The 56541-nt window shown below is 67.8% G+C and carries 49 protein-coding genes, 1 tRNA gene, 1 other RNA gene and 2 pseudogenes (1 of these 53 cut by a window edge); 35 read left to right on the top strand and 18 right to left on the bottom strand.

The genetic code is table 11. From position 1 onward, the window contains the following. Positions 1 to 518: the 5' end (the start) of a glycosyltransferase family 9 protein gene (locus tag IPK27_02990; protein ID MBK8066617.1), read on the bottom strand. The gene continues 568 nt to the left of window position 1, outside the view; only the first 518 of its 1086 coding nucleotides appear in the window; it begins with the start codon at positions 516 to 518; its stop codon lies off the left edge, out of view. Positions 519 to 553: 35 nt separating this feature from the next. On the opposite strand from IPK27_02990, the gene IPK27_02985 reads away from it, so the two are divergent. The 12 genes and pseudogenes from IPK27_02985 (at position 554) to IPK27_02930 (ending at position 8063) form a co-directional block, all read left to right on the top strand. Further along, the gene (locus tag IPK27_02985) at positions 554 to 1282 is read left to right on the top strand and encodes a 3-deoxy-D-manno-octulosonic acid kinase (protein ID MBK8066616.1); all 729 of its coding nucleotides are present in this window, start codon (positions 554 to 556) and stop codon (positions 1280 to 1282) included. Then, positions 1279 to 2078: pseudogene (locus IPK27_02980) on the top strand (MBL fold metallo-hydrolase). Before IPK27_02985 ends, IPK27_02980 begins: the two are co-directional and overlap by 4 nt. Continuing rightward, positions 2075 to 3100, top strand: coding sequence for a GTP 3',8-cyclase MoaA (gene moaA / locus IPK27_02975; protein MBK8066615.1), 1026 nt, complete (start codon positions 2075 to 2077; stop codon positions 3098 to 3100). Before IPK27_02980 ends, moaA begins: the two are co-directional and overlap by 4 nt. Beyond that, complete coding sequence (gene moaC, locus IPK27_02970; protein MBK8066614.1) at positions 3097 to 3582, top strand: cyclic pyranopterin monophosphate synthase MoaC; 486 nt, start codon at positions 3097 to 3099, stop codon at positions 3580 to 3582. The genes moaA and moaC overlap by 4 nt, the downstream gene beginning before the upstream one ends. Further along, a complete protein-coding gene (locus IPK27_02965) occupies positions 3582 to 3821 on the top strand; it encodes a MoaD/ThiS family protein (GenBank protein ID MBK8066613.1) in 240 nt (79 codons plus the stop codon). The genes moaC and IPK27_02965 overlap by 1 nt, the downstream gene beginning before the upstream one ends. A gap of 28 nt (positions 3822 to 3849) precedes the next feature. Next, positions 3850 to 4269: a molybdenum cofactor biosynthesis protein MoaE gene (locus IPK27_02960; GenBank protein MBK8066612.1), complete on the top strand. Its 420-nt coding sequence runs from the start codon at positions 3850 to 3852 to the stop codon at positions 4267 to 4269. Positions 4270 to 4471: 202 nt separating this feature from the next. After that, a tRNA-Ser gene (locus IPK27_02955) sits at positions 4472 to 4564 on the top strand. A gap of 49 nt (positions 4565 to 4613) precedes the next feature. Then, positions 4614 to 4710, top strand: an RNA gene (ffs, locus tag IPK27_02950) — signal recognition particle sRNA small type. Between the two features lie 308 nt (positions 4711 to 5018). Next, the gene (dnaX, locus tag IPK27_02945) at positions 5019 to 6680 is read left to right on the top strand and encodes a DNA polymerase III subunit gamma/tau (GenBank protein ID MBK8066611.1); all 1662 of its coding nucleotides are present in this window, start codon (positions 5019 to 5021) and stop codon (positions 6678 to 6680) included. Positions 6681 to 6695: 15 nt separating this feature from the next. Next, positions 6696 to 7031 (top strand): YbaB/EbfC family nucleoid-associated protein, encoded by a 336-nt coding sequence (locus tag IPK27_02940; GenBank protein MBK8066610.1) that lies wholly within the window; start codon positions 6696 to 6698, stop codon positions 7029 to 7031. A gap of 1 nt (position 7032) precedes the next feature. Beyond that, positions 7033 to 7623, top strand: a complete 591-nt coding sequence (recR, locus tag IPK27_02935; protein MBK8066609.1) for a recombination protein RecR — start codon at positions 7033 to 7035, stop codon at positions 7621 to 7623. A gap of 101 nt (positions 7624 to 7724) precedes the next feature. Then, positions 7725 to 8063 (top strand): histidine triad nucleotide-binding protein, encoded by a 339-nt coding sequence (locus IPK27_02930; GenBank protein MBK8066608.1) that lies wholly within the window; start codon positions 7725 to 7727, stop codon positions 8061 to 8063. A 448-nt stretch (positions 8064 to 8511) separates the two neighbouring features. Here IPK27_02930 and IPK27_02925 read toward each other — a convergent pair. The 3 genes and pseudogenes from IPK27_02925 to IPK27_02915 form a co-directional block, all read right to left on the bottom strand. Continuing rightward, positions 8512 to 9578, bottom strand: a pseudogene (locus tag IPK27_02925) (IS630 family transposase). A 190-nt stretch (positions 9579 to 9768) separates the two neighbouring features. Beyond that, positions 9769 to 10101, bottom strand: coding sequence for a cytochrome c (locus IPK27_02920; protein MBK8066607.1), 333 nt, complete (start codon positions 10099 to 10101; stop codon positions 9769 to 9771). An 11-nt stretch (positions 10102 to 10112) separates the two neighbouring features. Beyond that, positions 10113 to 10442 (bottom strand): c-type cytochrome, encoded by a 330-nt coding sequence (locus tag IPK27_02915; protein ID MBK8066606.1) that lies wholly within the window; start codon positions 10440 to 10442, stop codon positions 10113 to 10115. Positions 10443 to 10676: 234 nt separating this feature from the next. Between IPK27_02915 and IPK27_02910 the strand changes: the two genes are divergently transcribed. The 4 genes from IPK27_02910 (at position 10677) to IPK27_02895 (ending at position 19385) form a co-directional block, all read left to right on the top strand. Further along, positions 10677 to 11819, top strand: a complete 1143-nt coding sequence (locus tag IPK27_02910) for an efflux RND transporter periplasmic adaptor subunit (GenBank protein ID MBK8066605.1) — start codon at positions 10677 to 10679, stop codon at positions 11817 to 11819. Positions 11820 to 12004: 185 nt separating this feature from the next. Continuing rightward, the gene (locus IPK27_02905; protein ID MBK8066604.1) at positions 12005 to 15304 is read left to right on the top strand and encodes an efflux RND transporter permease subunit; all 3300 of its coding nucleotides are present in this window, start codon (positions 12005 to 12007) and stop codon (positions 15302 to 15304) included. Between the two features lie 172 nt (positions 15305 to 15476). Next, the gene (locus tag IPK27_02900) at positions 15477 to 18569 is read left to right on the top strand and encodes an efflux RND transporter permease subunit (GenBank protein MBK8066603.1); all 3093 of its coding nucleotides are present in this window, start codon (positions 15477 to 15479) and stop codon (positions 18567 to 18569) included. Positions 18570 to 18815: 246 nt separating this feature from the next. After that, positions 18816 to 19385: a DUF1232 domain-containing protein gene (locus IPK27_02895; protein ID MBK8066602.1), complete on the top strand. Its 570-nt coding sequence runs from the start codon at positions 18816 to 18818 to the stop codon at positions 19383 to 19385. Between the two features lie 415 nt (positions 19386 to 19800). Here the strand turns inward: IPK27_02895 and IPK27_02890 are convergent, their stop codons facing one another. Continuing rightward, positions 19801 to 21210, bottom strand: coding sequence for a TIGR04222 domain-containing membrane protein (locus IPK27_02890; protein MBK8066601.1), 1410 nt, complete (start codon positions 21208 to 21210; stop codon positions 19801 to 19803). 564 nt (positions 21211 to 21774) lie between these two features. Here IPK27_02890 and IPK27_02885 point away from each other — a divergent pair. Beyond that, positions 21775 to 22608, top strand: coding sequence for a peptidylprolyl isomerase (locus IPK27_02885; protein ID MBK8066600.1), 834 nt, complete (start codon positions 21775 to 21777; stop codon positions 22606 to 22608). Between the two features lie 208 nt (positions 22609 to 22816). On the opposite strand, the gene IPK27_02880 is transcribed toward IPK27_02885, so the two are convergent. Then, complete coding sequence (locus tag IPK27_02880; GenBank protein ID MBK8066599.1) at positions 22817 to 23155, bottom strand: iron-sulfur cluster assembly accessory protein; 339 nt, start codon at positions 23153 to 23155, stop codon at positions 22817 to 22819. Between the two features lie 238 nt (positions 23156 to 23393). Here IPK27_02880 and asnS point away from each other — a divergent pair, with 238 nt between their 5' ends. Then, entirely contained in the window at positions 23394 to 24794 is a 1401-nt protein-coding gene (gene asnS / locus IPK27_02875) for an asparagine--tRNA ligase (protein ID MBK8066598.1), read from the top strand. 250 nt (positions 24795 to 25044) lie between these two features. On the opposite strand, the gene IPK27_02870 is transcribed toward asnS, so the two are convergent. The 3 genes from IPK27_02870 to IPK27_02860 all read right to left on the bottom strand — a co-directional run bounded on the left by IPK27_02870 (position 25045) and on the right by IPK27_02860 (position 28657). Beyond that, on the bottom strand, positions 25045 to 26307 hold the full coding sequence (locus IPK27_02870; protein ID MBK8066597.1) for a glutamate-5-semialdehyde dehydrogenase: 1263 nt from the start codon (positions 26305 to 26307) through the stop codon (positions 25045 to 25047). A gap of 5 nt (positions 26308 to 26312) precedes the next feature. After that, positions 26313 to 27407, bottom strand: coding sequence for a glutamate 5-kinase (gene proB, locus IPK27_02865; protein ID MBK8066596.1), 1095 nt, complete (start codon positions 27405 to 27407; stop codon positions 26313 to 26315). 170 nt (positions 27408 to 27577) lie between these two features. Then, complete coding sequence (locus IPK27_02860; protein ID MBK8066595.1) at positions 27578 to 28657, bottom strand: hypothetical protein; 1080 nt, start codon at positions 28655 to 28657, stop codon at positions 27578 to 27580. A gap of 180 nt (positions 28658 to 28837) precedes the next feature. On the opposite strand from IPK27_02860, the gene IPK27_02855 reads away from it, so the two are divergent. The 6 genes from IPK27_02855 (at position 28838) to IPK27_02830 (ending at position 34900) form a co-directional block, all read left to right on the top strand. Beyond that, a complete protein-coding gene (locus IPK27_02855) occupies positions 28838 to 29893 on the top strand; it encodes a PstS family phosphate ABC transporter substrate-binding protein (GenBank protein MBK8066594.1) in 1056 nt (351 codons plus the stop codon). Between the two features lie 80 nt (positions 29894 to 29973). After that, entirely contained in the window at positions 29974 to 30903 is a 930-nt protein-coding gene (gene pstC / locus IPK27_02850) for a phosphate ABC transporter permease subunit PstC (GenBank protein MBK8066593.1), read from the top strand. A 1-nt stretch (position 30904) separates the two neighbouring features. Then, the gene (gene pstA, locus IPK27_02845; GenBank protein ID MBK8066592.1) at positions 30905 to 31825 is read left to right on the top strand and encodes a phosphate ABC transporter permease PstA; all 921 of its coding nucleotides are present in this window, start codon (positions 30905 to 30907) and stop codon (positions 31823 to 31825) included. 126 nt (positions 31826 to 31951) lie between these two features. Beyond that, positions 31952 to 32749 (top strand): phosphate ABC transporter ATP-binding protein, encoded by a 798-nt coding sequence (gene pstB, locus IPK27_02840; GenBank protein MBK8066591.1) that lies wholly within the window; start codon positions 31952 to 31954, stop codon positions 32747 to 32749. Positions 32750 to 32926: 177 nt separating this feature from the next. Then, entirely contained in the window at positions 32927 to 33643 is a 717-nt protein-coding gene (phoU, locus tag IPK27_02835; protein ID MBK8066590.1) for a phosphate signaling complex protein PhoU, read from the top strand. A gap of 360 nt (positions 33644 to 34003) precedes the next feature. Further along, positions 34004 to 34900, top strand: coding sequence for a DUF3426 domain-containing protein (locus tag IPK27_02830; GenBank protein ID MBK8066589.1), 897 nt, complete (start codon positions 34004 to 34006; stop codon positions 34898 to 34900). Between the two features lie 90 nt (positions 34901 to 34990). Here the strand turns inward: IPK27_02830 and pdsR are convergent, their stop codons facing one another. Both pdsR and rpe read right to left on the bottom strand, forming a co-directional pair. Then, positions 34991 to 35680 (bottom strand): proteobacterial dedicated sortase system response regulator, encoded by a 690-nt coding sequence (gene pdsR / locus IPK27_02825; GenBank protein ID MBK8066588.1) that lies wholly within the window; start codon positions 35678 to 35680, stop codon positions 34991 to 34993. Positions 35681 to 36027: 347 nt separating this feature from the next. Further along, positions 36028 to 36702: a ribulose-phosphate 3-epimerase gene (gene rpe, locus IPK27_02820; protein ID MBK8066587.1), complete on the bottom strand. Its 675-nt coding sequence runs from the start codon at positions 36700 to 36702 to the stop codon at positions 36028 to 36030. A 137-nt stretch (positions 36703 to 36839) separates the two neighbouring features. Here rpe and IPK27_02815 point away from each other — a divergent pair, with 137 nt between their 5' ends. The 3 genes from IPK27_02815 to IPK27_02805 all read left to right on the top strand — a co-directional run bounded on the left by IPK27_02815 (position 36840) and on the right by IPK27_02805 (position 38808). Then, complete coding sequence (locus tag IPK27_02815; GenBank protein MBK8066586.1) at positions 36840 to 37601, top strand: TerB family tellurite resistance protein; 762 nt, start codon at positions 36840 to 36842, stop codon at positions 37599 to 37601. Beyond that, on the top strand, positions 37601 to 38260 hold the full coding sequence (locus tag IPK27_02810) for a nucleotidyltransferase family protein (protein MBK8066585.1): 660 nt from the start codon (positions 37601 to 37603) through the stop codon (positions 38258 to 38260). The genes IPK27_02815 and IPK27_02810 overlap by 1 nt, the downstream gene beginning before the upstream one ends. Before the next feature lie 95 nt (positions 38261 to 38355). Beyond that, entirely contained in the window at positions 38356 to 38808 is a 453-nt protein-coding gene (locus tag IPK27_02805) for a DUF4442 domain-containing protein (protein ID MBK8066584.1), read from the top strand. Between the two features lie 384 nt (positions 38809 to 39192). On the opposite strand, the gene IPK27_02800 is transcribed toward IPK27_02805, so the two are convergent. Next, complete coding sequence (locus tag IPK27_02800; protein ID MBK8066583.1) at positions 39193 to 39753, bottom strand: AAA family ATPase; 561 nt, start codon at positions 39751 to 39753, stop codon at positions 39193 to 39195. A gap of 32 nt (positions 39754 to 39785) precedes the next feature. On the opposite strand from IPK27_02800, the gene IPK27_02795 reads away from it, so the two are divergent. After that, positions 39786 to 40157 carry a hypothetical protein gene (locus IPK27_02795; protein ID MBK8066582.1) on the top strand — a complete coding sequence of 124 codons (372 nt, stop codon included), beginning with the start codon at positions 39786 to 39788 and terminating at the stop codon, positions 40155 to 40157. A 9-nt stretch (positions 40158 to 40166) separates the two neighbouring features. Here IPK27_02795 and prmA read toward each other — a convergent pair whose 3' ends face one another. The 4 genes from prmA to aroQ form a co-directional block, all read right to left on the bottom strand. Then, positions 40167 to 41048, bottom strand: coding sequence for a 50S ribosomal protein L11 methyltransferase (prmA, locus tag IPK27_02790; protein ID MBK8066581.1), 882 nt, complete (start codon positions 41046 to 41048; stop codon positions 40167 to 40169). Between the two features lie 137 nt (positions 41049 to 41185). Continuing rightward, on the bottom strand, positions 41186 to 42535 hold the full coding sequence (gene accC, locus IPK27_02785) for an acetyl-CoA carboxylase biotin carboxylase subunit (GenBank protein MBK8066580.1): 1350 nt from the start codon (positions 42533 to 42535) through the stop codon (positions 41186 to 41188). Between the two features lie 234 nt (positions 42536 to 42769). Beyond that, positions 42770 to 43243 carry an acetyl-CoA carboxylase biotin carboxyl carrier protein gene (locus IPK27_02780; GenBank protein MBK8066579.1) on the bottom strand — a complete coding sequence of 158 codons (474 nt, stop codon included), beginning with the start codon at positions 43241 to 43243 and terminating at the stop codon, positions 42770 to 42772. A gap of 53 nt (positions 43244 to 43296) precedes the next feature. After that, positions 43297 to 43734 (bottom strand): type II 3-dehydroquinate dehydratase, encoded by a 438-nt coding sequence (aroQ, locus tag IPK27_02775; GenBank protein ID MBK8066578.1) that lies wholly within the window; start codon positions 43732 to 43734, stop codon positions 43297 to 43299. Between the two features lie 301 nt (positions 43735 to 44035). Between aroQ and petA the strand changes: the two genes are divergently transcribed. From petA to IPK27_02760, 3 genes are read left to right on the top strand one after another with little or no spacing between them, the layout of a single operon-like run. After that, complete coding sequence (gene petA / locus IPK27_02770) at positions 44036 to 44632, top strand: ubiquinol-cytochrome c reductase iron-sulfur subunit (protein ID MBK8066577.1); 597 nt, start codon at positions 44036 to 44038, stop codon at positions 44630 to 44632. Then, complete coding sequence (locus IPK27_02765; GenBank protein MBK8066576.1) at positions 44632 to 45873, top strand: cytochrome b N-terminal domain-containing protein; 1242 nt, start codon at positions 44632 to 44634, stop codon at positions 45871 to 45873. The genes petA and IPK27_02765 overlap by 1 nt, the downstream gene beginning before the upstream one ends. Beyond that, positions 45866 to 46630 carry a cytochrome c1 gene (locus IPK27_02760; protein ID MBK8066575.1) on the top strand — a complete coding sequence of 255 codons (765 nt, stop codon included), beginning with the start codon at positions 45866 to 45868 and terminating at the stop codon, positions 46628 to 46630. The genes IPK27_02765 and IPK27_02760 overlap by 8 nt, the downstream gene beginning before the upstream one ends. Here IPK27_02760 and IPK27_02755 read toward each other — a convergent pair. Further along, the gene (locus tag IPK27_02755; GenBank protein MBK8066574.1) at positions 46578 to 47609 is read right to left on the bottom strand and encodes a hypothetical protein; all 1032 of its coding nucleotides are present in this window, start codon (positions 47607 to 47609) and stop codon (positions 46578 to 46580) included. The two genes, IPK27_02760 and IPK27_02755, sit on opposite strands and share 53 nt — an antisense overlap. A gap of 64 nt (positions 47610 to 47673) precedes the next feature. On the opposite strand from IPK27_02755, the gene IPK27_02750 reads away from it, so the two are divergent. Together IPK27_02750 and IPK27_02745 are read left to right on the top strand one after the other, a co-directional pair. Continuing rightward, positions 47674 to 48480, top strand: a complete 807-nt coding sequence (locus IPK27_02750) for a glutathione S-transferase N-terminal domain-containing protein (protein ID MBK8066573.1) — start codon at positions 47674 to 47676, stop codon at positions 48478 to 48480. An 82-nt stretch (positions 48481 to 48562) separates the two neighbouring features. Then, entirely contained in the window at positions 48563 to 49015 is a 453-nt protein-coding gene (locus IPK27_02745; protein MBK8066572.1) for a ClpXP protease specificity-enhancing factor, read from the top strand. 197 nt (positions 49016 to 49212) lie between these two features. Here the strand turns inward: IPK27_02745 and IPK27_02740 are convergent, their stop codons facing one another. After that, positions 49213 to 53874 carry a glycosyltransferase gene (locus tag IPK27_02740; protein ID MBK8066571.1) on the bottom strand — a complete coding sequence of 1554 codons (4662 nt, stop codon included), beginning with the start codon at positions 53872 to 53874 and terminating at the stop codon, positions 49213 to 49215. Between the two features lie 367 nt (positions 53875 to 54241). Here IPK27_02740 and IPK27_02735 point away from each other — a divergent pair, with 367 nt between their 5' ends. Beyond that, positions 54242 to 54904, top strand: a complete 663-nt coding sequence (locus IPK27_02735; GenBank protein MBK8066570.1) for a hypothetical protein — start codon at positions 54242 to 54244, stop codon at positions 54902 to 54904. Continuing rightward, positions 54816 to 56453, top strand: a complete 1638-nt coding sequence (locus IPK27_02730) for a transglycosylase domain-containing protein (protein ID MBK8066569.1) — start codon at positions 54816 to 54818, stop codon at positions 56451 to 56453. Before IPK27_02735 ends, IPK27_02730 begins: the two co-directional genes overlap by 89 nt. The last annotated feature ends 88 nt before the right edge of the window (positions 56454 to 56541 follow it).

The following is a 56541-nucleotide window of genomic DNA, read 5'->3' as shown; positions in this document are numbered from 1 at the left end:
TCCGGCGGCAGCATGCGCTCGGCGAATGCGTGGGCCTCGTCGGGGATCGCGAAGGGCCACACCAGCTCATCGACGCGCACGCCGAGCGGCTCGCCGAAGCGGCACAGGGTTTCCAGCACATGGCTGTAGCCGTGTTCCGGGATGCGCTCGCGGATGAACATCCCGTGGCCCTCGCGCGAGCGCATGCGGTCGTAGCCGATGCGCCGGGCGGCGCGCACGCCAACGCTGATCGCGTTCGCGCGCAGCGCCAGCTGCATCAGCAGCAAGGCGTCGAAGCGCCGCCCGCGCAGCTGCTGCCAGAGCTTGCGGGTGCCGGCCCAGCCATCCTTCTTGCGGTACGGCAGCAGCTCGACGCCTTCGAGCCCCGCCATCAGCTGCGCCTCGCCGGCGCCGATGATCCAGCTGAGCCGGGTCTGCGGCTGCTGCTGGCGGAAGGCGTGGACCAGCGGCAGCACATGGCTGACGTCGCCCAGCGCCGACAGGCGCAGCAGGCAGACGGATGGGGAATCGGGGTTCACGGCTATGCTGTGGGCTGTGGAGGAGGGACGGGCGGGTGATCGAAAGGGCGATCCAGGCGCAGATGCTGACCGATGGCGACCGTGTCGTCATCTACGATGCTGCGCGCCTGCCGCCGCCCGCTGCCGCCTGGTTCGACCCGGCCCACTGGCCGCAGCGCCGGGTGCTCGACAAGGGGCGCGGCGCCACCTATGCCATCGATGCACCCTTTGGCGCGGCCGTGCTGCGCCGCTATCGCCGAGGCGGGGCGGTTGCGCGGGTGCTCAAGGACAGCTACGTCTGGACCGGGACTGCCAGCGCGCGGCCGCTGCGCGAGTTCCGCCTGCTCGCCGCGGCCGTCGCCGCCGGGCTGCCGGTGCCGCGGCCGTTGGCGGCCGAGGTCAGGCGCCGCGGCGCCTTCTACACCGGCGATTTGTTGATGGCGCAGATCGCGGCGGCCGAAACCCTGTCGGCGCGGCTGGCCGCGACGGCGGACTGGACGGCGATCGACTGGACCCGCCTCGGCAGTACGCTCGGCCAGGTGCATGCCAGCGGCTTCCAGCATGCCGATCTCAACGCGCACAACCTGTTGCTGGACGCGCATGGCGCGGTCTGGGTGATCGACTGGGACCGCGGACGCCAGCGTGACCCGGCAGGGTGGAGTGCCGAGGTGCTGGCGCGCCTGCAGCGCTCGCTGCGCAAACTCTACGGCGCGCGCGCCGAGGCCGCCGATGCCCGCGCCGGGTGGCAGCAACTGCTGGCCGCGCATGCTAGCGTGACCGGATGAGTGCTCCTGATTCCAACGCCTCGACCCTGTCGCTGCGCTTCCTCGGCGTCGGCAGCGCGCAGGCCAGCGCGCTCGGCTGTTCCAGCGCGGTGCTGCAGCGCGGCGACCAGCCGCTGCTGCTGATCGACGCCGGCATCGGCGCGCTGGACCGCTACCGCGATGTCTACGGCGACTTGCCGCGCGCGGCCTTCGTCACCCACACGCACCTCGACCACATCGGCGACTTCGAGACCTGGTTCTATCGCCTGGCCTTCGTGCCCGAACCTGCGCTGCCGCGGATCTATGTGCCGGCGACGGTGGTGCCGCTGCTGCAGCGGCGCATCGCCGATTTCCCGAACTGGGTGGCCGAGGGTGGGCGCAATTTCTGGGACGTGTTCCAGCTGATTCCGGTCAGCGATGCCTTCTGGCACGCCGGGATGCGCTTCAACGTTTTCCCGGTGCGCCATCACGCGCCGGAGAGTGCCTACGGGGTCGCGCTGGCAGGCAGCTTTCTCTACACCGGCGACACCCGGCCGATCCCCGAGTGGCTGCAGCGCCATGCGCGCCACGGCGAAACCATCTTCCACGACTGCACGCCGGTGGCGAATCCCTCGCACACGGGACTCGATGACCTGAACGCGAGTACGGCGCGGCGATCCGCGCGCGGCTGGTGCTCTACCACTACGCCGATGAGCCGGCTGCCGCGCTGCTGCGCGAGGGCGGTTACCGTGTGGCCACGCCGGGCGCGGTGTACCCGCTGCCGCCGCCCAACGACGACGCACTGGCCTCGACGTGGTCGGCCTGGAGCGGCGCGTGAGCGCTTCCGGATCCGTACTCGTCGACCGTCTGCAGCGTCCATTGATGGACCTGCGCATCTCGGTGATCGATCGCTGCAACTTCCGCTGCCCCTACTGCATGCCGGAGGACCGCTATCCGCGCGACCACGCTTTCCTCGCCGCCGCCGAGCGGCTGACGCCCGAGGAGATTGCGCGGCTGGCGGCGGTGTTTGTCGATCTGGGCGTGCGCAAGATCCGCGTCACTGGCGGCGAGCCGCTGCTGCGCCGCGACCTGCCCGAGATCATCGCCCGGCTGGCGGCGCTGCCCGGCCCGCCGGACCTGGCGCTGACCAGCAATGGCGTGCTGCTGGCGCGCGATGCCGCGGCGCTCGCGGCGGCCGGCCTCAAGCGCATCACGGTCAGCCTGGATGCACTGGATCCCAAGGTCTTCCGGGTCATGAGCGGGGATCGCGGGCATGTCGAGGAAGTGCTCGCCGGGCTGCAGCAAGCGGCGCGTGCGGGGCTGGCCCCGATCAAGATCAACTGCGTGGTGCAGCGCGGCGGCAACGAGTCCGAGGTGCTGCCGCTGGTCGAGTACTGCCGCGTGCACGGCTACCTGCCGCGCTTCATCGAATACATGGATGTCGGTACCTGCAACCGCTGGCAGATGGCGGCGGCGGTGCCCTCGCGCGAGTTGCTCGCGCGGATCCAGGCGCGCTACCCGCTTGAGCCGCTGCAGTCGGCCTACCGCGGCGAAGTAGCCGAGCGCTACCGTTTCGTCGATGGCGCCGGCGAGGTGGGATTCATCTCCTCGGTCAGCCAGCCCTTCTGCGGCGACTGCACGCGCGCGCGGCTGTCAGCCGACGGCCAGCTCTACACCTGCCTGTTCGGCCGCAGCGGGCGTGATTTGCGCACCCTGCTGCGTGGCGGCGCCAGCGATGCGGCGCTGCGCGAGGCGATCAGCGCGGTCTGGCGCGCGCGCATCGACCGCTACAGCGAAGAACGGCAACCCAGCGAACAGGCGCGCGACGGGCGCGTCGAAATGTACAGGATTGGCGGATGAGCCTGACCCACATCGATGAGAGCGGCCGGCCGCGGATGGTCGATGTCGGCGACAAGCCGGTAAGCCTGCGCCGCGCGCGCGCCGAGGCCGAGATCGCGTTCCCGCCGGCGGTCGACCGGCAACTGCGCGAGCAGGGCTTCGCGGTGGCCAAGGGCCCGGTGATCGCCACCGCGATCATCGCCGGCGTCATGGGCGCGAAGCAGACCGCGACGCTGATCCCCTTCTGCCATCCGCTGTCGCTGGACGACTGCGAAATCGAGATCGAGCCGCGGGGCGAGGGCGTCTGGCGCGTGCGCTGTAGCGTGCGCCTGTCGGCGAAGACCGGCGCCGAGATGGAGGCGATGACCGGCGCCGCGGTGGCCGCGCTGGCGGTTTACGACATGTGCAAGGCGCTCTCGCCCGAGATCGAGATCCGGCGCCTGCGGCTGGTCGAGAAATCCGGCGGCAAGCGCGACTTCCGCCGCGAAACGGAGGCGACCTGATGCGGGTGCGCGTGCGCCACTTCGCCGCGCTGCGCACCGCCGCGGGCGTGGACCAGGAAACGTTCGAGGTGGACGACGGCGACCTGGCCGCGTTGTACCGCTCGCTGCAGCAACGCCACGGCTGGAGCTTCACGGAATCCGCCGTGCGGGTCGCCGTCAATGACGCGCTGGTGCCATGGGGCCATGCGCTGAAGGATGGCGACGAGGTGGTGTTCCTGCCGCCGTTCTCGGGCGGCTGAAGACCGCTGGCATGTTGAGTCCAAGTCCATGATCGAATTCGAACTGACCGACCAGCCCATCGACCCCGACGCGCTGCGTAGGCGCTTGTCGCAGTCAGCCTGCGGCGCGGTGGTCACTTTCGAAGGCCGCGTGCGCGACCACAACCGCGGCCGCCCGGTGGACCGCATCGTCTACGAGGCCTACGCTCCGGTCGCCATCGCCGAAGGCCTCGCCGTCGCCCGCGAACAAGCCGCCGCGCATGGCCTGGCCGAAGTGCTGGTGGTCCACCGCACCGGCAACGTGCAACTCGGCGAACTCGCGGTGTGGATCGGCGTCAGCTCGCCCCACCGCGCCGCCGCCTTCGCCGGCTGCGAAGGCGTGATCGACACCCTGAAAGCCCGCGTGCCGATCTGGAAGCACGAGCACTACCGCGATGGCGGGCCGGAGTGGTTGCATCCGCTGCCCTGAAGCGGGTTGTGAGTTGTGAGTTGTGGGTTGTGGGCGGCAGGATGTCGCGGATTCCTGCTTTCCGCACTTGATCTTGCTGCCCACAACTCACAACCCAGAACCCAGAACCACGCCGGGTTGAGCCGCCCGCCCGCCCTGCGCTATGATCGCGGGCTACCCGAGGTGCTGGCAGGATGCTGGTGTCGCGGGTGGGTGTTCGAGTGGAGAGATGTCCGAGCGGTTGAAGGAGCACGCCTGGAAAGTGTGTAAGCGGCTAAACCCCGCTTCGAGGGTTCGAATCCCTCTCTCTCCGCCACTCGATTCGCAACGGCTTCCGGGCCGCTGCACAGTTCTGCGGCGGTCCCTGTCGGTCCCCCCGCGTCGCAAGGCCGTCAACCCCGCCAGGCCCGGAAGGGAGCAACGGTCGCGGTTCGAGCGGGCGCCGGGGTGTGGCTGGCAGGGGCCGCCACCCTTTCTGACGAGTCCTGTCGCCGGTTGCCGGTTGTCGGCAGCAACGGCCCCTGGGCCGATACCCGGTGGGAGCGGCTTCAGCCGCGAACTTCTGCCGGCGGCCGCGGGAAGAGATCGCCGACAGTGTCGGCTCCCGCAGGTCTCGCGGCATGCGAGCTTCGCCGCCAACAACCGACAACCAACAACCAACAACCAGCTGACGGGTTCAGCATCTCGGCGCGCGCCACCCTGCCCCGAACTCCTCTCGGCCCGCCAAAAGCGGCATCATCCGCCTTCCGTTGCTGGAGTCCGCTGTCCCGATGAGCTACCTGGTCCTGGCGCGCAAATGGCGCCCGCGTCGCTTTGCCGAACTGGTCGGGCAGCAGCATGTGGTGCGCGCGCTGGTCAACGGCATCGAGACCGGCCGGCTGCATCACGCCTTTCTGTTCACCGGCACCCGTGGCGTCGGCAAGACCACCATCGCGCGCATCCTGGCCAAGGCGCTCAACTGCGAGGTCGGCGTCAGCGCCGAGCCTTGCGGCAAGTGCTCGGCTTGCCTTGACATCGACGCAGGCCGCTTCGTCGACCTGCTGGAGATCGATGCGGCCTCACGCACCAAGGTGGACGACACCCGCGAACTGCTCGACAACGTGATCTATGCGCCCAGCCGCGGGCGCTACAAGGTCTACCTGATCGACGAAGTGCACATGCTGTCGACGCACAGCTTCAATGCGCTGCTGAAGACGCTGGAAGAGCCGCCGCCGCACGTCAAGTTCCTGCTCGCCACCACCGATCCGCAGAAGCTGCCGGTGACGGTGCTTTCGCGCTGCCTGCAGTTCAGCCTGAAGCGGCTGGAGCGGACGGAAATCGAGAACCAGATGCGCCACATCCTGGATGCCGAGGGCGTGAGCTACGAGTTGCCGGCGCTCTCGGCGCTGTCGCGCGCGGCCGATGGCAGCCTGCGCGACGGGCTGTCGCTGCTCGACCAGGCACTCGCCTTCGGCAGTGGCACGGTGCGCCACGACGATGTGCTGGCGATGCTCGGCACCATCGACCGCCGCGCCTTGGCCACGCTGGCCAATGCGCTCATGACCGGGGACCGCGCGGCGCTGCGGATCGAGCTGAAGCGCATCGGCGAGCTGTCGGTCGACTACGCCGGCCTGCTCGGCGAACTGCTGGTGCTGTGGCATGACATCGCCGCGCGCCAGGTGCTGGGCGATGACGTCGAGTCCGAGCTGGTCGACGACGCGACCCTGCTGCGTCTGGCCGAGGGCCTGACGCCCGAGGATGTGCAGCTGTATTACCAGCTGACCTTGATGGCACGCCGCGACATCGACCTCGCGCCCGACCAGCGCACCGGCTTCGAGATGGCGCTGCTGCGCCTGATGGCCTTCAAGCCAGCCGGCGGCGACGGCGCGCAGCTGGCGCCACCCGCCTCCGCGCGCCCGGCGCCCGCGCCCGCCGCCGCACCGGTGCGCCCGATGCCAGCCCCGGCACCCGCCCCGCGCGCAGTGTCGTCGATCGCGCCAACACCAACACCAACACCCGCACCAACACCAACACCAACACCAACACCCGCACCAGCAGCTCAGCCCGCCGCACCCGGCGCCGCCGCCTGGTTCGAACTGCTCGAACGCGCCGAGCTGCGCGGTCCCTCGCGCGAGCTGGCAAGCCAGCTCAAGCCGATCGAAGGGCAGGGCGCGCGCTGGAAGCTGGCGCTGGAGCCGCGCCTGGAAAGCCTGAACTCGCCGTTCGCGCGGCGTGGTCTGGAGGACGCGCTCAAGGGCGTGCTCGGCGGCGCCTGCGAACTCGATATCGTGATGCGCACGCTGGATGGCGAGACCATGGCCGAGCGCAACTCGCGCGCCCGCAGCGAGCGCGTCGCGGCGGCCGAGCAGACCTTGATGGCAGACCCCGGTCTGCAGTCCCTTACCCGCGAGTTCGGCGCCCGCCCGGTGCCGGGTTCGCTGCAAGTCGATTGAACACGGAGCACTGATATGCGCGGTGGATTGGGCAATATCCTGCAGCAGGCCCAGAAGATGCAGGAAGAGCTGCAGAAGCAGATGGCACAGGCGCAGAAGGAACTCGAAAGCGCCGAGGTGCTGGGTTCTGCCGGCGGCAACATGGTGGTGGTGACCATGAGCGGCCGCCACGAGGTGCGCCGGGTGCGCATCGACCCGCAGTTGCTCAAGGACGATCCGGAAATGCTGGAAGACCTGGTCGCCGCGGCGGTCAACGACGCGGTCAACAAGGTCGGCGAGATGTCGTCCTCGCGGATGGCCAAGGTCACCGGCGGGATGAACCTGCCGCCGGGTTTCAAGCTGCCGTTCTGAGATGAGTCCATTGTTGGATGAGCTGGTGCAGGCGCTGCGCTGCCTGCCCGGCGTGGGTGCCAAGAGCGCCCAGCGCATGGCCTTCCACCTGCTCGAACGCGACCGTGCGGGCGCGCGGCGGCTGGCCGAGAAGCTCACCACGGCGGCCGATCGCATCGGCCGCTGCGCGCGCTGCCGCACCTTCACCGAGGACGCCGAGTGCGCGCTGTGCCGTGCGCCGGGTCGCGACGACGAACACCTGTGCGTAGTCGAGAGCCCGGCTGACCTGATGGCGATCGAGCAGGCCACCGGTTACCGCGGGCGCTACTTCGTGCTGCATGGGCGGCTGTCGCCGCTGGACGGCCGCGGCCCGCGCGAACTCGGCCTGGATCAGCTCGCCGATCGCCTCGCCGAAGGCCAGGTGCGCGAGCTGATCGTCGCCACCAACCCGACTGTCGAGGGCGAGGCCACCGCCCACTACCTCGCGGAGATCGCCCGCGCCGCCGGCATCAGCGCCAGCCGCATCGCCCACGGCGTGCCGGTCGGCGGCGAACTGGAATACATCGACCGCTCCACCCTGGCGCATGCGTTCAGTGGGCGCCACAAGGTGTGACGGGGAGTGAAAAGTGAAAAGTGAAAAGTGAAAGAAGAGCGTAGCCTTCGAGTACCGGCTTTCCCTTTCACTTTTTACCTTTCACTTTTCACTGCTCCCCCATGACCCTCTTCGCCAAGATCATCAATCGCGAAATTCCGGCCCAGATCGTCTACGAGGACGAGCATGTGCTCGGATTCAAGGACATCAATCCGCAGGCGCCGGTGCATGTGCTGTTCGTGCCCAAGCTGGCGGTGGCCAACACCGATGCGCTGGGGGACGACCAAGCGGAACTGGTCGGCCGCGTGGTGCTGGCGGCGCGCGCCTATGCGCGCCAGGTGGGCATCGCCGAGTCCGGTTACCGCATGGTGATGAACACCAACGGCGATGGCGGCCAGACCGTCTACCACCTGCACCTGCACCTGCTCGGCGGACGCCAGCTGAGCTGGCCCCCGGGCTGAGCCGCAGCAATCCGCGACCGGCCTTCGATCCCGGATCGGGCGCTGGACGCGACTTCCCGAAGGCGGCGATGAAGGGCAGCATCGACTCCCACTCGGTGACCCTGACCGGGCTCATGCGGAGCGGCGAGCGGGTGTTGGCTTGGCCAGGGCGCAGGCCATGACCTTCGGCGACTTCGCCGCTAGTGTGGTGTTCCGTAATTACCTTGAATTATTTCCGCGCCTTTTGCGCCGATGCGGCGTTGCTCGTCGTCGCCATAGCCCTGCTATGACCTCCGGTTCCCGCCCGCAACCAGTTGCGGGCGTTCAAGCCGGCGCGCGGCATGCCGCGCAAGCCGCCGGCTTTCACCCTCCTCTCGCCTTGCCTCGCCGCAAAATTCATCGGAAATGTCTTCAACTTAATTACGGAACACCACACTCGTGTGGTGTTCCGTAATTAAGCATAAATAAGTCACGCCAGTCTCGCGGCCGCACGACCGACGGCATCGATGATCTGGTCGGCGCTCTTGTGCCACACAAATGGCTTGGGGTTCTCGTTGTGGCGCGCCAGGTAGTCGCGAATCGACTGCTCCAGATCCTTCACGCTGGTGTGGGCGCCGCGCTTGATCCACTTCTCGCTCAGCGTGGAGAAGAACCGCTCCACGAGGTTCAGCCAAGACGCGGACGTCGGCGTGAAGTGGACGTGGTAGCACGGACGTGCAGCGAACCATGCGCGCACGGCATCGGTCTTGTGGGTGCCATAGTTGTCCATGATGAGATGCACGTCGTGGTCGGCAGGCACCGCGGCGTCGATGACCCCGAGGAATTTCAGGAACTCGGCACTGCGATGGCGTCGCTGAGCTGGCTGATGACTTTTCCCCGTGGGACGTCCAGCGCCGCGAACAGTGAGGTGGTTCCGTGGCGCTTGTAGTCGTGCGTTCGTGTCGCCGGCTTGCCGAACGTCAACGGCAGTCCGGCGTTCGATCCAGCGCCTGGATCTGACTCTTCTCGTCCACAGAGAGGACCAACGCGCGATCCGGTGGAGTCAGGTATAGCCCGACGACATCGCGCACCTTGTCGACGAAGTGCGGATCCGTCGACAGCTTGAAGGTGTCCTGCAGGTGTGGCTTGAGGACGAATGCACGCCAGATTCGATGCACCGAAGTCGCCGAAACTCCGGTCGCCTGCTCATCTGGCGCACGCTCCAATGCGTTGAATTCTCGGGCTTTGTCTGGCGGACGCGATCGATCACCTCCTGCACCTGCTCATCGCTCAAGCGACGACCGCGGCCTGCGCGGGGCGTCCCCAATCCCGCCAGCCGGAACGCCTCAAAGCGCCGCCGCCCGGAGATGGTCTGCGCCGTCGTCTTCATCCGCTCGGCGATGACTCTGCTCGACTCACCGCCGGCCAAAGCCAGGATGATCCTGATCCGAAACTTTTCGTCCGTAGCACCCTTGCGCGAATTGAGCCGGGACCGCAACTCGGTCCGCCCTCGTCGCTCAGTTGCAAACCCAGAGGCGGGCGACCATTCCTGGCCATTGGTAGATCCTAAGTCGATGATGAAGCATAGACTGCGGATCAGTGACTTAGTTCAACTTAATTACGGAACACCACACTAGCGACCAGTTCAGCCGCGGATGCAGCCGCAAGACTGTTCGGAGGTTCCCAGGGAATTGCCTCCTGTGCGGGGCGCCGGCTTCTGCCGGCGCGTCCGCTGCGTGCGACTGCCTCAGTGCTTGCTGAGGTCGCCCAGCTTGGACTTGTTGCCGGCGAAGTAGGCCGCGAGGTCGGCGATGTCCTGGTCGGACAGGGTGCCGGCGAAGCCCTGCATGATCGCGTTGGTGCGCGCGCCGGAGCGATAGCTCTTGAGCGCCTGCTCCAGGTAGTCCGGATACTGGCCGGCGAGGATCGGGTACTGCGGATCGCCGGTGCCGTTGCCGTCGGCGCCATGGCAGGCCTGGCAGGGCTTGGATAGTTCCAGGCCGCGACCGGCGCTGCCGGCGGCATGGGCGGTGGCACCCGCCATGAGGCCCAGGGCAATGAAAACGACTCGAATGCTCATGGTGCGGGCCTTCACTGGGTCGGGTTGCTGGCGAGGTAGGCGGCAATGTCCGCGAGGTCCTGCTCGCTGAAGCTCTGCGCCTGCGCCACCATCGTCGGGTGCTTGCGCTGCTCCGTGCGGTAAGCGTTCAGCGCCGCGACCAGATATTCGTAGTTCTGACCAGAAATTCGCGGAACGTGGTAGCTCGGATACGCATTCTTGTATCCGGTGATGCCATGGCATCCCGTGCAGGTGTAAGCCTTGGCTTTGCCGGCGGCGGCGTCACCCTTGACCTGAGCGAAACCCACCACGGGGGCCGAAGCGGCCAGGACCAGCAACGTTGCGAGAGTGATCGACCTCATCCATCCATCCCCGGATCGGGCCCCGCGCCGGAAGCGGCGGAGGCGGTGTCAAAGACGGCGGATTATGCCGGGCAGCGTTGGCCCGGTCCATGCCTGTGACTTGTGGCCGGCGTGCCGCAAGCAACCGAAGCGGATACTGCCGGTATCCATCCAGCGCGACGCATGACTTCCGGGACTGCCTGCCAGCCGATTTAGTGTCGTAGCGTACCAACACACTTGGAAAGAGCCCTTCCGATGAGCACCGAAAAACAGCGTCGCCCCGCATTTGCCGCCCTGGTCCTGGCCCTGAGCCTGGCGCTGGCCGCCTGCGGCGGAAACCAGGACCAGAAGGACAGCGCCGAGGGCGACGCGCAGGCGCAGGCCAAGGATGTGCCGAAGGACAAGGACGGCAAGCCGATCGAGGCGGTGAAGGTGCCGGTTGAAGTCGCCAAGGCCGCGCGCTCGGCGGTGACCGCAGCCTTCCAGGGCACTGCCAACCTGGTGCCCGAGGCCGAGGCCGACGTGGTCACCAAGACCAGCGGCGTGGTGCTGGAGATCATGGTCGAAGAGGGCGATCGGGTGCAGGCCGGACAGGTACTGGCGCGCCTGGATTCTGACCGCCAGCGCCTGGCGCTGAAGCAGAGCGAGGCCAATCTGCGCAAGCTCGAGAACGACTTCAAGCGCCAGGAGGAACTGATCGGGCGCAAGCTGATCAGCCAGGATGTGTTCGACCGCTCGCGCTACGATCTCGACACCCAGCGCGCGAGTTACGACATCGCCAAGCTGGAACTGTCCTACGCCGAGATCCGCGCGCCGATCGGCGGCGTGGTCAGCAAGCGCATGGTCAAGGTGGGTAACCTGATCCAGTTGAACCAACCGCTGTTCAAGATCGACGACTTCGATCCGCTGGAGGCGATGATCAACGTGCCCGAGCGCGAGATGCGCCTGATCCAGGCAGCACAGCCGGTGCAGATGCTGGTCGATGCGCTGCCGGGCGCGGTGTTTACCGGCTCGGTGGCGCGCGTCAGCCCGGTGGTGGACGCGAGCACCGGCACTTTCCGCGTGGTCGCGCAGTTCAAGGACGACAGCGGTCAGTTGCGCTCGGGCATGTTCGGACGCGTGCGCATCGTCTACGACCAGCGCGCCGATGCGCTGGTGGTGCCGCGCTCCGCGCTGGTCGGCGACGACAAGGATGCCTCGGTGTTCGTGGTTGAGGCTGACGTGGCCAAGCGCCGCAAGGTGAAGCTGGGCTACGCCGACGGCGGCCAGGTCGAGGTGGTCGACGGCATCGCCGAAGGCGAGCAGGTGGTCACCCTGGGCCAGGCCGCGCTGCGCGACGGCGCCAAGGTCCAGGTGATCAACTCCGAGGCGCCGGTGGCCGTGGCTAGCGGCGGCTGATCGCTGCGGAGGAGCGGGGCAGGGGGCGAGGGGCAGGGGGAATGCCTCTGCGCTCGTCCTGACCGCGGCGCGGTTCGCGCTGCGCGGGACACAAACTGCCCGATCGCTTGAATTTGCATTGAGGCAGGTCCCACGCCCCCTGCCCCTTGCCCCGCTTTCATCAACCTTAGTGCCCGGCCCTGCCCATGAACCTCATCCGCCTCGCCACCGAACGTCGCGTGACCATTGCGATGGTGACCATCGCCCTGGTGCTGTTCGGCCTGATCGGCCTCTCGCGCCTGAAGGTCAACCTGCTGCCGGACTTGTCCTACCCGACCCTGACCGTGCGCACCGAATACGTCGGCGCGGCGCCGGCGGAGATCGAGAACCTAATCAGCGAGCCGCTCGAAGAGACGCTCGGCGTGGTCAAGAACCTGACCCGCATCCGCTCGGTCTCGCGCACCGGGCAGTCGGACGTGATCCTGGAGTTCGCCTGGGGCACGGACATGGACACGGCGAGCATGGACGTGCGCGAGAAACTGGAGCTGATCCAGTTGCCGCTGGACGTCAAGAAGCCGCTGCTGCTGCGTTTCGACCCGTCCACCGAGCCGGTGCTGCGGCTGGCGCTGGACACCGGCGACAGCGACGCCGACCAGGCCGCGCTGACCGAGCTGCGCCGCTATGCCGAGGAAGACCTGAAAAAGCGCCTGGAGCCGATCGAGGGCGTGGCCGCGGTCAAGGTCTCCGGTGGCCTGGAGGACGAAATCCAGGTCGAGATCGACCAGAACCGCCTCAAGCAGCTCAACCTCGACGTCAACCTGGTGATCCAGCGCCTGCGTTCGGAGAACATCAATATCTCCAGCGGCCGCCTGGACGAAGCCAGCCAGCGCTACCTGGTGCGCACCATCAACCAGTTCGGCACGCTCGCCGAGATGGGCGAAATGATCGTCTCGGCTGCTGGCGTGCCGGTCAAGCTGAAGGACGTGGCGACCATCACCCAGGGCCACAAGGAGCGCCAGGCGATCATCCGCAGCGATGGCCGCGAGGCGGTCGAGATCGCGATCTACAAGGAAGGCGACGCCAACACCGTGAGCGTCGCCGAGGCGGTGATCAAGGGCCTCGACCGGCTCAAGGAAGAGTTGCCGGAAGGCGCGCGCCTGACCACCGTCGATGACCAGTCGCTGTTCATCAAGAGCTCGATCCGTGAAGTGGTGGATGCCGCGGTGATCGGCGGCCTGCTGTCGATCCTGGTGATCTTCCTGTTCCTCGGCGAGGCTTGGGCGACCGTGGTTATCGCGCTCTCGCTGCCGGTGTCGATCATCGCCACCTTCTTCTTCATGCAGCAGTTCGGTATCGGTCTCAACGTGATGTCGCTGGGCGGCATCGCGCTCGCCACCGGCATGGTGGTCGACAACGCCATCGTGGTGCTGGAGAACACCCGTCGCCTGCGCGAACAAGGTCTCGGCGTGATCGAGGCCGCGGTCAAGGGGACCAGCGAGGTCGGCATGGCGATCACCGCCTCCACCTTCACCCACATCGCGGTGTTCCTGCCGCTGGTATTCGTCGAGGGCATCGCCGGCCAGCTGTTCGGCGACCAGGCGCTGACCGTGACCTTCGCGATGATCATCTCGCTGTTCGTCGCCGTGACCCTGATCCCGATGCTGGCTTCGCTGGGCGAGAAGCGCACTTTGATGAGCTACGAGCATCCGCAGCCGACATCGGGTCCGCGCCATTGGCTGATGAGCAACCGCCCGCGGCTGGATTTTGGCCGTTTCCTGCTACTGCCGCTGTGGGCAGTGCTGGCGGTGCTGCGCGGCGTGATGTTCGCCGCGGGCAAGCTGCTGTTCGGCATCGTCTGGGTGCTGCGCCGGTTGTTTCGCCTGCTTGGGCGTCTGTTCGGCGTGGCGCTGCAGCCGATGGCGCGTTTCACGATGGCCTTCTTCGATGCATCACTGCGCGTCTACGACCGCCTGCTGCCCTTCTCGCTGCGCAACCCGGGGTTGATCCTGGGAATCGCGCTGGCTTCGCTGGCGCTGGCCGTGGCGCTGGTGCCGCGCCTGGGCATCGAACTGATTCCTGAGTTCGCGCAGGGCCGTTTGCAGGTGGACCTCAAGCTCCCGGTGGGCACGCCGCTGGCGCGCACCGATGCGCTGGTCGGCGGGCTGTACCAGCACAGCGAGCGTGTGGACGGCATCGACCATGTGTTTGCCACCGCGGGCACCGGCGCGCGGCTGGACGCCAATCCCACCGAGTCCGGCGAAAACATCGGCAAGCTGCTGCTGACGCTCGCGCCGCACACGCCGCGCAGCGCCGAGCCCGCCATCGTCGAGGGCCTGCGCGCCTACACCGACGCGCTGCCGGGCACCGAGGCCAAGTTCTCACGGCCGCAGCTGTTCAGTTTCGACACGCCGCTGGAAGTCGAGATCAGCGGCTATGACCTCGACCTGCTGAAGCAAGCCAGCGAGCGCGTCACCGCGCGCATGCGCCAGGAAACGATCTTCGCCGACGTCAAGAACTCGCAGGAGCAGGGTGCGCCGGAAGTGCGCATCTACTTCGACCAGGAGAAGATCGCCTCGCTCGGCCTGACCACGCGCCAGGTGGCCGACCAGGTGGTGCAGAAGGTGCGCGGCGAAGTCGCCACCCGCTACAGTTTCCGCGACCGCAAGATCGACGTGCTGGTGCGCGCCACCGAGCCGGATCGCGACTCGGTGGAAGCGGTGCGCCGGCTGATCGTCAACCCCGGCAGCCCGACGCCGGTGCCGCTGGATGCGGTCGCGCGGGTGGAGATCACCGAGGGCCCGGCGGAAATCCGCCGCATCGACCAGGAACGCGTCGCGGTGATTTCTGCCAGCCTGCGTGGCGACCTCGGCGCCGCGGTCAAGGTGGCCCAGGCGATCGTCGACGAGAACCTGCTGCCGCCCGGCACGACCGCGCGCGTGGCCGGTCAGAGCGAGGACCTGGACCAGAGCTTCCGTTCGCTGCTGCTGGCGCTGGGCCTGGCGGTGTTCATGGTCTACCTGGTGATGGCCTCGCAGTTCGAATCGCTGCTGCACCCATTCCTGATCCTGTTCACCATCCCGCTGGCGCTGGTCGGTGCGATCTTCAGCCTGTGGATCACCGGCACCACGCTCAGCATCATCGTGTTCATCGGCCTGATCATGCTGGTCGGCATCGTGGTGAGTAATGCCATCGTGCTGATCGACCGCGTCAACCAGTTGCGCGCGCACGGCATGGAGAAACGTCAGGCGCTCGCCGAAGGCGCGCGCACCCGTTTGCGACCGATCATCATGACCACCATCACCACCCTGTTCGGCTTCCTGCCGATGGCGCTGGGCCTGGGCGACGGCGCTGAGCTGCGCCAACCGCTGGCGATCACCGTCATCGGCGGCCTGATCTTCTCCACCCTGCTGACCCTGGTGGTGATCCCGGTGCTCTATGACGTCGTTGACCGGCGTACGACCTACAAGCAGCCGCGCGCGCTGGAAGGCGCGGAGGTGGGGGCGTGAGTGCTTTGGGAGGGCACGAGGGCACGAGGGCACGAGGGCACGTGAAAAGCGTGGTCAGCGCGGCCGAACGGCTTTTCGCCTTTCCGTGCCCTCGCGCCCTCGTGCCCTCGTGCCCTCAAGGAACATGGCCGCCAACCCGCGGCGTACCACAAACCTCCCGGAGCCCGCAGCCATGACCCTCGCCGAAATCGCCCTCAAGCGCCCGGTCACCACGATCATGCTGTTCATCAGTTGCGTGGTCTTCGGCCTGCTCAGCGCGCGCCTGCTGAAGCTGGAGTTCTTCCCGGAGGTGGATGCGCCGTTCATCCTGGTGCAGGTGCCGTATCCGGGCGCCACGCCGAAAGAGGTCGAGCGCGAGATCGTGCGGCCGCTGGAGGAGTCGCTGTCGACGATCTCCGGCATCGACAACATGTTCGCGAATGCCGACGAGAACGGCGCTACCTTCTTCCTGGTGTTCGACTGGAACCGCAATATCAAGGTCAAGCTGTCCGAGGTGCGCGAGCGGGTGGACGCCGCGCGCGGCGAGTTGCCGCAGGACATCCAGCGCATCCTGGTGCAGAAGTTCTCGACCAACGACGAACCGGTGTTGCAGGTGCGCCTGTCGAGTACCACCGGCAACCTGCTGGACGCCTACGATTTGCTGGAGCGGCGCATCAAGCGGCCGCTGGAGCGAATCCCCGGCGTTGCGGCGGTGGAACTGTCGGGCGTCGAGCCGAGCGAGGTGCGCATCGATCTGCTGCCCGAGCGCATCGCGGCGCACAACATCGACCTGAATGCGCTGTCGCAGAAGCTGCAGTCGGCCAATTTCTCCACCTCGGCCGGCCTGATCCATGACGGCGAGCACCGCTACCGGGTGCAGCCGATCGGCGAAATCCGTGACCTCTCCGAATACGGCAACCTGATCATCGGCGAGGGCGGATTGCGCCTGAAGGATATTGCCGAGGTGCGTTACGCGCAGCGCGAGATCAACTTCCGCCGCATTCTCAACGGCAACTACGCGGTGGGCGTGGACATCCGCCGTGAGCGCGGCGCCAACCTGGTCGACGTCTGCTCGCGGGTGATGGCCGAGATCCGCAAGATCGAGGCCAGCGGTGCGCTGGCGGGCATCGAGATCTACATCATCGGCGACCAGGGCGAGGGCGTGACTTCGTCGATGGGGGAACTGGTGAAGGCGGGCTGGGAGGGCATGCTGTTCTCGCTGCTGGTGCTGTACTTCTTCCTGCGCCACTGGCCGAGCACCCTGATGGTGTCCCTGTCGGTGCCGATCTGCATCGCGATCAGCCTGGGCGGTCTCTACTTCATCGGCCTGACCCTGAATGTGCTGACCATGATGGGTCTGCTGCTCGGCATCGGCATGCTGGTCGACAACGCGGTGGTGGTCACCGAGAGCATCTACCAGCAGCGCGAGAAGCGCCCGGAGGACAAGATCGGCACCGCGATCGAGGGCACGCGCATGGTGCAGCTGGCGGTCAGTGCCGGCACCCTGACCAGCATCATCGTGTTCTTGCCCAATGTGTTCGGCGGCACCACCCAGGTCGGCCTGTTCCTGTACTACGTCGCGGTTCCAATGTCGGTGGCGCTGCTGGCCTCGTGGTTCGTCGCGGTCAGCATCATCCCGATGCTCGCCGCGCGCATCGAGCCGCCCAAAGGCCTGGCGCAGGTGCAGATCGTCGAGCGCTGGAAGGCCGTGTATGGCCGCACCCTGCGCTGGTCGCTGCAGCACCGTGGCTGGTCCTGGGTGGGCATCCTCGGGATCCTGTTCAGCGTGGCGATCCCGGGCGCATTCGTGAAGACCGATTTCTTCGGCGGCGACGCCGATCGCGACTTCGCCGTCGGCTACGAACTCAACGGTCGCTATCGCCTGGAGCAGATGGAGCAGGCGGCGCGCACGGTCGAGGAGTACCTGCTGCGGCACAAGCAGGAGTTCGAGATCGAATCGGTCTACAGCTGGATCAGCGAGGACCAGGGCATGCAGACGCGCCTGCAACTGGTCAAGGGCGAGGACGCGAAGCGGCCGGTCGAGGAAATCAAGGAAGCCGTGCGCAAAGGGCTGCCTCAGCTGGCGGTCGGCAAGGCGGTGGTCGATTTGCGCTTCGGCCCGGGCGGCGGCAATGCAGGTGGCGGCAGCCAGACACCGAGTGTGCAGGTCAACATCACCGGCGATTCGACCGAAGTGCTGACCGAGTTGGCGCGCGATGTGACACGCCTGCTGGCGCGCAACGAGATGTTCGCGGATGTGCGCGTGGACAATGCGCAAGAGCAACAGGAAGTACAGCTGCGGGTGGACCGCGAGCGCGCCGCCAATCTCGGCTTCGACCCGGCCCAGGTTGGCCGCCTGATCCAGGTTGCGATGCGCGGCGTGCCCTTGCGCGAGTTCCGCCAGGGCGACACCGAGGTGCCGGTCTGGCTGCGCTTCAAGGACGCCGAGCGGCTGTCGCTGGACGAGCTCAAGGTCATCCGCGTGACCCGCGCCGATGGCGAGTCGGTGCCGCTGTCGGCGCTGGTCAGCGTCGACATGTCGCCGGGCCCGACCGGGATCGGTCGCCAGAACCGCAAGACCGGCACCTCGATCACGCTCGACCTCAAGCCCAAGAGCGACATGGGCGAGGCGCGCCAGGCGATCGAATCGACCATGAAGGAATATCCCTTCCCGGCCGGCTACGGTTATGACCTCGGCCAGCGCTTCGAGGACGATGCCGCCGCCGCCAACGAAATGCTGTTCCTGCTGCTCCTTTCCATCGTGCTGATCTACATGGTGATGGCGGCGCTGTTCGAGTCGGCGCTGTATCCGCTGGCGATCCTCACCTCGATCATCTTCGCGGTGATCGGTGTCTGGTGGACCTTCCTGGTCTGGGACACCACCTTCTCGGTGATGGCCTTCATCGGAATAATGATCCTGATCGGCGTGGTGGTGAACAACGGCATCGTGCTGATCGAACACGTCAACACCTTGCGCCGCCAGGGCTACAGCCGCGATGAAGCGCTGATCCTTGGCGGCGTCGAGCGTTTGCGCCCGATCCTGATCACCACCGGCACCACCTTCCTCGGCCTGCTGCCGCTATGCATCAGCGATGTCGGCATCGGCGGTGGCGGCCCCGCCTACTACCCGATGGCACGCGCCATCGCCGGCGGCCTGGTGTTCTCCACCGCGATCACCCTGCTGGTACTGCCGACCATGTACGCCGCCGTAGAGGACCTCGGCGAGCGCGTCAAGGGCCACTGGCGCCGTGCGGGCGGGCAGCCGGCGATGGCGGTGGAGGCGTGAGCGGGGAAGCGGGAAAGGCGGGAAAAGCAAAGGCGGGGCAGGGGGCAAGGTAAGAGCGGACCTCGCAGCTCCGTCTTTCGCTGGATAACCGGACACCTTCGGACTTGCGCGCCTTTCCGTTGCCCCGCATCACCTCTCCCCGCTACACCTCTCCCCGCTCCACCCACTCCGCTTCCGAAATTGACGTGCAACAATGCCGACCGATAGTCTCCCCCTCCTCACTCTGCACTACCCAGGGACACAGCCATGCGCGTCGTAATCGACCTGTCCGAAGAAGATCTGGAGCATTTCCGCGCTGCGATGCGCCGCGCCAAGGCGGCCGCCCAGGACCTGACGCCTGAGCAAATCACCGGTGCCGCGCAGAAACTGTTCGAGGACACCCAGGGTCAGCAGGTGCCGGAGTTCGTGTCCTCGCGCATGAAGCGCCTGGGCACCCTGATCGGCATGGTGCATGACAAGAACTGGGGCATCTCCGATTCCGAGCGCAACGAGATCCTGTCGGCGCTGACCTATTTCTCCGATCCGCAGGACGCGATCCCGGACACCATCCCGGTGCTCGGCTTCCTCGACGACGCGATCATGATCGAGCTGGTGGTCGAGGAACTGAAGCACGAGATCGACGCCTACGAGGACTTCCTGCTGTTCCGTTCGCAGGCCGCGGAAGAACAGGGTCCGGCGGCGGCCAGTGGCCTGAACCGCGACGACTGGCTGGAACAACGCCAGAACGAGTTGCTCGACCGCATGCGCACCCGTCGCTCGCGCGACAGCGCATCTTACGGCGGTCGCGGCGGCTTCTCGCTGTTCTCGATCCGCTGATTCCGGGCATCAAGCTGCATCGCATCGGGCGCCCTCGGGCGCCCGATTGCGTTTGGGAGTGCGTAGCCCGGCGGTACGCGCTTCAGCGCGTTCCCCGGGTGCTTGCCGCGGCTCACGCCTGCCGGTGAATCGCTGCGCGATACACCGGCCTACGCTGCTCTCGCCGAACATGTTTCAAGTCCATGAAACCGAAGCCGTTTATCCGCAAAGGACGCGAAGGACGCAAAGTAGAGCCAAATCCATGGTCGGATATGCAGGGGCATAGGGAAGCTGCGCACCCAGGACGCTCTTGCCTTCTTCGCGTCCTTTGCGTCCTTTGCGGACAAAAAAGCAGGCACGAGTACGCGACCGTTTGATGCGCGAACAAGCGCGTCGCCAGCGGCAGCCGGTACTTCCACAGGCTGTCGTCGCGCCATCAATCCCCCCCGCCACCGCCGCACCCGCCGCAGCCACCGCCGCCGCTGTCTCCGCCGCTGTCGCTGCTGCCCGAGTCGCTGCCGCTCGATCCGCCATCGGAGCTGGACGGTGGAGTGCGCGACTGGTGGTAGCTGGCCCAGGCCGTCCCGCTGAGCGCGGCGGTTCCGAGCAGCGCCACTGCGAGCCCGGTCTCCTGCGGGCGCGGTGCGCGCAGCGCGCGGGCGTGCTGCACGCGCGCCTCGGCGAGCGCGCGGTCGCCGGCGCGGGTGCGTCCGGGGCGCTTGAGCAGCAGGATCAGGCCGACCACCGTCGTGATGATCGACAAGATCACCAGGATGGCAACCGGCTTGCCGCGCGAGATCCCGATCACGATCTTGGCTGCGCCGAACCCTGCCAGCAACAGCCACGGCAAGGCGCTCCACCAGCGCGCGCGCCAGGCGCCAGCGTCATCCAGCCACAGGCCCTTGGCGACCAGCGCCTTGCGCACGCTGTCCAGGCGCAGCGCGGCGCGTGAGACCGCGCGGTCGGGCTCCCCGTCGGCCGCGATGCACTGCGCGATCTGCTCAAAGGGCTCGCCGAGGCGGCGCGCGCCGCCGGTGGAGCGCAGTTTCGCTGCCGCCGCATCCCACTCCACCTGGCCTTCGGCCAGCATCTGCGCGATACCGGCATCGGCGCTGCGGGTTGCGCCGCCGGCGAGGTAGGCCAGTTCCAGCGCTTCGGGGCGCGCGCCACGCGCGGCCCCGGTGTCGCGTGCGGCGCGCCGAATCAGCACGGATGCGATCAGCACGCTCAGCATCGCCACCAGGTAAAGCACCAGGAACTCGCGGCCGGTCCAGTCGAGCGGGTTCGCAGATTGCGCCTGCGCCAGCCGCGCCAGGCACAGGCCGCCCACGCCGATCGACGCCAGCGCCAGCCAGCCGCGGGACTTCCGGTTCCCGGCAAGGCGCAACGACACTTGCGGCGCGAAGCGTGCGGCGGTGCCGGGCCACCAAGCCTCCGGCGGCGGGCCGAACCACTGCTCGTAGCAAGCCAGGGTGTGCGCGTATTGCTCGCGGTGCCGCCGCGCGTCGCTGGCGCCGCCACGGGTTGGGCCGTGGTGCAGTTCCATGCCGAGCACCTTGGGGCAGAACTCGCGCCAGTAGTCGTGGGTATGGATCAGGTGCAGATGCCAGACCTCGTCGACCTCGCGGCTGGGCGTCATCTCGCCGGCGCCGCAACAGGCCAGAAAGCAGAACTTGCGGTACTCGTCGACCGCCTGGCGCGCCTGCCCCAGTGTCCAGTCCTGCTCGCGCGCCAGCCGCCGGGTGAAGTCGAGGCCCTGGTCGGGTGCTTCGAAAGGATGCGCACAGAGGCGTTGCCAGCGCGCCAGCTGCTCCTCGTCCATCGACCGGCAATCAATCGGGTCCATCGCTTCCCCCAGTGGCCGTGCCCATGGCGATTGTAGACTCGCCAGATGACAATGCGGCCTGCGCCGCCGGAGGCGAGGATGAAACGGACGATCCTGTGCATGGCGCTGGCTGCTGGCAGCGCCGCGGCGGCGGGCGAACCACCGGCATTCATGGCGGGCGACTGGTGCGCGGTGTCCGGCGAGCGCCGCTTCGAGGAGCGCTGGACTGCCCCGGTCGACGGGCGCATGCACGCGCTGGCGCGCAGCTTCAAGGGCGAGCGCCTGACCGGCTTCGAGTTCCTGCGCATCGAGGCGCAAGACGGCGTACTGATTTACCTGGCGCAGCCGGGTGGCGGTGCGCCGGTGCCTTTCCGTGAGAGCGAGCGCGGCGAGGCGCGGATCGTCTTCGCCAACCCCGCGCACGACTACCCCCAGCGGATCGAGTACGTTCGTGACCAGGACGGATTGCACGCTCTGGTCTCCGGGCCGCCGACGCCTGGCGAGACGCCGCAGCGGATCGACTTTCGCCCCGGGCTGTGTGCCAATGCCCCTGCGGCGACCGCCGCACCTGCGCCGGGCCGCACCATGGCCGAAGTGATCGCCGCATCGAAACCCACGGACTGGCGCACACCCGACCCGGCGCGCACCTTGTACCTGGAACTGGCCAGCGGCCGCGTGGTGATCGAACTGGCGCCAGCCTTCGCCCCGAAGCACGTCGAGAACATCCTTGCGCTGGCGCGCAGCGGCTATTACGACGGCCTGGCGATCTTGCGCGTGCAGGACAACTTCGTCGTCCAGTGGGGCGACCCGGACGCCAGCGACGAGACCAAGCGCAAGCCGCTCGCTGCGGGCGTGCGCACGCTGCCGGCCGAGTTCACCCGACCGGATACCCGAGACCTGAAGTTCACCACGCTGCCCGATCCGGACGGCTGGGCCCCGCAAACCGGTTTTGCCGACGGTTTTCCCGCCGCGCGCGATCCGCACGCCGGCCGCGCCTGGCTGACTCATTGCTACGGCACGCTCGGCGTCGGTCGCGACAACGAGGTGGATTCAGGCGGCGGTACCGAGTTGTACGTGGTGATCGGCCACGCCCCGCGCCAACTCGACCGCAACATCACCGTCGCCGGCCGCGTGCTGGTCGGCATGGAGCTGTTGTCCGCCCTGTCGCGCGGCCCGGCGCCGATGGGTTTCCACGAGAATCCCGCGCATCACGTGCCGATTCAGCGCGTGCGCGTTGCCAGCGACCTGCCCGAAGCCGAGCGCGCGTCGATCGAAGTCATGCGCACCGACAGCGACGCCTTCACCGACCTCATCGAATCCCGCCGCAACCGCCGCGACGCCTGGTACAAGGTGCCGGCGGGGCATATCGACGTGTGTTCGGTGCCCGTCCCGGTGCGCGAGGCCAATGCAGCGGGTTGACCGGGCTGCGGTCGGGCTGGGTCGCTGGTTGCTGGTTGTCGGTTGTTGGCAGCAAGCGCGGGCGTGCCGATGGCAAGGTGGGAGCGGCTTCAGCCGCGATCCTGTCGTGGCGGCCGCCAGGCGATCGCCGACAGAGTCGGCTACCAAAGGTAAAGGTGCGTCGGTACGCGAGCTTTGCCGCCCACAACCCACAACCCACAACCCTCGCTCAAATCGCAGCGCGTTCCACCGAGAAGCTCTCGCCGCAGCCGCACCCGCCGGCGACGTTCGGATTGCGGAAGGAAAACTGGCGGTTCAGGCCCTGGCGCACGAAGTCGATCTCGGTGCCGTCGAGCAAGGGCAGCGCCTTGGCATCCACCACCACCTTGACGCCGTCCTGCTCGAACACCTGGTCGTCTGCGGCCAGTTCCCTGGCGACATCCACGGCATAGGCCCAGCCGCTGCAACCCGTGCGGCGGACGCCCAGCCGCAGGCCGATGGCTCCGTCCTGCGCGCCCACGAACTCGCGCACCCGGCTGGCGGCTGCGGTGGTCAGCGTGATCGACATGGCTCGCTCCTTGCGATTCGATGACCCGAAGGCTAGCAGGCACTGGCGGAATGGTGGGTGAGTGGCGAGCGCGCAAGGCGGGGCTGGGGACTGGGGCGTGTGCGCGGTGGACGGGGTCGGGTCGGGAGCTGCCCCAGCAGCGCGTGCCGGCACGCCAGTCCTTCACGGCACCGCGCCCGCTTCCCGTATGATCCGCGGCCTCGCCGCGACACGCGGCAATCTGCACGGAATCAGGAACATGGCTTGGGTGACGGTCAAGGACGCGCTGGCGGGCAAGCATGCCGAGGGCACGGCGATCACGGTCAAGGGTTGGGTGCGCACGCGGCGCGATTCCAAGGCCGGGATTTCCTTCGTCCAGCTCAACGACGGCTCCTGCATGGGCAACCTGCAGATCGTCGCGCCGGCCACGCTGCCGAACTACGCCAATGAGGTGCAGCACCTGACCGCCGGTTGCTCGATCGAGGCCGACGGCACGCTGGTGCGCTCGCAGGGCCAGGGCCAGGCCTTCGAAATCCAGGCCAGCGCGGTGCGCGTGATCGGCCTGGTCGATGATCCGGAGACCTACCCGATCCAGCCCAAGGCGCATTCCTACGAATTCCTGCGCGAGGTGGCGCACCTGCGCCCGCGCACCAACACCTTCGGCGCGGTGACCCGCGTGCGCCACGCGATCATGCAGTCGATCCACCGCTATTTCGACCACCACGGCTTCTGCTGGGTCAACACGCCGATCATCACCGCCAGCGACGCCGAAGGTGCCGGCCAGATGTTCCGCGTGTCCACCCTGGACCTGATGAACCTGCCGCGCACGGATGCCGGCAAGGTCGACTTCAGTCAGGATTTCTTCGGCAAGGAGGCCTACCTGACGGTGTCCGGCCAGCTCGCGGTCGAGGCCTACTGCCTGGCACTGAGCAAGGTCTACACCTTCGGGCCGACCTTCCGCGCCGAGAACTCCAACACCCCGCGCCACCTGGCCGAGTTCTGGATGATCGAGCCGGAGATCGCCTTCGCCGACCTGAACGACGACGCCACTCTCGCCGAGGGCCTGCTCAAGCAGGTGTTCCGCGATGTGCTGGAGCGCTGCGGCGAGGACCTGAAGTTCTTCGACGACCGCGTGCTCAAGGGCGTGATCCAGCGCCTGGAGCAGTTCGTTTCGGCCGAGTTCGCGCGCATCGACTACAGCGACGCGATCACGATCCTGCAGCAGTCCGGCAAGGCCTTCGAGTACCCGGTCAGCTGGGGCGTGGACCTGCAGACCGAGCACGAGCGCTACCTCAGCGAAGAGCACGTCGGCCGCCCGGTGGTGGTGATGAACTACCCGGAGCAGATCAAGGCCTTCTACATGCGCATGAACGACGACGGCCGCACCGTCGCCGCGATGGACGTGCTGGCGCCCGGCATCGGCGAGATCATCGGCGGCAGCCAGCGCGAGGAGCGCCTGGACCTGCTCGATGCGCGCATGGTCAAGTTCGGCCTGGAGCCGCACGCCTACCAGTGGTACCGCGATTTCCGCCGCTACGGCACCGTGCCGCACGCCGGCTTCGGCCTCGGCTTCGAGCGCCTGGTGGCCTATGTCACCGGCATGGCCAACATCCGCGACGTGATCCCGTACCCGCGCACGCCGGGGAATGCGGCGTTCTGAGGCAAGTGCGGTGCCCTCCGGGGCGGGCGGACATTGGCCCGGGGAAGCGGGGCAGGGGGCAGGGGGCAGGGGACGTGGTGTGCGCCACTGTCGGACCCTGCGGCGGGCGGGTTGGTCAGGGGGTGAAGCGCGGCAGGGATCTAGGGGCAAGGGGTATCGCCTTGCGTCACAGGCGGATCACGCGGCAGGCCAGGTCCCATGCCCCCTGACCCTTTCCCCGTTTCTGGCCGTCAGGGGACCCGCCGCAGGCTCAGCGTCGCACGCTGTACGCGCCCTCGACCACCCACTTGTAGCTGCACAACTCGCTCAGGCCCATCGGGCCGCGGGCGTGCAGGCGCTGGGTGGAAACGGCCACCTCGGCGCCGAGGCCGAGTTCGCTGCCGTCGGTGAAGCGCGTGCTGGCATTCCAGTAAACCGCGGCGGAATCGATGCGCGCCAGGAATTCGGCCGCGAGCACCGGATCCTCGGTAAGGATGCCGTCGGAATGGCCGCTGGAGTGGCGCTCGATGTGCGCCAATGCCGCCTCGGCGTCGGCGACCACACGCACGCCGAGCACCAGCGACAGCCATTCGGTGTCGTAATCGTCGGGACCGGCAGGGCGCACGCGCGCGGCGGCCACCGCATCGGCCAGCGGCAGGCTGGCGTCGTCGCAGCGCAGTTCCACTCCGTCACCGCCGAGCAACTCCGCCAGGCGCGGCACGAAACGCGCCGCAATGGCGTGGTGCACCAGCACCGTGTCAAGCGCATTGCACACGGTCGGGCGCTGCACCTTGGCGTTGCGAATCACCGGCAGGGCGCGGTCCAGGTCGGCGTGCTGGTCGACATACAGATGACAGATGCCGATGCCGCCGGTGATCACCGGGATGCGGCTTTCGCGGCGGCAGAATTCGTGCAGGCCGGCACCGCCGCGCGGGATGATCAGATCGACCAGGTCGTCCAGTTGCAGCAGTGCGAGCGAGGCCTCGCGCGCGGTGGAATCGATGAACTGCAGCGCGTCGCCGGGGAGGCCGCTGGCGGCCAGCGCCTCGCGCGCGATCCCGAGCAGCACGCGGTTGCTGGCGATGGCCTCCTTGCCGCCGCGCAGCACCGCGGCGTTGCCGGTCTTGATCGCCAAGGCGGCGACATCGATGGTGACGTTCGGGCGCGATTCGTAGATCACGCCGAGCACGCCGAGCGGCACCCGCCGCTTGTGCACGCTGATGCCCGAGGGCAGCACGCGCGCGTCGAAGCGCTCGCCCAGGGGGTCGGGCAGGGTGGCGACATGCTCGACATCGCGCGCGATCGCCTCGATGCGCGGGCCATCCAGGCGCAGGCGGTCGAGCATCGCGGGCGCGAGGCCAGCGCGCTCGCCGTCGGCCAGGTCGTCGCGGTTGGCGCCGATGATTTCGTGCGCATGGGTGCGCAGCAAAGTGGCCAGCGCGCCGAGGAAGGCGTTGCGCTGCTCGCCGGGACTGCGCTTGAGGCGGGCGCTCGCGGCGCGCGCGGCGGCCGCCTGGACGCGCACTTCAGGAATCGGGTTCACAGCATCACCAAGTCGTCGCGATGGATGAATTCGGGACCGAAGTCGTAGCCGAGGATGGCCTCGACTTCGCTCGAGCGCTTGCCGGCGATGCGCTTGAGTTCGGCCGCGCCGTAATTGGCGATGCCGCGTGCCAGCGCGCGGCCGTCGGCGGCATGCACGGTGACGGTGTCGCCGCGGTCGAACTCGCCGCTGACGCTCTTCACGCCGACGCCGAGCAGGCTCTTGCCCTGGACCAGCGCTTGTTCCGCGCCGCCATCGATGCCAACCCCGGTGCCGGTGCGCAGCCCGCTCAGGATGTAGCGCTTGCGCGCCTCGCGCGGCGGCGTCAGCGCAGTAAACCGGGTGCCGACTTCGACGCCATCGATCAGTTGCGCGATCACCGCCGGGTCCGCGCCGCTGGCGATCACCACCTCGGTGCCGCCGCGGCGGGCGATGTCGGCTGCGCGCAGCTTGGTCAGCATGCCGCCGGTACCGAGCATGCCGGCCTTGCCGCCGGCTGCCTGCCACAGTGCTTCGGGAATCTCGGGCGTGTCGACCCGGCGCACCAGGGTCGCGTCCGGGTTGTGCCGCGGATCGGCATCGAACAGGCCTTCCTGGTCGGTCAGCAGCACCAGCAGCCGCGCGTCGACCAGGTTGGCCACCAGCGCGGAGAGCTGGTCGTTGTCGCCGACGCGGATCTCATCGGTGGCCACGGTGTCGTTCTCGTTGACCACCGGCAGCACGCGGTGGGCGAACAACTCCTCGAAGGTGCGCCGCGCGTTCAGGTAGCTCCGCCGCCGCTCCAGGTCCCAGCGGGTCAGCAGCACCTGGGCCACGCGCTGTCCGTAATAGCCGCAAAGCTCGCCATACAGCGCCATCAGCCGCGGCTGACCCACCGAGGCGAGCATCTGCTTGGCCGCGACATGACGTGCATCTGGCGCGATCCCGAGCGCCTCGCGCCCGGCCGCCACGGCACCCGAGCTCACCCAGGCGATCTCATGTCCCGCCGACGTCAGGCGTGCCAGCGCCTTGGCGTAATCGAGCAGTCGCGGCGGCGACAGCCGGCCCTGCTCGGTGGCGGTGGAAGTGCCGATCTTGACGACGACGCGCATGGGGCCGGGGAGTTGCGGGGACCGGCGAGTCTAGGGGGTGGCGGCGTGGAGTTTGCACACCACGGAGGGTTGTGGGTTCTGGGTTCTGGGTTGTGGGCGGCAAAAGCACCGCTGACATGCCCGAACTCGACCGCCCTGCTGCCCACAACCCACAACCCACAACCCTCTGCTCAGAACGTCAGCATCACCCTGGCCTCGAGCACATCCGGCTGCACGTCCACGCCGCGACGCTCGCCGTCGACGTGCACATAGTTGGCCGCCAGGCGCACGTGCTTGCCGAGGTACCAGTTGGCGCCCAGGGTGTAGTTGCGGGTGTCGCCGCCGCGCACGCTGCCATCGTCCAGGTCGAGTTCGCTGATGCGCGCGGCGATCTCCACCGCGCGCCCGTCTTCGCCGAGGTCGGGGATGTCGATCGCGCCATCCTTGTAGGCAGTGTGGTCGCCGCTCAGGAACCAGCCCAGTTGTGCGTACCAGCCGCCGAGCGCGGCATCGCTCGCGCTGCGGCGCGACAGATCGGCGCGCAGGTATTCGCCCTGGACCGTGAACGGGCCGTGGATCCATAGCGCCTCCAGGCCGGTGCGGCGGATGCGGTCGACCCCGGCCAGGCTGCCGGTATCGAGGCGCGTGCGGCCGATGCCGCTCTGCTCCACGCGCGAGGAGAAGCGGGCCAGATCGCCCTCCGGGCTCTCGCTGCCGGCCGACAGCGCCAGGTGCAGCAGGTTGCCGGGCTGCGCCCAGGGCGTCCACACCACCCGGCCGACCGCTCCGGCGCCCTTCTGCAGTCCGCGCAGATTGCCGTCGTAGCCGCTAAGGCTCAGACGCCAGTGCGCAGTGGCATAGGTGTACTCGACGCCAAGGCGGCGCGCCAGCGCGAAGCTGCCGGGCAAGCCCTGCTCCATGAACATGGTGTAGCGGTCGCTGGTCAGTTCATCCAGAAACATCGGTTGCTTGTACTGGCCAAGGCGCACCGCGTGTCCCTCGCCACGCCAGCGCAGCCAGGCATCGGTCCAGGTGTTCGTGTGCACATCGAACTCGACTTTGGCATCGACGCCTGCGGGTGCCTTTGCTCCCAGCGAGAAGCGCGTCCGGCGTGCGTTCGACAATGGCGTCGACTGGTCGTTCTCGTCGGTACGCAACCAGTCGTATTGAATGTTGCCGCCCAGGGCCCATTGCCAGTCGGATGCCGATGCGCCCCTGGCGGTGGCGAGCATCAGGGCGAGGGGCAGCAGCAGGCGGGTGCTTGGGCGCATTGTTTCACTCTCGCGACGGAATGGTGACAAACAGGTGTATTTAATGTTGCACATGAATGACAGTGACGACACTCCGGCGACATGAAACCGCTGCCGTGCGGTCCTTTGCGTCGGGAGTGTCATATCAATGTCATGTTTCCGCCACAGACTTCCGCGACTTCCATCGAACGAGTGCCCGCCATGAGCGCCCCGCGTCTGAGCCTGCTGTCCATTCTCATCATCGCCGGCCTGGTGGCCTGCGGTTCGCAGCCTGACTCGACGGGCACGCCGGCAGCGCCCACGACTGCGCCTGCTGCGCCGGTCGCTGCGGCCCAGGTCGTGCAGATCGACGGTTCCAGCACGGTCTATCCGATCAGCGAAGCGATCGCCGAGGAATTCCAGATCCAGAACCAGGGCACCTACAAGGTGACCGTCGGCGTCTCCGGCACCGGCGGCGGCTTCAAGAAGTTCTGCCGCGGCGAACTCGACATCGCCAACGCCTCGCGCCCGATCCAGAAGTCCGAGATGGAGACCTGCGCGGCCGCCGGCATCAAGTACTTCGAACTGCCGATTGCGTATGACGCGCTGACGGTCGTGGTCAACCCGCAGAACAGTTTCCTGTCGACGGCCACGGTTGAGCAGCTCAAGCAGATCTGGGCGCCGGAATCGCAGGGTACGGTCACCCGCTGGAACCAGATCGACCCGAGCTGGCCGGACGCTGAATTCAAGCTCTACGGCGCCGGTTCCGATTCCGGCACCTTCGACTATTTCACCGAGGCGGTGGTGGGCAAGGCCAAGAGCAGCCGCGGCGACTACACCGCCAGCGAGGACGACAACACCCTGGTGCAGGGGGTCGCGCAGGACGTCAATGCGCTCGGCTATTTCGGCTATGCCTACTACGCCGAGAACCAGGACAAGCTGAAGGCGGTCGCGATTGCCCCGACGGCCGGCGCGCCGGGGGTGCTGCCGAGCGACGCGACGGTGATCGACGGCAGCTACCAGCCGCTGGCCCGTCCGATGTTCGTCTACGTCAGCGAGAAGTCGCTGGCGCGCGCCGAGGTCAAGGCCTTCATCGAATTCTACTTCGCCAACATCGCCGAGCTGGCGCGCGAAGTGCGCTATGTGCCGCTGCCGCCGGAAGCCTACGAGACGGTCAAGAAACATCTGGCCGAGGGGAAGTTGGGCACCGTGTTCAAGGGCGAGCCAGCCACCGCCGTGACCATCGAGGACCTGTTGCAGCGCGAAGCGGCACTGTAATCCGGCCCGCGTAGACTCGCCGTTCCCCCGCTCGCCTGCGGGCGGGGAAACGACTGTCCTTCTGCGCACACGACGATCCCATGACCGCCACCCAGGCCCCACCCGCTGCCGCAGGCCGCCTTGCCCACCGCCGCTCGCGCCATCTGCGCGAGCGTTTCATCGAGGCTGTGCTGCTCGGCGCGGCGCTGGTGGCGGTGGCGACCACCATCGGTATCGTGTTCATCCTGCTGAAGGAGTCGATTGCCTTCTTCAGCCGGGTGTCGATCGTCGATTTCTTCACCGACGGCCAGTGGACCCCGCTGTTTTCGGATCCGCACTTCGGCATCTGGGTGCTGCTGTCGGGCACCCTGACCAGTTCGGCCATCGCGCTCTCGGTGGCCATCCCGGTCGGCACCGTGCTGGCGATCTACCTGTCGGAATTCGCCAGCAGCCGCGTGCGCGAGGTTGCCAAGCCGGTGCTGGAACTGCTGGCGGGCATCCCGACCATCGTGTTCGGCTACTTCGCGCTGTTCTTCGTCACCCCGTTGCTCAAGAACTTCATCCCGTGGCTGCCCGGCTTCAACCTGCTTTCCGCGGGCCTGGTGATGGGCGTGATGATCGTGCCCTACATCTCGTCGATCAGCGAGGACGCGATGCGCGCGGTGCCGATGTCGCTGCGCGAGGGCGCTTACGCAATGGGCGCGACGCGCCTGCAGGTGGCGCTGCACGTGGTGGTGCCGGCGGCGTTCTCGGGCCTGGCCGCCGCCTACATCCTCGGCATCTCGCGCGCGGTGGGCGAGACCATGATCGTCGCCGTGGCCGCGGGCATGCAGCCCAACTTCACCTTCAACCCGACCGACCAGGCGGCCACCATCACCGCCTACATCGTGCAGGTGGCCAAGGGCGATCTGCCGCATGGCAGCACCGGCTACCTGACGATCTTCGCCGCCGGCCTGACCTTGTTCGTGCTCACGCTGGTGTTCAACCTGCTCGGCTTCTGGCTGCGCCGCCGCTTCCGTGAGGAGTACTGACATGTCCTCGGTCGCTCCTGCACTGCGCCAGACCATTGCCAGCGCCAAACGCCGCGACGTGCTGTTCGTTGCCCTCGGCGTGGCCGCGCTGATGTTCGCCGCCTGCACCTTCGTTGCCTTGTTCATCGACATGGTCGGCGACGGCTGGCAGCGTCTCAACGGCGATTTCTTCACCCAGTTCGCCTCGCGCCGCGCCGAGCGCGCCGGCATCCTGGCGGCCTGGGTGGGCAGCTTTGCGGTGATGGTCGTCACCGCGCTGTTCGCGGTGCCGCTCGGGGTCGCGGCCGGCATCTATCTCGAAGAGTACGCGCCGCGCAACAAGCTGACCGCGCTGATCGAGATCAACATCAACAATCTCGCCGGCGTGCCGTCGATCGTGTACGGCCTGCTCGCGCTGGGGCTGTTCGTGCACACCTTTGGCCTGGGTGCCAGCGTACTGACGGCTGGCCTGACGCTGGCGCTGCTGATCCTCCCGGTGGTGATCGTCGCCACCCGCGAGGCGATCCGCGCCGTGCCGGGCGCCATCCGCGAGGCGGCCTACGCGCTCGGCGCGACGCGCTGGCAGATGGTGCAGCACCATGTCCTGCCGTACTCGCTGCCGGGCATCCTGACCGGCGTGATCATCGGCCTGTCACGCGCGATCGGCGAGACCGCGCCGATCGTCACCATCGGCGCGGTCAGCTTCATCGCCTTCCTGCCGCCGCCGCCGGTGACCGCCAGCTTCCCCTGGCTGAGCTTCGACTGGCTGGCCTCGCCCTTCACCGCGATGCCGATCCAGATCTTCGGCTGGACCAGTCGTCCCGAGGAGGCCTTCCAGGCGAATGCCTCGGCCGCAGCGCTGGTGCTGGTGGTGATGACCCTGCTGATGAACGCGATCGCGATCTGGCTGCGCTATCGCCTGCGCCGCAATCTGAACTGGTGATGGCGATGGCGGAGCGCGGGCCCCCCCCCCCCCCCCCCCCCCCCCCCCCCCCCCCCCCCCCCCCCCCCCCCCCCCCCCCCCCCCCCCCCCCCCCCCCCCCCCCCCCCCCCGCCAACCCACTCCCCGATGAACGACGAGCCGAAAAAGCCCGACCTGGCCACCCTGGCGAAGAAAGCCGAGGCGCGCGACCTCAATTTCTACTATGGCCAGAAGCAGGCGCTGAAGGGCATCAACCTGCCGATCTACGACAAGAAGGTCACCGCGCTGATCGGCCCCTCCGGCTGCGGCAAGAGCACCTTCCTGCGCTGCTTCAACCGCATGCACGATCTGTATCCGGGCACCCGCTACGAGGGCGAGATCCGGCTGCACCCGGATGACGTCAACCTGCTGGCGCGCGAGGTCGACCCGATCGAGGTCCGCATGCGCCTGGCGATGGTGTTCCAGAAGCCCAATCCCTTCCCGAAGTCGATCTTCGAGAACGTCGCCTATGGCCTGCGCATCCGCGGCGAGAAGCGCCGCACCGTGCTGATGGACCGCGTCGAGGAAGCGCTCAAGGGCGCCGCGCTGTGGAACGAGGTCAAGGACCGGCTGGATGAGCTGGGCACGACCCTGTCCGGCGGCCAGCAGCAGCGTTTGTGCATCGCCCGCGCGCTCGCCTGCGACCCGGAACTGCTGCTGTTCGACGAGCCCACCAGCGCGCTCGACCCGATCGCCACCGGCAGCATCGAGGAACTGATCCACGAGCTGCGCGAGAAGGTCACCATCCTGATCGTCACCCACAACATGCAGCAGGCCGCGCGCGTGTCAGACTTCACCGCGTACATGTACCTCGGCGATTTGATCGAGTTCGGCTGGACCGACGATGTGTTCTTCCGTCCGCGCAAGAAGCAGACCGAGGATTACATCACGGGGCGCTTCGGTTGAAATGACGCTGTTTTCTTGTCCGCAAAGGACGCAAAGGACGCAAAGGAGAGCAGAGGAGGGCGGGCTGCCGTCGCGCGGTGCCAATCGCTTTTCTTTGCGTCCCTTGCGTCCTTTGCGGACTATTGCTCTTCCTGATGTCGGCCCGGCGTTCGTGTCGCGGGCGAGCGGAGTAATGCGATGAACCCCACCGAACACCAATCCAAGCAATTCGATGCCGACCTGACCGCGCTGCGTTCGCGCGTGGTCGAGATGGCAGGGCTGGTCGATGAGCAGTTCCGCCGCGCAGTCGAGGCCCTGGCCACCGGGCGCACCATGCTGGCCGAGGACGTGGTTGCGAAAGATGCGTCGGTGAATGCGCTGGAAGTGCGCATCGACGATGCCTGCGCCCACTTGATCGCCAAGCGTCAGCCGGCGGCGAGCGATCTGCGCATGGTGCTCGGCGTCAGCAAGATCGTGTCGGAACTGGAGCGCATCGGCGACAAGGCGCGCAAGATCGCGCGCCTGACGGTCAAGGTGCGCGACGGCGGGGTGACCGAGGGCGGCTGGGTTGGCGACATCGAGCGCCTGGCCGAGCGCGCGCGGCAGATGCTGCGCGGCGCACTGGATGCCTTCGTGCGCAGCGACCTGGAGGCGGCCGTCGGCGTGCTGCGCAACAACCGCGACTTCGCGCGCGACACCTCGGTCACCAGCAACGAGGTGGTGCAGCGCATGTCGGCGCAGCCTGGCGATGTGCCGGCGCTGCTCGACATGCTGTCGATCACCCGCGCGGTGGACCGCGTGGCCGACCACGCAGCGAACATCGCCGAGCACCTGGTCTACATCGTGCGCGGGACCGATGTACGCCACGCGACGCTGGAGCAAATCGAGCGGGAAGCGCTCTCTCCCAGGAGCTAGGAAGCGCGGGTTCTGGGTTGTGGGTTGTGGGTTGTGGGCAGCGAGGCTCGCGTTCCCATACCTGTGGGAGCCGACTCCGTCGGCGATCTCTGAACCGCGGGTTGTAGGTTCCGAGTTGTGGATTGTGGGCAGTGAAGCTCCCGCTGCGACACCTGTGGGAGCCGACTCCGTCGGCGATCTTTCCTGCGGCCGCTGGACAGGATCGCGGACAGAGTCCGCTCCCGCAGGCCATCGGCATACCGGCCCACAACCCAGAACTCACAACCCGAAACCACAACGCGGAAGCGATGCGCAATGGAGCCGCGGACCCACATCTGGCCGCTATGCTCCGTCCCCATGTACACCCAATGCGACCGCTGCTTGACCGTTTACCGCCTGCAGGCGGAGGCCTTGGCGCGTGCGCGGGGGCAGTTCCGCTGCGGGCATTGCGGCAGTGTGTTCGACGGGCTCGAACGCCTGACCGAGCGCCTGCCTGAGGGGCCGTTCCAGGAGTTGCCGCACGAGGAATCCAGCCCGACGCCGGTGGTGCTGAATATCCCGGCGATGCGTCCGGCGCCGCGCCAGCCGGCGCTGTTCGCGGGCGCGCATGAGGACCCGACGCCGCCTCTGCCCGGGGTCGGCGGTGGTCGGCGCGAGCCGCGCTTGCCGGGGGAATGGATCGCCGCCGAGCGCGCCGATCGTGGTCGAGGTACCGCCACGCGCCAGCCGGTCGCGCCTGAGTTGCGCGCTGCGCCGCGCATCGAAGGTGCCAGCCGGCGCGCGGCCGCGGCGCGTACGCCCAGCAATGGCGGCTGGTGGCTCGGGAGTATCCTGCTGGCGCTGGTGCTGACTGGTCAGGTCGGATATGCGGAGCGCGAGCGCCTGCTCGAGGATGAACGCGTGCGGCCCTGGCTGGACCAGGTGTGCGACCGCTTCAACTGTCGCCTGCCGATGCGCAGCGCGGTGGATGCGATCCGCCTGGTCAGTCGCGAGGTGCGCCCGCACCCGGATGCGCCGCGCGCATTGATGATCAGCGCGAGCATGGTGAACGATGCCGGATTCACCCAGCGCTTCCCGGTGGTCGAAGTGACCCTGTCTGACCTGGGCGAGCGTGCCATCGCCCAGCGTCGGTTCCAGCCGGCCGAATACCTCGCCGAGGCGAGCAGCATCGAGCGCGGGTTTCCGGCTGGCGCGACCGCACCGCTGGTCTTCGAGGTGGCCGACCCAGGCAAGGAGGCGGTGGCCTTCGAGTTCAGGTTCCTGCCGGCGGGCAACTGAGGCGCGGTACGGGCTCGCGCCGGCGCAGGCAGCGATTCAGCGCAGGGACCGCGGGAAGAGCGCCGGAGAGGCGCCGTGCGCCACTCCGGCCTACGCCTTCCAGCGGTAGCCGACACCGTGCACCGTGTCGACCGAATCGAACTCACGGTCGACCGCCACGAACTTCTTGCGGATGCGCTTGATGTGGCTGGTGATGGTGGCCTCGTCGACCACCACCTGCGCTGCGCTCATCAGCTGGTCGCGGTTCTTCACGTGGCCCGGATAGCGCGCCATCGCGTGCACGATCCAGAACTCGGTCACCGTCAGCGGCACCTCGATGTCCTTCCAGGTGGCGCGCATGCGGTCGCCCTCGAGCTTGAGGTGCCCGTGTTCCAGCAACTGGTCCTTGCCGGCCGGCTGGCTCAACGCCTCGACCCGGCGGAACAGCGAGACGATCCGCGCCAGCAGATGCTGCAGGCTGATGTCCTTGGTCAGGTAGTCGTCCGCGCCCAGGCGCAGGCCGGAGATGATGTCGAGGTCGGCATCGCGCGCGGTCAGGAAGATGATCGGCAGCGCGGTCGAGCGCTGGCGCAGTTCGCGGCACAGTTCGAAGCCACCTTCGGGCTCGTCACCCAGACCGATGTCGATCAGCACCAGGTCCGGCATGCGCAGGGCGAACGCACTCGACGCCTGCGGGCGCGAGGCGAAGGTCTGCACATCGTAGCCGTAACGCTTCAGCGCATCGGCATAATTCGCGCGGATGGCGGGTTCATCTTCGACGATGGCAATCTGGCGGGCCATGGGGCTCGTGGCAGGTGGAGTCGGCGCGAACGGTAGGCGGCCACGCCGCTCCCGGCAAGCATCGGCCGTCGCTTGTCCCCGATTTGCCCGATGCTGACCTGCGCAGGATCGGGTACCGAAAAGCAGGACGCAGAGGGCACAGAGAAGAAGCAGAGAGAACGCAGAGGAAACGCTGAATCGAGTGCAACGAGGCACGTCCCCGATGTGTCAGACGGGTGTTCAGTGCGACGCTGGGCACGGAAGCATTCGCCATCTCCGGGCCCGTGCCTCGGTCAACCCCAACCCTCGCTCTCTCCGTGTTCTCTCTGCTTTTCCTCTGTGTCCTCTGCGTCCGGTTCTTTTCACCCCTACGGAGCAGCAGCGGCGATCTCGGCGCGCATGCGGGCGATGGTGGCGGCGTAGTCGGGCGAGTTGAAGATCGCGGAGCCGGCGACGAAGGTATCGGCGCCGGCCGCGGCGATCGCGCGGATGTTGTCGGCCTTGACGCCGCCGTCGACTTCCAGCCGGATCTCGCGGCCGCTGGCGGCGATGCGCTGGCGCGCGGCGCGCAGTTTGTCGAGGGCGCCGGGGATGAAGGACTGGCCGCCGAAGCCGGGGTTGACCGACATGATCAGGATCAGGTCGAGCTTGTCCATCACGTGGTCCAGGTGGTTCAGCGGGGTCGCCGGATTGAACACCAGCCCGGCCTGCATGCCGTGCTCGCGGATCAGGCCGAGGGTGCGGTCGATGTGCTCGCTGGCCTCGGGATGGAAGCTGACCAGGCTGGCGCCGGCCTTGGCGAAATCCGGGACGATGCGGTCCACCGGCTTGACCATCAGGTGCACGTCGATCGGCGCCGTGATGCCGTACTTGCGCAGCGCCTCGCAGACCAGCGGGCCGACCGTCAGGTTCGGCACGTAATGGTTGTCCATCACGTCGAAGTGGACCCAGTCGGCACCGGCGGCAAGGACTTTCGCCGTGTCTTCGCCGAGTCGCGCGAAGTCGGCGGAGAGGATCGATGGGGCGATGATCGGGGCGGTCATGGGTCGTGCCTCGGCGAAACGCGGGAGGCGGCATGCTAGCGGTTGGCGTCAGGTCGCGGCATGCGCTGCGACGCAGGCATCAGCTGTGCGACAGCCGGCGCCCTTAGAATCGGCCGTATGCAGCGCAATCGGATTCCATGAAGACGCTCGGCAAGCTGATCGGTGGTGGCCTCGGGCTGGCGGCCGGCGGGCCCTACGGCGCCATCGCCGGGCTCGCGCTCGGCCACGCGCTGGACGCCGGCTGGCTGCGTTGGCGCGTCGCCGACGGCGTGCGCATGGCTGACCCGCGCGGCGCGCGCGTCGACTTCCTGTTCCTCTGGCTCGGGCACCTGGCCAAGGCCGATGGGCGGGTCAGCGAGGGCGATATCGCGGCCGCCGAGCAGCTGATGCAGCGCCTGCAGCTCGACGAGCCCGGTCGCGCCGGGGCCATCCGGGCCTTCCAGCGTGGCCGCGCTGGGCGCCTGGACATCGTCGGCGAGGTCAGCCAATTCCGCCGTGTGGCCGCACCGCAGCCGCAGGAGCTTGCCGACATGTTGCGCGCGCTGGCCGATTACGCGCGCAACGACGGGCGCATGACCCCGGCCGAGCGTGGCGTCATCGAGCGCCTGGGCAGCGCCTTTGGCATGAGCCGCGAGGCGGTTGCCGCTCAGATCGCCGAGCGCGCCAAGGGCCCGCCACCGCTGCCGCTGGACGACTGCTACCGCACGCTCGGCTTGGCGCCATCCGTCAGCGACGACGACCTCACCCGCGCCTGGCGTCGCCTGCTGGCCCAGCACCATCCCGACAAGCTGCAAGGGCAGGGGGCCGACGAGGCCGCGCTGAAGGCCGCCGACGCGCGCACGCGCGAGCTGCGTGCGGCCTATGAGCGCATCGTCGCCGCGCGGGGTCGGGCCAACTGATGCGCGCCCTGATTTTTGCCGCCGGCAAGGGCGAGCGCATGCGCCCGCTGACCGACACCCGGCCGAAGGCATTGCTGGAGGTGGCCGGCGTGCCGCTGATCGGCTGGCACCTGCGTGCCCTTGCGCGCGCTGGCGTGGTCGATGTGGTGGTCAACACCGGCTGGCTCGGCGAGCAGTTGCCGGCCACCCTGGGTGATGGCGAGGACTACGGCGTGCGCATCCGCTGGTCGCATGAGCCGCCGGAACCCTACGAGACCGGTGGCGGCATGCGTCGGGCGCTGCCGCTGCTGGGTGAGGCGCCCTTCATCGCGGTGAATGCGGACATCCACACCGATTTCGACTACGCCAGCCTGCCCGTCGCGCCCGTGGGCCTGGCGCACCTGGTGCTGGTCGACAATCCGCCGCAGCACCCTCGCGGGGACTTCGTGTTGCGCGAGGGGCGCGTGCACCTGTGCGGCGCGCCGCGGCTGACCTTCGCGGGCATCGGCGTGTACCGTCCGGAGCTGGTTGCGCATTATCCGCTGGGTCGCTACGGGCTGGCGCCGATCCTGCGCGAGGCGATCGACTTCGGCATGGTCGGTGGCGAACACCATCGCGGGCGCTGGTCGGATGTCGGCACGCCCGAACGCCTCGCTGCGCTGAACCTGTCGCGACAATAGTTCGCACAAGTTTCCTGCAAGCTGGTTTGCGGTGACGCTTGCGCGCGGCTCTACTCGCGATACCTCCATTGGCATCGTTCTGCATGTCGCGTCGAATGACTCCGAGCCGGTTGAAACTGTGGGCCAACTGGTGGCCACCCTTCCTGTTCGCGGGCGTGCGCGTGCTCGAGATCGGCGCGGACTGGCGCTACGCCAAGGTTCTGCTCAAGCTGCGCTGGTACAACCGCAACTACGTGGGCACCCAGTTCGGTGGCCTGCTGTTCGCGATGACCGATCCCTTCTGGATGATCCTGGTGATGGAGAGCCTGGGACCCGAGTACATCGTCTGGGATCGTGCGGCGAAGATCGAGTTCGTGCGCCCAGGGCGTGGCGACGTGCAGGCCGAATTCCGCGTCCGCGAGGAAGACCTGGACGAGATCCGCAAGGCCGCCGCCAGCGGCGAGAAGGTGCTGCGCTGGTTCACGGTCAATGTGCGCGCGCCGGACGACAGCATCGTCGCGGTGGTGCAGAAGCAGCTTTACGTGCGACTGAAGTCGGCCAACAACTAGTGTGGTGTTCCGTAATTAAGTTGAAGAAATTTCCGATGAATCTTGCGGCGAGGCAAGGCGAGAGGAGGGTGAAAGCCGGCGGCTTGCGCGGCATGCCGCGCGCCGCATCGGCGCAACTGGCGGGCGGGACGCTGGTCATAGGCTATGGCGACGACGAGCAACGCCGTATCGGCGCCAAGGCGCGAAGAAATTCTAGGCATTTAGGCCACGCCAGGCGAGAGGAGGGTCCCGCAAGCATCGCAGGGTGCCGCGCGTCTTTGCGCCCGCAACTGCGTTGCCGTTGCGCCATAGAACCACAAGCCGACTACGAGCACGCCTGTATCGGCGCGAAATCCGGGCTTCTTCGCGCTACTTGCGGAACAGGACACTAGCCGTCTGCGAGCGTCAGCGGTCGTCGATCAGGATCGCGTTGAGCCGCGAGGCCAGCCGCAGCAGCACCTCGCGCAGCAGGAACTCGGGGGCCAGGCGCCCATCCAGGTGCCAGCAATCGGGTGGCGGCGGATCGAAGCGCAGAGCGTCGCTGCGCACCAGGGCTTCATCGCGATCCGGGGCTGGATGGCTGGGGTCGGCACGCACACGCTCGCAGGCTACCTCCACCGGCAGGTCGAGCCAGCACCACTGAACCTCGCCGCCGGCGTCCTCGACCACCTCCTCCAGCGCGACCCGGTCCGGACGCCGCGCCCAGGTCTTGCCGTCGACGATCAGGTTCAGTGCCGCGCGTACGCCGGTGCCAGCGCGGCGCAGCAGCAAATGATCGGCTTCCTCGCGCGCGGCGTCACCGGCGTCTCCGGGGTGGCGCTCGAAGCGGATCTGGTCGCGGTCGAGGAGCGACCATCGGGTCGCCGCGGCCAAACCGGCGGCGAGTGTCGACTTGCCGGCGCCAGGAAGGCCCATCAACGCCAGCACCAGCACCGCATGGCCGGACGGCGGGCACAGCGCTAACATCGGTTCATCGCTCCGCCTTGGCTCGATTGCCCATGTCCGACTCCCGCCTGCAACGTGCCTACGATAGCGCCCGCCGCTGGCTGCGCGAGGAATTGCCGAATGCAGAGACGCACGCGGCCGAATCGCTGCTGCACGTGATGGGCAAGGTCCGCGAGTACCTGGTCGCGGCCGAAGAATTGACGGCCGACGAGGCGCAGAAGGTCGCCGACACCCTGCGCTGGGATCTGCGCGAGGCCGCGCACCACTGGCATGACCTCAAGCTCGAATATGTCGACTGGGCGCGCTTCGACGTCGAGCAGATCGAATCGGCCATCCTCGACAAGCTGCTCGCCGCGGCCGACCCGACCTGGGTGGAGCTGGCGCGCTTCCAGCAGGGGCGCGGACGGCTGGACGACGAGTCCTGACGCAGGCGATCAGCGGCGGATCGCGGTGATCCGGATCCAGTCCTCGCGCTGGGTCACGACGAAGTCGCGGAACAAGCTCTGGTAGCGCGCGATGAACTCGCTTTCCTGGCCCTTCAGCATGCCGGAGAACACCGCCTCGCCACCTGACTTGACTGTGCCCGCGATGCGATCGGCCAGTTCGATCAGCGGACTCAGCAGGATGTTGGCGGCCAGGCGATCGCATGGCGGCGGCAGCGCGTCGCGCACCGACAGCAGCGACAGCCGCTCGCCGACGCCGTTGCGCTGCGCATTCTCCTGCGAGGCGATCAGCGCCTGCGGATCGTTGTCCAGGCCAAACGCGTGCCCCGCGCCGAGCCGTAGCGCCGCCACCGCGAGGATGCCCGAGCCGCAGCCGTAATCGAACAGGCTCTCGCCGTTCCACGACAGGCCATCCAGCCATTCCAGGCACAGCGCGGTGGTCGGGTGGGTGCCGGTGCCGAAGGCCAGGCCCGGGTCCAGGCGCACCACCACTGTGTCGCCGCCGGTGGGCGGCTCCACTGTTGTCGGGTAGATCCACAGCCGCTGGCCAAAGCGCATCGGCTGGTAGTGGTCCATCCATGCGCGGGTCCAGTCACGGTCGTCGAGCTTGGCGAAGCGCGCACTGCGCAGCACGTCCTCCGGCAGCTTGCCCTCCAGCTCCACCAGCAGTTCCAGAGGGTCGCGCTCAGCCGCGAACAGCGCCTGCAGCTTGAGCTGCGGCCATAGCGGCGTCTCGCCCGGCGCCGGTTCCAGCACCGGATTGTCCTCGGCATCCGTCAGCGTCTGCGCCAGCGCGCCGACCTCATCGAGCGCCTGCTCGACGGCCGCATGGTCGGAGGATTCGAGGCGCAGGTGGAGTTCTAGCCAGGGCATGGGAGAGCAGTCAAAAGTGAAAGGTGAAAAGTGAAAGGTGATGAATCAGGCGCGGGGAAGGTGTGAGGTTCAGGTGTTGCCGGATCGGCTCGCCGATCCGGCCTTCACTTTTCACTTTTCATTTGTCACCGATTCCATCACTTCCTCGCCTCCGCCAGCCGCCGCTCCAGATAGTGGATGTTGAACCCACCCACCTGGAACATCTGGTCGAGCATGTTCGACTGCTGCAGCGGGATGTTGGTCTTGATGCCCTGGATGACCAATTCCGAGAGCGCCACGCGCATGCGGGCGATGGCCGTGGCGCGGTCGGGACCGTGGGCGATCAGCTTGGCGATCATCGCATCGTAGTTCGGCGGGATCTTGTAGCCGTCGTACAGATGGGTCTCCATGCGGATGCCGGGGCCGCCAGGCGGATGGTAGCGGGTCACAGTGCCCGGCGAAGGGGTGAAGTTGAGCGGGTCCTCGGCGTTGATGCGGCACTCGATGGCGTGACCGCGCATGACGATATCGGACTGCTTGTAGCGCAGCTTCTCGCCGGAGGCGACGCGGATCTGCTCGGTCACCAGGTCAACGCCGGTGACCATCTCGGTGACCGGGTGCTCCACCTGGATGCGCGTGTTCATCTCGATGAAATAGAACTTGCCGCGCTCGTAGAGGAACTCGAAGGTGCCGGCGCCGCGGTAGCCGATGCGCTTGCAGGCCTCGACGCAGACCTCGCCGATCTCGGCGCGCTGCTTCTCGCTGATGCCGGGGGCCGGGGCTTCCTCGATCACCTTCTGGTGGCGCCGCTGCATCGAGCAGTCGCGCTCGCCGAGGTGGATCGCATTGCCCTGGCCGTCCGCCAGCACCTGGATCTCGATGTGGCGCGGGTTCTCGAGGAATTTCTCCAGGTACACCTGGTCGTTGCCGAAGGCGCTCTTGGCTTCCGCCTTGGTCATCGCCACGGCGTTCAGCAGCGCCATCTCGGTATGGACCACGCGCATGCCGCGCCCGCCGCCGCCGCCCGCCGCCTTGATGATCACCGGGTAGCCGATGTCTTTGGCGATGCGCGCGTTCTCCGCCGGATCATCGCCCAACGGCTTGCCGGAGCCCGGCACGCAGGGCACGCCAGCCTGCTTCATCGCGGTGATCGCGCTGACCTTGTCGCCCATCAGGCGGATGGTCTCCGGGCGCGGCCCGATGAAGACGAAGCCGGATTCCTCCACCCGCTCGGCGAAATCGGCGTTCTCCGACAGGAAGCCGTAGCCGGGATGGATGCCCTGCGCATCGGTCACTTCGGCCGCCGCGATCAGCGCCGGGATGTTGAGGTAGCTGTCCTTCGGCGGCGCCGGGCCGATGCACACCGACTCGTCGGCCATCGCCACGTGCTTGAGGTTGCGGTCCACGGTGGAATGCACCGCCACCGTCTTGATCCCCAGCGCCTGGCAGGCCCGGAGCACCCGGAGCGCGATTTCGCCGCGATTGGCGATGACGATTTTTTCAAGCATGTGAATGGACTCCAGATCTGCGCCTGGTCAGTTCGCCGGCGCATAGCTTCTTCTTGTCCGCAAAGGACGCAAAGGACGCAAAGAACGGCAGGAAAGAAACCGGGTCAAGCATCGGGCGGCAGGAGCTTCTGGATCGTCGATCCATCCGAGCAAAGTCCGCGACCATCCGGACTTCGCTCTTCTTTGCGTCCTTCGCGTCCTTTGCGGACCAATGCTCCTTGCCCGAAGGCTCCGTCACTGCACGACGACCAGCGGCTCGTCGAACTCCACCGGCTGGCCGTTCTCGACCAGGATCTTGACGATGGTGCCGGCGACTTCGCTTTCGATCGGGTTGAACATCTTCATCGCCTCGATGATGCCGAGGGTGTCGCCGACCTTGATCTGCTGGCCGACCTTGATGAACGGCGCGGCGCCGGGGGCGCTGGCGGCATAGTAGGTGCCGACCATCGGCGAGCGCACCACCTGGCCCTCGTGCTGGGCTTCGGCGGGCTTGGCCGGCGCGCTGGCCGACGCGGCGGTAGCCGGGGCGGCTGCAGCCGGGGCAGCCATCTGCACCTGCATCGGCGCCATCGTGGGCGCGGCGGCCATCGGCAGGTTCTTCGGCCAACGCGACAGGCGCACGGTCTCCTCGCCCTCGCGGATCTCGAGCTCGGCCAGGTTCGATTCCTCCAGCAACTCGATCAGTTTCTTGATCTTGCGAATGTCCATGGCCATGGCCGTACTCCCGCGGCGTACGCCGCTCGTGTAGAGGAAGGGGATGCTCAGCCGACGCGGCGCATGGCCGCGTCCAGACCGAGCCGGTAGCTGTCGACGCCGAGGCCGGTGATCACACCGACCGCGATGCCGGAAAGGTACGAGTGCTGGCGGAACGCCTCGCGCGCGTGGACGTTCGACAGGTGCACCTCGATGAAGGGGATCGCCACGCCCGCCAGGGCATCGCGCAGTGCGATGCTGGTATGCGTGTAGGCGCCCGGATTGATCAGGATGAAGCGGGTGCCATCCTCGCGCGCCGCATGGATGCGTTCGATCAGCACATGCTCTGCGTTACTCTGCAGCGTTGTGACCTCATGCCCGGCGGCGGCACCCAGCGCCACCAGGGCCGCATCGATCTCCGCCAGCGTGGTGCGGCCATACACATCCGGCTCGCGCGTGCCGAGCAGGTTGAGATTGGGGCCGTTGAGCACCAGGATACGCGCCATGCGGACGGTTGGTCGGGCCGGGAAGGGCGCGTAGTCTGCGTGTGCCGGCGGCCCCTGTCCAGACGCGATCGTCGCCGATCACTGTACGATCTTCGCCATTCGCGGCAGTATGGATCGGTAGCGACCCCGCCCGGGCTCGCATGTGCGACGACTGCTGCGCCGCGGGTGTCGGCAGGAAGGCGGCGCGGTGTGAAGCCTTCGTCTGCGTTGAACCCCCCGGACCCCATCCTGTAAACTCGCACGGTTTCGGGGCCCTGGGGTTCGGTCGCCGAATGCTCTTTCGTTCCGCATGGAGTCAAGCATGGCAGCAGAGTCCGTGAATCACGGCCGGCGCCGCTTTCTGACCGCGTCGACCGTCGTGGTGGGTGGGGTGGGTGGCGTCTACGCCGCTGTCCCGTTCATTGCGGCATGGAAACCGAGTGCAAAGGCCGTCGCGGCCGGCGCGCCGGTGTCCGCCGACATCAGCAAGCTCGCGGTGGGTCAGCAACTGACGGTCGCCTGGCGCGGTCGCCCGATCTTCATCGTCCGGCGCAGCGAGGAAATGCTCGCGGCGCTGCCGGGCGAGGACGGACGCCTGAAGGATCCGCAGTCCGCGGTGGAGGAGCAGCAGCCGGCGTTCGCGAAGAACGCCCACCGCTCGCTGAAGCCCGACGTCCTCGTGCTCGTGGGTTCGTGCACGCACCTCGGCTGCTCGCCGAAGCTGCACACCGAAGTCCAGCCGGAACCCTGGGATGCCGAGTGGAAGGGCGGCTATTACTGCCCCTGCCACAACTCGAAATTCGATCTCGCAGGCCGCGTCTACGAAGGCTCGCCGGCACCCACCAACCTGGTGGTTCCGCCCTACCGTTTCGACGGTGACAGCCGGGTGATCATTGGCGAATCCGAAGGAGCGGCGTAATGGCTGGCGAACGCACTTCCACCGCGACCGGAATCCTCGGCTGGTTCGACCAGCGCATGCCGGTAATGGACTTCTGGAACAAGCACCTGGCGCAGTACTACGCGCCGAAGAACTTCAACGTCTGGTACTACTTCGGTTCGCTTGCGATGCTGGTGCTGGTCAACCAGATCGTCACCGGCATCTGGCTGACGATGCACTACAAGCCGAGCGCGGCGGAGGCCTTCGCCTCGGTCGAGTACATCATGCGCGACGTGGAGTGGGGCTGGCTGATCCGCTACATGCACTCGACCGGTGCCAGCTTCTTCTTCATCTGCGTCTACCTGCACATGTTCCGCGGCCTGTTGTACGGCTCCTACCAGAAGCCGCGCGAGCTGGTCTGGGTGCTCGGCATGCTGATCTTCCTGGCGCTGATGGCGGAGGCCTTCCTCGGCTATGTGCTGCCGTGGGGCCAGATGTCCTTCTGGGGCGCGCAGGTGATCGTGTCGCTGTTCGGCGCCATCCCGTATGTCGGTGAAGGTCTGGTGCAGTGGATCCAGGGCGACTACCTGCCGTCGGACGCCACCATCAACCGCTTCTTCGCGCTGCATGTGGTCGCGCTGCCGATCTCGCTGCTCGGCCTGGTGGTACTGCACCTGGGCGCGCTGCATGAAGTCGGGTCGAACAACCCGGACGGCGTCGACATCAAGAAGAAGAAGGATGCGCAGGGCAAGCCGCTCGACGGCATCGCCTTCCATCCCTACTACACGGTCAAGGACCTGTTCGGCGTCGGCGTGTTCCTGATGCTGTTCGCCTTCGTGATCTTCTTCGCCCCCACCTTTGGCGACCTGTTCCTGGAGTACGACAACTTCAACCCGGCGGACCCGATGGTGACGCCGGCGCACATCAAGCCGGTCTGGTACTTCACGCCTTACTACGCGATGTTGCGCGCGATCCCGGACAAGCTGGCCGGTGTGGTGGTGATGGGCGCCGCGGTGATGATCCTGTTCCTGATCCCGTGGCTGGACCGCTCTCCGGTGCGCTCGATCCGCTACCGTGGTCCGCTGACCAAGATCGCCCTGGCGCTGTTCACGGTGGCCTTCGTGACCTTGGGTTACCTCGGATTGCAAGCGGGCAGCGAGATCCAGAAGCTGATCGCGCAGATCTGCACCGCCATCTACTTCCTGTACTTTCTTCTCATGCCGGTCTACACCAAGATGGATTCGGTGAAGCCGGTGCCTGATCGGGTGACCATGCATGATTAAGCGCCTGCTTCCCTGGCTTTTCGCCCTCGTCGCCGGTTCGGCCATGGCCGCCGGCGACGGCCCGGTGCTGCAGCAATCGGGCGCCAACATCTCCGATCGCGCCTCGCTGCAGCGCGGTGCCCAGTTGTACTTCAACTACTGCGCCGGCTGCCACTCGCTGCAGTACATGCGCTATTCGCGCATGGCCACGGACCTTGGCCTGACCGAAGAGCAGGTGATGAAGTACCTGAACTTCACCGGCGCCAAGTTCGGCGAGACCATCCACTCTGCCATGCCGGCCGGCGTCGGCGATGCGGGCATCGGTGGTGAGGACTGGTTCGGCAAGGCACCGCCCGACCTGTCGCTGATCACCCGCGCGCGGCATGACGGCGTGAACTACGTCTACACCTACCTGCTGTCCTTCTACCCGGATCCGACCCGTCCGATCGGCTGGAACAACACGGTGTTCCCGAACGCCTCGATGCCGAACGTGCTGTGGGATCGCCAGGGCATCCAGACCCTGCGTCCAGCGGAGGAAGGCGAGGAGGCGCACGGCGGACACGCGGCCGGCCCGAAGTTCGACCTGGTCAAGCCGGGCAGCCGCAGCGAGGCGGAGTTCAAGCAGGACGCGCGCGACATTACCGCCTTCCTGCAGTACGTCGGCGAGCCAGCGGCGCTGGACCGCGAGAAGTACGGCATCTGGGTACTGCTGTACCTGCTGCTGTTCACTTGCGTGGCTTGGCTGCTGAAGCACGAATACTGGAAAGACGTGCACTGAGGCGGCCCCTGCCGCACCAGGAAAGGCCCCGGCAACGGGGCCTTTTTTGTGTGCGTTCTCCAGGGTTTGTGAGTGCAGGTCTTGCCGGCGCGGACTTGGCCCGAGTGCCCGCTGTGATGCCGCTGGGCCCGGCCACGGGCAATCCCAACCAGGGTTTCAACCCGTTGGGCGTCGGCGCACTGTCGACGTCCCGGTTGCCCGGTGCACTCACGCCGGCGCCAGCCATGCCGCGCCGGCAGCCGACAGGAACAGCGACAGCAGGAACATCCCGACAGCCTGGAGCACCGCGTTCCGGCCCTCGGGGGCCAGGTCGGGAGCTCAGCAGGTACCACGGGATGCCCACTGCAGCGATCAGGATGACGGTTGCAGTCAACGGGGTGGTGCGCGGGAAACTGCGCTGGTCCGAGTCGACGCGGTACCAGAGGTAGATCAGGAAGGCCATCAGGCAGATCCACACGGGCTCCAGCTGCTTCTGTCCGACAGTGGCACCCGAGATGAAACTCACGGCGCAGAAGCCCATCAGCACCTGGCGCTTGACCGACTGGTAGCGCGCAGCCAGCGCGAGACCCTGGGCCGGCTCCGGCACATCGGCCGTGGCAGCATCGGCGTGCCACGGCGTTCGACGACCCGGGTGGCTTGCGTTGATCCTGTCGGCGGGCACGCCGGCGCGCGCCAGCAGTTCCTCGAAATACCCGCGTTCCCGCAACTCGCGATTGTCCGGCTGCGCCACGCAGATCAGCATGCGCGCGAGAATCAGGCGCGAGTTGCCTTCCACCGGTTGCGCCGGGCCGCCATGGGCATCGACCCAGGCCCACAGGCGCGCCTCGATGGCATCGAGGTCGGCGAGGTCACCGTTGACCCAATAGCCGCGAAGTGCCGGCAACTCCGCTTCTGCGAGCGGGAACTCGGGCCATTCGAGGGCCTCGATCCAGCGCAGCATGTAGCGGGCATAGTCCTGGTTGGCGTTGGAATCGAGCATCTGACTCGGGTGCGAAGAGTGCCGGGACCGCATGATGCCCGCGCGCGGCGTTGATCGACAGTCAATGCCGGTACGCAGTCCGCGCGGGCCGGCCCGCGCGTTCTCCCGGATCCCCGCGCCGAGCTACCCGCCCGGGCGCGGCTGGATTCATCGACAGCCGTCCGCTAAGCTCGCGGCGCGCGCCACGGCCGGATCGACGCCGCGCACGCCGCAGACCTCGATCCAAGGAGGACGCCGCCTCATGTCGCCGCCGGGCCCGCGATCGCGCAGTGCGTTGACGCTCTATTCCCACGTGGATTGCCCGCGCTCGCATGCGATCCGCTTCGTGCTCGCGCTCAAGGGGCTGCCGCACGACCTGGTCTACGTCGATCCCGCGCATCCGCCGTCGGAGCTGGAGTCGGTGATGCCCCGGCTGGTGCTGCCGGTGCTGGTCGAGCGCGACGTGGTGCTTTACGAGCCCAGGATCATTGCCGAATACCTGGACGAACGGTTCCCGCATCCACCGCTGCTGCCCAGCGATCCGCTGGGCCGTGCCCGCGGCCGGCTGACGGTTTACCGCATCGAGCAGGAGTGGCTTGCCCAGCTCGACATGATTCGCCAGGGCGACCAGGCCGCCGCGGCGCAGGCGCGGGAGGCCCTGCGCGCCGATCTGTCTGAATCGGACCCGCTGTTCAGCGCCGCCAAGTTCTTCCTGAGCCCGGATATCTGCATGGCGGACTGTATGCTGTTGCCGATCCTGTGGCGCCTCCCCGCGGCGGGACTGAAGCTCCGCGACCTGGGTCCTGGCATCGACGCCTACGCGCAGCGCCTGTTCAACACGCCGCTGTTTCAGCGCACGCTGTCGGACACTGAGCGGGCGTTCGCGGGCTGACTCCGCCGGGGCCGTCGCAGTCACCCACGGCATGCCGGGCACCAGCGCTGATCAGCCGAATCCGAAGGAAACGAAAATGGACATGACCCCCACACGACCCTACTTGGTGCGTGCGATCTACGACTGGATCATCGACAACCGCTGCACGCCCTACCTCTTGCTGGATGCGGCAGTGGCAGGCGTGCGGGTGCCGCGCCAGGCGATCAAGGATGGACGCGTTCTGCTCAATATCGCGCCGCATGCGGTGGATCGCCTTGAACTCGGCCTCGACGAGATTCGGTTCAACGCGCGTTTCTCCGGCGTGAGCCAGTCGATCGTCGCACCGAGCTCAGCGGTGCTTGCGATTTACGCGCAGGAAAACGGGCAGGGGATGATGTTTCCTGCCGAGGACCAGGGTGAGGATTCCAGCGAGGCACAGGGCGCGGCCGAGGCCGAGACTGAGGCAGTGGCCAGCGACGACGTCGGCCAGGATGTCGCCCCGCCGCCGGCCCCGACCCCAGAGCGCCAGCGCCCCTCGTTGCGCATCGTCAAGTAGCCTTGGCGGCAGCGGCCGCCTTCAGTTGCGTCGGCTCCTAGTGTCCGCTGCCCTTCGTTGGTTGAAGGAATTTCCGATGCATTTTGGCCCGAGGCCAGGCGAGAGGAGGGTGAAAGCCGGCGGCTTGCGCGGCATGCCGCGCGCCGGCTTGAACGCCAGCAACTGGTTGCGGGCGGGAACCGGAGGTCATGGCAGGGCTATGGCGACGACGAACAACGACGCATTCGGGGCAAAAGGCGCGGAAATAATTCATCGAACCAATGGCAGGGGACACTAGCGCGGAAGGCCGCGCCGGTTGCGCGCGTCAACCCCCGCAGGATGCGCTGCAGCGCCCGGCTTGCCGCGTCGAACGAGAAGTGCGACTCGATGTTCGCCAGCCCCGCATCGGACAGCCGCAGCCACAGCTCCGGGTCCCGGTACAGGCGCACGATCTCGTCGGCGAAGCCCGCGGGTTCGGCAGCGACCAGGGCCTCGCTCCCCGCAGCGATCTCCATGCCCTCGACGGCGATCGGCGTGGCCACCACCGGCTGGCCGTAGGCCATCGACTGGTTGACCTTGCCCTTGACGCCGGCGCCGTAGCGCAGCGGGGCGACGGCGACGCGGATGCCGTCGAGGAAGGGCTCGATGTGCTCGACGAAACCGTGCACGACGACGCCGTTGCCGGCCAGTGCGGCCACTTCGGGCGGGCACTTGCTGCCGACGATGTGGAACTGGACCTCGGGCAGCGCGATACGCACGCGTGGCCAGATCTCGGCGACGAACCACTGCACGGCGTCGACATTGGGTTGATGCTGGAAACCGCCGACGAACCACAGGTCCTTGCGCACCTCGAAACCGGCGCGACGGCCGTGCACTTCGTGGATGTTGGACAGCACCTCGACGCGCCGGCCGGGCGCTTCGCGCGAGAGCAGGTCCAGCTCCACCGGGCTGACCACGATGGTGACGTCGCAGCGACGGATCAGGTCAAGTTCGGCCTCGCGGGTGGCTTCCGCCTGCCTCGCCAGCGCCTCGCTCTGCTCGACCTTCGCCGCGCGCTGCTCGCGCAGGTAATGCAAATCGACGGTGTCGAACAGCACGCGTGCCTGCGGCGCGTGTTCGCGCGCCAGATCGACATAGTGCCGGGCGACGTAATGGCGGCTGAGCATGATCGCGTCGAACTGGCGCCCGCGTTCGCGGAAGAAGGCCACCGGATCATTCAGCCAAGGGCCGTGCAGCACTTCGACGCCGAGCGCGCGCAGCTCGTCGGTGTAGCGCGGGACGTAGGCGCGGTTGTCGGCGAAGAAGGTGCATTGCCAGCCGAGCGCGTTCAGCACCCGCACCAGGTTGATGTAGCGAACCGAGCCCGAATCCTGGTCGGGTGTGGGCGTGGTGGCGTCGATCAGCAGGATCCGGCCCTTCGCGCGATGGGTCGCGGCGCGCCAGATGCCCGCGTGGTCGGTGGGTGCCGGCTGCCGCGCCAGGGCATCCTTCCAGCGTTCGAGGAACTTCTGCTGGTTGATCACCTGGTAGCGCTTGGTGCCGCTGCTGGTATCGGTGCCGCCGGTGACGCCCTCGAAGTGGACTACCTTCGACGCCGGCTGGTAGACCACGCGCAGGCCGGCCGCGCGCACCTTGAAGGCGAGGTCGGTGTCTTCGTAGTAGGCCGGCTTGTACAGGCTGTCGAAGCCGCCGAAGCTGGCGAACAGCGCCTTCTCGATCAGGATCGCGGCGCCCGAGCAGTAGTCGGCTTCACGCGGGTAGTCGTAGCGCGGATCGTCCGGGTGGTCGAAGCGGCCATAATTCCAACCCGAGCCGTCGTTGAACACGATGCCGCCGGCCTCCTGCAGCCGGCCGTCGGGGTAGATCAGCTTGGACCCGACCAGGCCGACGCGCTCGAACTCATCGTAGCTGGCGATCAGTGGTTCCAGCCAGCCCGGCTGCACCGCGGTGTCGTTGTTGAGGAAGAACAGGTACTGGCCGCGCGCCAGCGCCGCGCCGGCATTGCAGGCGCCGATGAAGCCGAGGTTCTGCGGGTTCTTGTGGAAGCGTACGCCGCCGACCTTGGGCACTTCGACGGCGGTTGCGTCGGAGCTCCCATCGTCGACCACGATCACTTCGAAGGGCACGCTGCCGGCGGTGTCGGCGAGCGCCTTGAGGCAGTTCCAGGTGTGGTGCAACTGGTTGTAGACAGGCACGATCACCGACACGCGTGGCGTATCGCTGGTGGCGATCGCCAGCGGCGCATAGGTCTCGGCCGGTTGCGGGGTTTCGACCTGCACCGTGACCGGCGCTTGCTGCGACTGGTCGCGCAATTCCTGGCGCGCGCGTGCAAAGGTGCCACGCAGCCCGCGCCGGGCCAGGCTGCCGCGCACGCGTCCGGCCAGGCTGGCCAGGCGTAATGCGCGGAAGCGCAACGAGGCGCGGATGCGCTTGAGCACGCGGCCGATGGCGCGCAGCGGTTTGGTGATGCGCCAGCTGGTGCTGGCGATGATCTCGGCACGCTGCGCCGCGAGGGCGTCGCACTCGCGTTGCAGGTGGTCGCGCGCCGCAGTCAGTTGCTGCGTCTGCAGATCGAGTTCCGCGCGTGCCTGTTCCAGGTGCGCCATCCTTGTTCGCAGCGATTCGAACTGCTGGTCGCGATCGTCCAGCACGCGCGCCATGTCGTTCATCTGCGCTTCCAGCGCAACTCGCTGCTGCTCTGCTTCTTCCATGATCCTGCTGAGCTCCCCCTGAAGCCGGGTCAGACTGAGGTCCAGTTGCGCGCGCTGTGCCTCGGCCGCGGCCAGCGATTGTTCGAACACGCTCTCGCGCTGGTTCAGCCAATGCCGCGTGCGGCCGAGTTCCTGGTCGAGGTCCTGCGCCCAACGGGTGCGCTCGGCGAGCTGGCGGTTGAGATCGAAGCCCCACTCGGCGCGCCGCGCGAGCTCCGCCTGCTGTTCGGCGAGGCCCGCGAGCGCATCGGCCAGGCGCAGTTGATGGTCGCACAGTGCATCGGCATGCACGGCGAGCGCGAGCGAGGCGCAGTCGGTGCGCCGCAGCGGATAGCGCAGCGGCGCGCGCTCGCCTGCGGGCAGCAGCGCCTGGTAGTCGGCGAGCATCTGCGCCAGCGAGCGCGGGCTGCGTTGCTGCAGGTTCTCGCGGATGCGCTGCAGCGGCGCGCGATCAAGCGCCAACTGCGCGATCGCAGTGGCGACGCTGGCCGCATCCGGGTCCACCAGCATGCCGTCGACGCCATCCTCGATACGCTCGGCGAAAGCGCCGAGGCGTGTGGCCACTGGCGGGATTGCCAGGCGCCACAGTTCGCTCAGGGTGTAGGAGAAGGTTTCGGCGACGGTGCCGGGCAGCAGCGCCACGTGCGGTCGGATGCGCCCCAGGATCGCGGGCAGTTCGGCATGCGCGTAGTCAAGCAGCACATGCACGCCGCTGGTACCGAACAGCGCCTCGGCAGCCTTGCCAGCGCCCACCAGGTAAAGATCGCAGTGCAGCGAGAGTCCCGGCAGCAACTGGCGCAGCAGATCGAGTCCCTTGGCGCCGTTGATGCGTCCGAGCACCACGACACGCAGCTTGCCGCCCGCATCGAAGGGAGCCTCGCGCAGGGCCGGTTCTTCGCCCGACCAGCCCGCGCTGCCATGCGCGATGCAGCGGCGCGGCAGCGCGGCCAGTGCCGGTGCCACGCGTGCGAGGTTGGCGAGCACGCCACGACCAGGGGCAACGATCTCGGCGCGCGCGGCGAGCAGGGCCTCGATGGCCTGCTGGCGCAGCGCTTCCCACCAGGCCGGATCGCGCTCCGCGAACGGGCCTTCATCGCGCAGGTCGGCAGCCATTTCGGCGGCGTCGAAGCGTGCGTCGGGGGCGCCGAAATCGCGGTGCAAGGCCGGCCAGAACGGGAAGTAATCGTGCGCAACCCAGCGCAGCGGCAGGCCCGTGCCGAGCGCATCGAGCGAGTGGCCGATCAGCGACGACACCCAGATTTGCTCGACCGCGTAGTCGGCGATGACTCCCGCGAGCGCCTGGCGATAGCCTTCGTGGCGTGCAACGAGGGCGCCGATGGCCGGCGACATCAGCATCCGCCGCAACGGCGGTCCGCCACGCGCGTCCGTCAGTTCGATGAACTCGCCGTGCCGGCGCCGGCTGGGGTTGCCGACCGCGCGCAGCAGCAAATGGTGGCGCGCGCCATCGCTGCGGGCCAGGTCGCGCACAAAGCGCTCGGCCCCGCCGCCCCAGCCGTGGAGGATGTGCAGCACCACCGGGCGCGCGTCGCGTGCGGCCGCAGTCCAAGGACCGGCATTCGTGGCGACCTCGCGCAACGCAAGGCGCAGCGCCGCCAGCGCATGCGCAGGCGCGCGCTCGCGGCGGTCGGCGGGCGTTGCCAGCCCGATGATCGGTCCGGGGACGTGCGTGTAGACGTGGTCGACCAGTTCCAGGTCGGCGCCTGGATCGGCGCCCGGCGCCAACACCAGGATCGCCGGCGCGGTCGCGGCGACCGGCTGCAGGCGGCGTTCTCCGAGGGCGTGCACGGCCGCGTCGATGACCGCCGGTTCGCTGTCCAGCGTGGTGTCCGGGCTGGCGACCGTCAGTTGCGGATCGCCATTGAACAGCGCCGTCATCGGCCCGCGCGCGAGGCTCGCCGCGTGCAGCAGTCGCGCCAGCGCATCGTCGGCCAGCCAAAGGTCCGGACGGCGCACGCGGACCAGGGTGGCTACCGGGAAACGCTTGCGCAGCGCCGCCAGTTCGGCGCGCCAGTCCGGCGCCACCGGACGCGGGAACAGGGTGGCGCCAGGCGTCGCGGCGAGCGCCTGGAGCTCGGCGCTGCAGTCATCGACCGGCAGGCACAGCACAAGAGCCGATGGCGGCGCAGTCGAGGGGTCGGAAGCTTGCATCCAGTCTCGTTCGGGCGGCGCAGCCAAGACCGGCGCGCACGGGGGCGCGGATTATCGGTCAGGCGGGCGGGGAGCGGAAGCGTTGGGGCTTAGGCAAAAGGTGGGGCGGGGCCCAAGCAAAGGCGGGGCAGGGGTCAGGGGGCGGGGGACCGGGCTCAAGGCGTGGATGGTCGGATGCGGTGTTCACCAGATTGCCGGTGCTGGTACCCACGCTGCCGGCAGGGTCATTGCCCAGCAAGCCAGGTCCCCCGCCCCCTGCCCCTTGCCCCTTGCCCCGCTGCCCCTTTTTTGCTCCACCCCCTTCCTGCCCGCCATTCGCCCGCCTTCAGTTGGCCGGCGTTGGCAGGGTCCGCTTATGCTCCGCGGCATGAAACTCTGGTTCTGGCGCGTTTTCTGGTTCGGTCTGGGCCTGCTGCTGGGTGCGGCGGGGCCGACCATCGTGTATCTGAACCGGCTGATCGACGCGCGCTTCGACCTCGGCAGGCAGCCGGTCGCGAGCCGCGTCTACGCGCGCCCGCTGCTGCTGGCGCCCGGCATGCGCATCAGCGCCGACATGCTGCAGATCGAATTGTCCGAGGCGCGCTACCGCAGCGATGTCACCGCTGCCTCGCCTGGCAGCTATCGCCGTGACGGCGGTCGTTTCGAGATCCATACCCGTGGTTTCACCTACGGCGACGGCCGCGAGCGCGCCGAACGCATCGAGGTGGTGATCGACGGCGGCAAGGTCGCGCGGCTCAAACGCCTGTCCGACAACAAGCTGCTGCCGCACAAGCGCCTGGATCCGGCGCGCATTGCGACCATCCTGCCCGAGGACGACACCGAGCGCCTGCCGCTGCCGATCGCGCAGATGCCGGCGCTGTTGGTGGCCGGGATCCAGTCGGTGGAGGACCGCAATTTCGGGCGACCATCCCGGCATCGACCTGTGGGGCATCGCCCGCGCGATGTGGGCCAACCTGAAGGCGCGCCGCTGGGTCCAGGGCGGCTCGACCATCACCCAGCAGCTGGTCAAGAACACTCTGCTCAGCAATGACCGCGAGTTCAGGCGAAAGGCGCTGGAAATCGGCCTGGCGCTGGTGATCGAGGCGCGCTTCGACAAGCGCACGATCCTGGAGTCCTACCTCAACCGTGCCTACATCGGCCAGAACGGCGCGCTCGCGGTACATGGCTTCGGCGCCGGCGCGGAGTTCTACTTCGGGCGCCCGCTCGAATCGCTGGATCCGGCCGAGATCGCGCTGCTGATCGGCCTGGTCAAGGGCCCGAGCTACTACGATCCACGGCGCAACCCGGAGCGGGCGATCACCCGCCGGCGGGTGGTGCTGGGGCAGATGGCCGAGACCGGATTGCTCAATCCGGCGCAGTTGGAGTCCGCGCTCAAGGCGCCGCTGGCGGTGGTGCCGCGGCCGCCGTCTCGAGTGCGCTATCCGGCCTTCGTCGAACTGGTGCGGGGGCAGATCCGACGTGATTACGACCAGTCGCGGCTGCAGAGCGAAGGCCTGACGATCCTGACGACGCTGGACCCCGGCGCGCAGGCACTGGCTGAAGCAGCGATGACCGCGTCGCTGGCCGCGGTCGACAAGGAACAGGTGGTTCAGGGCGCGGTGGTGCTGACCCGTGCGCGCGATGGCGAGGTGCTCGCCCTGGTCGGCGGTCGCGATTCGCGTGCGTCGGGCTTCAACCGGGCACTGGAAGCGCGCCGGCCGGTCGGTTCTCTGTTGAAGCCCTTCGTCTACCTGCTGGCGCTGTCGCAGCCGGCGCGCTACAGCCTGGCGAGCCTGATCCCGGACGATCCGATCGCGCTGAAGCTGCCCACCGGCAAGACCTGGGCGCCGAAGAACTACGACCGCAAGAGCCACGGGACCGTGCCCCTGGTCGACGCCCTGGCGCGCTCCTACAACCTCGCCACCGCGCGCGTCGGCCTCGACATCGGCGTGCGCTCGCTGGGGCAGTTGATCGGCAACCTCGGCATTGAAGCGCCGGCCGATCCGCAGCCTTCCCTGATCCTCGGGTCGATCGACTTGTCGCCCCTGGAGGTCGCCCAGCTCTACCAGAGCCTGGCGAGCGGCGGGCAGGTGGTGCCGATCTCATCGGTGCGCGAAGTGCTGGACAGCCAGGGCAAGGCGCTGACGCGTTTCCCGCGGCCGGCCGGCAATCCCGCGGGCGCTGACGTGGTCAAACTGGTCACCGTGGCGCTGAACGAAACGACTTTGTCGGGTACCGCCAGCAGTTTGTCGAGTGGCAGCGGCATCCGCCTCGATTCGGCCGGCAAGACCGGCACCTCGGACGAGTCGCGTGACAGTTGGTACGCGGGCTACACCGGCGAGCACCTGGCGGTGGTCTGGCTGGGCCGCGACGACAACCAGCCCACCCGACTGACCGGGGCCAGCGGCGCGCTCAAGGTCTGGACCGCGCTGTTCCGCCAGTTGCCGAGCGCGGACCTGCGCCTGGAATTCAGCGATGCGATCCGCTGGCTGCCCTTCGACACCGGCGACGGCTGCCAACGCATCCGCTTCTACCCGGTGTTGCCACCCTACCAACCGGACAACACGCGCTCGTGCCTGGAAGCGCTGACCGTGCCGTGATCGGGCGGGAAGCGGGACGCGGGAACCCCGTGGGGCGCGCGTGCTTGGCGGGTGGCGGGCTGTCGAACGCGCGCTGATCGCGAGTTGT

The sequence above is a fragment of the Rhodanobacteraceae bacterium genome, assembly GCA_016713135.1.
Taxonomy (GTDB): Bacteria; Pseudomonadota; Gammaproteobacteria; order Xanthomonadales; family SZUA-5; genus JADKFD01.
This window is presented reverse-complemented; position numbering and strand designations above follow the sequence as displayed.

Coding starts and splice junctions, on each gene's coding strand:
- moaC (MBK8066614.1), top strand. CDS start 3,097: ATGAGCCTGACCCACATCGATGAGAGCGGCCGGCCGCGGATGGTCGAT.
- IPK27_02965 (MBK8066613.1), top strand. CDS start 3,582: ATGCGGGTGCGCGTGCGCCACTTCGCCGCGCTGCGCACCGCCGCGGGC.
- IPK27_02960 (MBK8066612.1), top strand. CDS start 3,850: ATGATCGAATTCGAACTGACCGACCAGCCCATCGACCCCGACGCGCTG.
- dnaX (MBK8066611.1), top strand. CDS start 5,019: ATGAGCTACCTGGTCCTGGCGCGCAAATGGCGCCCGCGTCGCTTTGCC.
- IPK27_02940 (MBK8066610.1), top strand. CDS start 6,696: ATGCGCGGTGGATTGGGCAATATCCTGCAGCAGGCCCAGAAGATGCAG.
- recR (MBK8066609.1), top strand. CDS start 7,033: ATGAGTCCATTGTTGGATGAGCTGGTGCAGGCGCTGCGCTGCCTGCCC.
- IPK27_02930 (MBK8066608.1), top strand. CDS start 7,725: ATGACCCTCTTCGCCAAGATCATCAATCGCGAAATTCCGGCCCAGATC.
- IPK27_02920 (MBK8066607.1), bottom strand. CDS start 10,101: ATGAGCATTCGAGTCGTTTTCATTGCCCTGGGCCTCATGGCGGGTGCC.
- IPK27_02915 (MBK8066606.1), bottom strand. CDS start 10,442: ATGAGGTCGATCACTCTCGCAACGTTGCTGGTCCTGGCCGCTTCGGCC.
- IPK27_02910 (MBK8066605.1), top strand. CDS start 10,677: ATGAGCACCGAAAAACAGCGTCGCCCCGCATTTGCCGCCCTGGTCCTG.
- IPK27_02905 (MBK8066604.1), top strand. CDS start 12,005: ATGAACCTCATCCGCCTCGCCACCGAACGTCGCGTGACCATTGCGATG.
- IPK27_02900 (MBK8066603.1), top strand. CDS start 15,477: ATGACCCTCGCCGAAATCGCCCTCAAGCGCCCGGTCACCACGATCATG.
- IPK27_02895 (MBK8066602.1), top strand. CDS start 18,816: ATGCGCGTCGTAATCGACCTGTCCGAAGAAGATCTGGAGCATTTCCGC.
- IPK27_02890 (MBK8066601.1), bottom strand. CDS start 21,210: ATGGACCCGATTGATTGCCGGTCGATGGACGAGGAGCAGCTGGCGCGC.
- IPK27_02885 (MBK8066600.1), top strand. CDS start 21,775: ATGGCCGAAGTGATCGCCGCATCGAAACCCACGGACTGGCGCACACCC.
- IPK27_02880 (MBK8066599.1), bottom strand. CDS start 23,155: ATGTCGATCACGCTGACCACCGCAGCCGCCAGCCGGGTGCGCGAGTTC.
- asnS (MBK8066598.1), top strand. CDS start 23,394: ATGGCTTGGGTGACGGTCAAGGACGCGCTGGCGGGCAAGCATGCCGAG.
- proB (MBK8066596.1), bottom strand. CDS start 27,407: ATGCGCGTCGTCGTCAAGATCGGCACTTCCACCGCCACCGAGCAGGGC.
- IPK27_02860 (MBK8066595.1), bottom strand. CDS start 28,657: ATGCGCCCAAGCACCCGCCTGCTGCTGCCCCTCGCCCTGATGCTCGCC.
- IPK27_02855 (MBK8066594.1), top strand. CDS start 28,838: ATGAGCGCCCCGCGTCTGAGCCTGCTGTCCATTCTCATCATCGCCGGC.
- pstC (MBK8066593.1), top strand. CDS start 29,974: ATGACCGCCACCCAGGCCCCACCCGCTGCCGCAGGCCGCCTTGCCCAC.
- pstA (MBK8066592.1), top strand. CDS start 30,905: ATGTCCTCGGTCGCTCCTGCACTGCGCCAGACCATTGCCAGCGCCAAA.
- pstB (MBK8066591.1), top strand. CDS start 31,952: ATGAACGACGAGCCGAAAAAGCCCGACCTGGCCACCCTGGCGAAGAAA.
- phoU (MBK8066590.1), top strand. CDS start 32,927: ATGAACCCCACCGAACACCAATCCAAGCAATTCGATGCCGACCTGACC.
- pdsR (MBK8066588.1), bottom strand. CDS start 35,680: ATGGCCCGCCAGATTGCCATCGTCGAAGATGAACCCGCCATCCGCGCG.
- rpe (MBK8066587.1), bottom strand. CDS start 36,702: ATGACCGCCCCGATCATCGCCCCATCGATCCTCTCCGCCGACTTCGCG.
- IPK27_02815 (MBK8066586.1), top strand. CDS start 36,840: ATGAAGACGCTCGGCAAGCTGATCGGTGGTGGCCTCGGGCTGGCGGCC.
- IPK27_02810 (MBK8066585.1), top strand. CDS start 37,601: ATGCGCGCCCTGATTTTTGCCGCCGGCAAGGGCGAGCGCATGCGCCCG.
- IPK27_02805 (MBK8066584.1), top strand. CDS start 38,356: ATGACTCCGAGCCGGTTGAAACTGTGGGCCAACTGGTGGCCACCCTTC.
- IPK27_02800 (MBK8066583.1), bottom strand. CDS start 39,753: ATGTTAGCGCTGTGCCCGCCGTCCGGCCATGCGGTGCTGGTGCTGGCG.
- IPK27_02795 (MBK8066582.1), top strand. CDS start 39,786: ATGTCCGACTCCCGCCTGCAACGTGCCTACGATAGCGCCCGCCGCTGG.
- prmA (MBK8066581.1), bottom strand. CDS start 41,048: ATGCCCTGGCTAGAACTCCACCTGCGCCTCGAATCCTCCGACCATGCG.
- accC (MBK8066580.1), bottom strand. CDS start 42,535: ATGCTTGAAAAAATCGTCATCGCCAATCGCGGCGAAATCGCGCTCCGG.
- IPK27_02780 (MBK8066579.1), bottom strand. CDS start 43,243: ATGGACATTCGCAAGATCAAGAAACTGATCGAGTTGCTGGAGGAATCG.
- aroQ (MBK8066578.1), bottom strand. CDS start 43,734: ATGGCGCGTATCCTGGTGCTCAACGGCCCCAATCTCAACCTGCTCGGC.
- petA (MBK8066577.1), top strand. CDS start 44,036: ATGGCAGCAGAGTCCGTGAATCACGGCCGGCGCCGCTTTCTGACCGCG.
- IPK27_02765 (MBK8066576.1), top strand. CDS start 44,632: ATGGCTGGCGAACGCACTTCCACCGCGACCGGAATCCTCGGCTGGTTC.
- IPK27_02760 (MBK8066575.1), top strand. CDS start 45,866: ATGATTAAGCGCCTGCTTCCCTGGCTTTTCGCCCTCGTCGCCGGTTCG.
- IPK27_02755 (MBK8066574.1), bottom strand. CDS start 47,609: ATGCTCGATTCCAACGCCAACCAGGACTATGCCCGCTACATGCTGCGC.
- IPK27_02750 (MBK8066573.1), top strand. CDS start 47,674: ATGCCGGTACGCAGTCCGCGCGGGCCGGCCCGCGCGTTCTCCCGGATC.
- IPK27_02745 (MBK8066572.1), top strand. CDS start 48,563: ATGACCCCCACACGACCCTACTTGGTGCGTGCGATCTACGACTGGATC.
- IPK27_02740 (MBK8066571.1), bottom strand. CDS start 53,874: ATGCAAGCTTCCGACCCCTCGACTGCGCCGCCATCGGCTCTTGTGCTG.
- IPK27_02735 (MBK8066570.1), top strand. CDS start 54,242: ATGAAACTCTGGTTCTGGCGCGTTTTCTGGTTCGGTCTGGGCCTGCTG.
- IPK27_02730 (MBK8066569.1), top strand. CDS start 54,816: ATGTGGGCCAACCTGAAGGCGCGCCGCTGGGTCCAGGGCGGCTCGACC.